This window comes from Bdellovibrio bacteriovorus, assembly GCF_001592735.1.
Lineage (GTDB): Bacteria > Bdellovibrionota > Bdellovibrionia > Bdellovibrionales > Bdellovibrionaceae > Bdellovibrio > Bdellovibrio bacteriovorus_D.
This window is the reverse complement of sequence record NZ_LUKE01000004.1, coordinates 91514-149184: the sequence shown is the minus strand read 5'-3', so window position 1 is coordinate 149184 and position 57671 is coordinate 91514. Positions and strand designations below refer to the sequence as shown.

The window sequence follows — 57671 nt, the reverse complement described above, 5'->3', positions numbered from 1 at the left end:
GACGCGAGTTATCAAACGGGAGCGGCGCGTAAGGAAAAGATTTCAAGGGAAATTCAAAATAAAAAGGCCCGGGTTTCCCCGAGCCTTTGATAAATGAATTCAAGCACTTAGGCCTTATTTGGCCGTATACACCAAGGCGTAAGCTTGAGCACCATTCTTACCTTGAGGGATCTTGTTACCTTTTACAGACAACTTATAAGTGCCCGCTGCAAGGTTTGAAAGCTCAATCATCTCAAGATTGTTGATGTGATCGTTCATACTGATTTGCTGACCCGACGGAGTCGTCAAAACCAAATCCAAATCATTTACTAACGCAAGGGCCGCATTTGAGGAACCCGGAGCATCTGTCCAAACAAGGTTTGCGTAAAGTGAGCCATTATTGCCTACTGTGACTTGGTAAGACACCTCAGCACCTTGAGCAACGCCGGTTGTGTTGTCGATGAAAACCGTTTGCGGACCCAAGTTTGCAATCGCCGATACGTCTACGCGGCCGTAACCTTCGTCTGAATTTGGACGACGAGTGAGGATCTCTTGACCACGAGCCGCACCGATTTCACCGAATTGACCTGGGAACATATCCACCGCCGTGTGAATCATTGTCGCTTTCATCAAAGCCGCAGAAGGATTCGCGATGCCGATTTTTTCTTGCAGAACTTGGCGAGCCACGGCGGCCGCACCAGCGGTCAATGGTGTTGCCATCGACGTCCCACCAGACCAAGCGTAATCCGCGTTGTAAGCACCCCACAACTCAGAAGCACCTTTAACTTGCGAACGAACGCTCAAGATATTTGTTCCTGGAGCTACGATATCTGGCTTCGTACGACCATCGGCTGTAGGTCCCCGAGACGAGAACATCGCAAGACCATTTTCGTTATTAGAGATGTAGTCGCTGTTGATTGGATCCACAGGCCATTCATCTTTGGCAGAACGAAGTTTATTGATCTGAACTTGGATACCACCCGATTTTGTGACGTTTTCAGAAGCGCCCACCGTCAAAACGTTTTTCGCCGTTCCTGGAGAAGCCATCGTGTTAGCGTCAATACGGCCATCTTTGTTTTTATCTGAACCGCTGTTACCAGCCGCGAACAAGATTAACATGTCTGGATTGGCGTAAGACCACTCATCGACTTGAGTTGCAAAAGCATCGTAAGCACCGAAAGTACGCGCACCACCCCAAGAGTTGGTGTGCAGACGAGCACCGTCCGCATAAGCCTTCGTGAAAAGGTCCCCCAACTTGCTTGGAACGCTTAAGTTATTTAACATGGGTGACCACATGCCTTCGGCCACCATTTTTGCATCGTAAGCGCCGCCTTTAAGCAGGCCATTTGACGCCGTCCCGCGACCCAAAACTGATCCGGCAACGTGAGTTCCGTGACCCATTGGATCTTCCCAAGTTTTTGCCCAAAGACCGAAAGCGTAACCAGAGATCACCGCTCCGCCGAAATCTTTATGCATTGTGCTGATGTTTCCTGAATCAAGACCCGTGTCGGCCATAGATACGATTTGGTTACGACCCGTGAACCCCATAGCCCAAGCCGCGTCAAATTTCATCACGGAAGTTCCGGTTTCATCACCTTTCAAATCCGTGTAGTCACCTGCCGCTTGAGTTCCTGCTTGCGAAGAACCTTCTTCAAGCACCACATGGAATGATTCCATTTGTGGTGTTGGTTGCACGTGCTCAACACCTGAAATGTCGGCGACTGCGGAAACCAAACCACGAGGAACCAAAGCAATGACTGATTTTCCATCCACTACTTGAAGTGTTACTTGAGGATTTAAAGCAGCGATTTTTGCTGCGACAGCTTCAGAATCTGTGGCTTTAAAAGTTTTAACTAAAATGCTGACGGCGGCGTTTTTGTTAAACACACTAGCCGCTTCAAAGTCTTTAGCCACTTTGTAAGCGCCTTCATATTTTACAACGGCTTGTACACCACTTTGCGATGCTTGGAATTGACTCAACTGAGCAAAAGACCCACGAACCACCAAAGCGTCATCTGGAAGATAACCAAAGATTTCAAACTTTGCGGCACGCAAAGCTTTTTTGTCGCCTTCGGTGATCGCTTTTTTGAATTGCACGATGTATTCCGTTTTCTGAACATCGTTCATCCATGTCGCACCTTGAATGTTAGAGATCTGTGCGGTGTTTACCGCACCCGCGTTCAGTTTTAAAACTGTTCCGGCTTGCGCTGAAAGAGAAAGAGCGGTGATCGACGCCAGGGACGTGATCAAGTGCTTGCTCAGTTGATTCATTAATACCCCCTCTGATATTGAAAAAATCAGATCACGACCGAAGTCGGGTATCAATGAAGAAATTCATGTCGCACCGAGCGAAGTAATTTATTTTTTAAAGTCTATGCGCCATTACAGCCAGCGAAAGATTTCCGGCCGCTTTACCACGAGAGTTCACGCCAAATTCCATCTCTTCATTTTCGGGAGCAAAGATTTGGGCTCGCTCTGAGATCTTTTCTTCGCCACGGACTCGGCGAGTCACTATCACATCCATCGCCAAACCGTCTTTGCTTTGGGATTGGGACTTACGCGCCACCAAAGACACTAAAGTTTCGGTTTGCCCGTCGTCAGAAAATTGACTGATAAAAGTTTTCTTACCGGACTTAGCCACCGTGTTGACCGAAAACGGCGATTGCCCTTTAAGATTGACGCGTAAATTCACTTTATATTGAGAAGCTGCCTCGCTTGCGAATCCTGAAAGGAAAACCGCTGTCGCGAAAGACAGAGAAACTAATTTATTCATCGACCACATCCTTGTGTTCTATGCTTTAAGCATGACAAATGCGGACAATGGACGCAAGCGCGATTTCGACGAAGTCAGAAGTTTTTTAACAACTATTTTTGCCCGGGATACTTCTTGGGACCCGCGATAAATTTTCTCACATAGTCCTTTTTATCCGCCATCAATGGAGAATAAAAATGCTGACTGAGATCAAAATACCATCCATCGATGGCCAGGCCATAATTTAAACCCAAAGTATCATGCGCGATCGTCAAAGCAAAAGCTTCCGCCCAATCCTCCATCGGATGTGAAGAGGCATATGTGGAATGGAAGCCGGTTTTCAAGAGACCCGAGAAAAGATCGTCGGCATTTTCGGGGGCGATATGATTGCCGCCACAAAAATAAAAACACAGCTTATCGCGAAAGGCGTAATGGTTTTCAGGCTTTGGTTGAAACGGCCCTATCCAGGCAAGATCGCCCCACCCACCAGGCAACATTTGACATTCATAGCGAGGATTTCCGTTTTCATCTTTAACAATTTCACACTTCAATTTGTTAAGGTTGTTGGAAAAATCAAACAGATGCCCGAACTCATGGTTCATGACATAATCAAAAAAGAACTCTTTCGTGTTACGGTTGGATTTATAATTAATTAAATTTAAACCGGGATCCGTTGTTTTTAAGGGACCTCCGAAGCTGGTTTCTTCTTTCCAACTTAACCACGCATCAAAGGTCATCGGTGAATCCAAAACTTCTTGGCGAATTCCCACGCCCCCACCCGTGACGTTCCCTTGAGCATCAATCACGGGGCTGGCATATGCCGTGGCGATAAAGTCTTTTTCAACCCAGATTTTATCTAAGTGACAGTACATATTTTGGATATATTCTGGAGAACGATCAAAATGACCTTCAAAGTGAGAAGCGAATTTTTCTCCACCAGCTAGACAAGCACGTTGATCTGGAGCTTGGCTTTGATCTTCATCCGGAGCTCCAGGATCCACCCAGCAGATGATGTTTTTTATATTCGCACGACAATCGGCAAGGCTTTTAGCCGCCACCGGAATCTGTGATTGCCAATTTGAAGAATGACGAACAATCACATCACCAGGGTGAGAGACTTGCGCCGTCGCAATAGATCCAAAGAGAGAACCAAACACCAAAATAAGTGATTTCATAGTGACTTCCACCTTCGGGCGAAATGCTAAGGCAGGGCTCCTCCGGAAAGCAACTTACACCGCTAATGACGCAAGGCAAATGCGGCAAAAGCCAAAATGAGACGTCAAACACGCCACACGCGACTGCCCTAAAAAGGCGGAACGGATTTATTTGATTTTTAAGTCTAAAAAAAGGGGGTCCCGCGCGGCACAGCGCTTGCTCAAGTTATAAAGTGTCTCGATCTAAATAAGGAGATTCTTATGAAAAGCCTCGTAACAACTTTCGCAATTCTCTTGGGACTTTCCGGCGTATCTTCAGTTTCCTTTGCTTCCATTGAAAGCAACGACCCTATTCGCTGCTCTCAAATGGAAAGATTGGCTCAAGATCATAAAACATGGTCGGTGGGCTTTGAAAAATTCCAAGCCGACTTTTCGCACATGAAGAATGAACAGCAGTTTTTTAAAGCCATTCGCGGCACACAACGCATTTTACAAAACCTCGAAAATTTTTCCGAAGTCGCTCATGTCGAAGTGAATCAAGATCTTTTACAAGAGTCGCAATTAGATTTGGACAGTGCCGCTTTGGGAGATGTTCCTAAAGATAAAGCCAGCTTTGCTTTAAAAGAAAAAATGATCCGTCTGCAAACCGAGCTTTCAAATGCGATCTTTAAGGCGCAAGCCAAAACCCCCGATTGCAACCTAGGGACAGTGAATTCACCGACGATCTAAGCAATACCGGCGAGGGCCGCCGGGCCATGCTCACGCAAAAGCTCGGCTTTAAGGTTTTGATTTTCTAAATAAGCAAGCTTTGGATCTCTTCTTAAAACTTCAAACGCCGCTTCGCGAGCCTCTTGCAAAGTCTGCATATCACGCACAAGGTTGGCCATCTTAAACCCAGAAAGACCGCTTTGGCGGGTCCCCATAAACTCTCCAGGTCCGCGCATTTCTAAGTCAAATTCGGCGATCTTAAATCCATCTGACGTCTTTTCCATCATCGCCGTGCGCTCTTTGCCTTCTTCGGAAACTGCGTAGCCCATGATCAGAATACAAAAGCTTTTATGCTCTCCACGCCCGACGCGTCCTCGCAGCTGATGAAGTTGAGAAAGTCCAAATCTTTCAGCGTGTTCGATGATCATGATATTGGCATTAGGAACATCCACTCCGACTTCAATCACCGTGGTTGAAACTAGCACTTGAATTTCATTGCGGCGAAACTGATCCATGATTTGATCTTTTTCTGACGGCTTCATTTTTCCGTGCAACAAACCAAAGCTTACTTTGGGATAAAGTTCTTTGAGCTTTTCATATTCAGAGACGGCATCTTTAAGATCAATTTTTTCGCTCTCTTCCACCAGGGGATAGACGATATATGCCTGGCGACCTTTTTGGATTTGCTCCATCATAAACTGCAGGGCTTGCGGACGCTTACTTTCAAAGGTGGCGCGCGTTTGAATAGGGCTACGACCCGGGGGCATCTCATCCACAATGGAAACATCTAAGTCCCCGTACACCGTCATCGCCAAAGTCCGCGGGATGGGGGTCGCGGTCATAACCAAAAAATGCGGCGAATTGCCTTTGTTTTTTAAAACTCCACGCTGTTCGACCCCGAAACGATGTTGCTCATCGATAATGACCAGTCCCAAATTAGAAAAAATCACTTCATCTTCAATCAACGCATGGGTGCCGATGATCAAGTCAATTTCTCCGGAATGCAACGCCTCAAGGACTTGTTTGCGTTCGGACGCTTTGGATTTACCCACCAGAAGTGCTAAGCGCAGACCCAAAGGTTCTAAAACTTTTTGAGCATTTTTAAAATGCTGTTCAGCTAAAATTTCTGTCGGCGCCATAAGGCACGACTGAAATCCGCTTTCTGATGCATAAGCCGCCGCCATAAAACTGACCAGCGTCTTACCGCTGCCCACATCCCCTTGCACCATGCGATGCATGGGGTGAGATTTTTCTAGGTCTTTACGGATTTCACCAAAAACTCTTTTTTGCGCGTTGGTTAATTGAAACGGCAAAGATTTTTCTAAAGCCGCTAGCTTGGTTGCTTTATTTAAGATCTTGGGCGCGCCTTCTTTTTGAAATCCGGTTTTCTTTGATGCCAAGAAAAGCTCTAGCCAAAAGAATTCGTCAAAAATGATTCTTTTTTGGGCGGAACTTTTAAACTCGGCATATTGAGCCGCTTTTTGTGGATCCGGATAATGCATTTCTTTTAAGGCGTCTTTGCGTGGTAAAAGTTTGTATTTTTCAATGATCCATTTGGGCAAAGCTTCTTCGGGCCACTCTTCGATTTGAGAAAAAGCTTGGCGCACCATTTTCATGATCTTGTTGGTCGCAAGACCTTCAATTTCGGTGTAAAGTGGAATAAGCGCGTCTTGCGTTTCTTCATCTGGCTCTATATCGCGAATATCAGGATGATGAAACTCCAGGCGACCGCGATAATCCGTGACTTTGCCAACAACACGCACTTCTTTGTATGGTTTAAATCTTTCAAAGTAACCCTTGTAAGGCACACGGAAGAATTTGCAGTGAATTTGTCCGGAAGCATCCTTCACCACGACATCATACATCTTGCGCGTGCTGCGACCCATATTGATACTGTGAACCGTCACAACTTGAGCTTTAATACTCACAATATCATCCATTTTGAGACTGGCGATATTGCGGGCCGCCCTCTGATCTTCATAGGCTCTAGGATAGAACTCAAAGAGATCCCCAATAGTCTTTAACCCCTTCCTGGTAAAGAGATCTCCCAGCTTGGGGCCGACTCCTTTAAGGTACTGAATTTGCGTGTCTAGACGAAGGGCCATGGCTCTCGATTATTCCGGAATTTGTTCCTAAGTCAATGAATCCATGTCAGAATTTTAGGTATGACGCCCAATTATTTTCGCATCCGTTTAAGTACGATTCGCCCTGACAAACAGACGACTTTTGATGTCTATCTGCATGTCGACCAAAAGTACATCGTTTATCTACGCGCGGGCGATCGTCTTTCTGATGGCAAAATTAAAACCATGCATATGCGCGATACGGGCGACTCTTTCTTTGTCCTGGTAGCTGATAAACAGAAATACCAAGATTGGGTTAAAGAAGAGATCAATTCCGACCTGATCAATCCTTTTGAAAAAGCCAAAATCCTGCGTGAGTCTTCGGTCGCATTAATGGAAGATCTTTTTGAAAATCCAGATGTAAATAAAGCCTTAGATGACTCTCGTCCGATCATCAAAGATTTTATCGATTTGATGGAAAGTGCGCCGGAAGCCATGGGATTTATGATCTCACTTTCAGGTCACGATTTTTACACTTACAATCACTCTTTAGATGTCAGCATTTACTCTTTAGGCTTAGGCAAAGCCTTAGGCTATGATCCCAAAACTTTAGAAGAACTGGGCGTGGGGGCTCTTTTCCACGACATCGGCAAACGCAATGTCAGCTTAGACATCCTTTGCAAAAAAGGAGGCTTGACCGATGCCGAGTGGGAGCAAATGAAGATGCATCCCCAATACGGCCTAGTGATCTTAAACGGTCACCCCAATATCAGTGACGCAATTAAAGCCGCTTGTTTTGAACATCATGAATCGTGGTCAGGCAATGGATACCCGCAACAGCTCGTCTCTGACGAGATTCATCCGTTTGCGCGCATCGTGGCCATCACAGACACTTACGATGCCATGACGACGCAACGTTCTTACAATGTGCCGATGGCGCCGCTAGATGCGGTCACCATGATGAAAGAAAAATTGGCCGGCCGTTATGATCCCGACATGTTAAAAGCGATGTATTCTGTTTTATTTAAAATCAAGGTGGCTTCGTGAGCGGAATCGCCGGCTCGCTTTTAGCGATCTTTGTGATTCCCGTCATCGCCTTGGCTTTAGAGCCTTCGGATCCCGCGTCTTTTTGTTCTCGCTTTCTTGATCAAACTGAAATTGAACTTTGCCAATCTCGCGCCGCGAGTGAAAATATCGATTGGTATGCGGGTTCTGTTTGCAATATGCAAAAAGAAGACAAAGCTTTTTGGAAATGTTGGGAATCAGTGAAAGATAAAACTATCAACCTGCAGGCACTTAAAAAATGCGTAGACAGCGAAGGTGATGACGATCGGCAGAGTTGCGTGAACTCTGCCTTAACTCCCCCGCGCCGTCCGGCGTCTGATTCCAGTGGCATTTTTCAGCCTCTGAAAAATAAAAAACCAGATCAGCCTCTGAAAAAATCAAAATAACAATCGCAGCGATTATTTACAGAAAAGCGCTTCTTCTTTATCTGCCCACTTAAGAACCGATAAAGAACCAGAAACTTCCACGCTGCTATCGATATCCGTCGAACGGAATTCTTTTAATCCGTTTTCGCTGAAAAGATAGCCCATGTATTGCGCTCTTTTACCCGTCACGGTGTCTTCAACAATCCATCCCACGGTCGGCACAGACCCCGGATAAGTATCCTTAACCACGGTCACGATCATTTCAAGAGTCGCCCCTTTGCACTGGATCGTTTTTAAAACGACTTCATTCTCAAAAGCCTGAGCTCCCCATGAAGTTAAAAGAGCCAGAGTGAAAATAATATTTTTCATAGACATTTCCTTCTTAATCGCCGGCAACATATCGCACATTTTTAGCCACGAACCCAAAGATTGTGAGCCTCGATAAAAATTCCAAAGGAGTGTCCAAAATTTGGCCACTTTGGCATGTCAGCTTTCGAACACTTCAGTAAAGACTTCAAAGCCCAGAGACATTTTTGGGAAAATCCACATTCTGCCAGGGAAATTCTGATAAAACAGCACCTTATGAAAAAGCTTGTTTTAATTTCGATGACCACTTTAACAATTCTAGGTTGCAGCTTCCCGATGGAGCAACTGGGCCTTTTTAAGACCGGCACAGGCTTACCCGAAATCAAACCTTTTTCTAACGATGAATTGATCACTTTTGATATCGTAAAAAAGAGCTCTTTATCAACCTGCACCCAGTGTCATGAATTCACGAAAACGGCGGATCAAGTCATCGCCAACCAAGTCGACATTTTAGCGCGTATTAACACCTCCGGCAGCGGCCTGATGCCGCCGCCCTCAAAGGGGTATCGGGCTTTGACGGACTGTGAAAAACAAATTTTAGTCACTTGGCTTGATGATCAAAAAGTGGGACGTGCTTCGCCGAAAATCAAAGAGCTCACTGCGTGCGCCAATCAAACAACCGAGCCAGCCCCACAACCCCAGCCAGAACCAAAGCCCACAGCGACTCCAAAACCTGAGCCCGTGGACTTTGCAAATCTAGAAGTGAATTTTGCAAACTTGCAAAAATATATTTTAGAACCGAAATGTCTTCGTTGCCATACCCCTCAGGCCAAAGACAAAGAAGAAGGTAAGGTTCGCACGAATCTCACCTCCGAGAGCGAAATTCAAGGACAAGGACTGCTTGATGCCACTATTGAAAAAGCGGTTCTATACCAAGTCGTGGTGCCCGGGCTTAATAAGCGCTTTATGCCACCGGTCCGATCTGGCCTTCCCGCTTTAACAGAGCCCGAAGTCGATTACTTAAAACGTTGGATCTTATCCGTCCCACCAAATGATTGGTTTTAAGATGCGTGCTGTTTTGATTTTTGGAATTTTACTAAGCGCTTCATTGAGCTTGGCGGCGGGATACCCCGCCTGCAAAGATAAAAAGAGAACTTTAGAATTCAATCAGGATATGCTGCTGAATTATCGGGATCAAATGGAGCCGAAGTTTAAAACTCGCGGTTTCATTAAAGGCACATTGATCAAAGTCATTGAAGATCGGCAACGGCACGTGCATTTTGAAGTCGACTTGGACGGCGACGCCGAAACTTCGGACGACCGCATCGAGGTGATTTACAACACAAGCTTTGGCTCCTTACCCGACTACGGTCCCGGCGCCGAAATCATTGCCTGCGGGGATTTTATCGTGGACCCTTATTCTCCACTAAAAGCGGTTTTACACTGGCTGCACCATAGCCCTAAGCAAAAGGCCCATGACGACGGATATTTGGTCATCAACGGTCAGGTCTTGGGCTTACGCCAATGACCTTTAGCAAAAATCAAGCAGCTGTTTAGTCAGAAAAGATAAACTCATCTAAACTGGAAGTATGAAAAATCAGCTTCCTGGGTGGACTTGGGCCGCCCCCTTTCTTGTTCTTTTTTCCGCTTCATTACTGAGCTACTCGATCAATACTCGAGAAAATATTTATTGGCTCAATCTGGCGACACCGCTAGCCGTGGTGATGTGTCTATGGTGGGGACCGCGAGTCTTGATCGCAACATTCATCAACGCTTTGGGGACTTTATTTTTATTGCGTTTTCCAGATCAGCATCTTTACCCGGTTTATGCCCTCGCACCTGTATTTCAAGTCTTTGTGGCCTGGATGCTTGTGCGCGAAAGATTTAAAAATGTCCATCAATGGCAGCCCACACCTAATCATATTACGCTGTTTTTCGTTTACGGATTCTTACTGCCCACACTGTTAGCCAATCTATTTTTACAGTCGACTTATATTTTTACCGGGCTTTCCAGCCAGCGCTTCTTTTTATGGAACACCCTGGTCGCCAGTGTCGCTGACTTGACCGCCGCTCTTTATTTCGCCGCACCGGCATTCATCATCTTAACACCGTGGTTATATAAAAAATCCGCCTCGCTATTCCGCTATGAACAATATCCCCCACTGCACTTAGACCGCCTTCTGGAAAAAGAGAAATTAATCATTGTGGGCGTCTTAGCGACGACTTTGGTTTTAGGAGTCTCTTTACCGTTTAGCCAAACTTGGTATATTTACGGTATCACAATTTTAACCCTGGCATCGTTGTACGGTCTGTATGCCGCCCTTCTGATTAATACCTGGGTGATGTCTATTTCAATCAGTCTGCCTCACTGGTTACACCTTCCTTGGGAAAACGAACCCTTCTCCCTACAAGTGCCGGGCACCCTTTTAACTTTAAGTATTTGTTCGTTGATGGCCGGGGCCGCCGTCACCACCTTAGGAGAGAAGTTAGATCGTTTGCGTGATACCGAAATCGCCCTTAAAGGTGCCAAAGAACAAGCCGAAGAAGCCTCTCAAGCTAAGTCTGATTTTTTAGCCCGAATGAGTCACGAAATCCGCACGCCCTTAAATTCGGTTTTAGGAATGCTGGAACTTTTAAAAGAAACCCACCTTTCTAAAGATCAAGAGCGCTACTTGACCCTTTTCAGCCATGCTGGCGAAAATCTAAAAGCCCTGATCAACGATCTATTGGATTTTTCAAAAATCGAAGCCAAAGCTCTGTCGGTGGAGGACGTCAGTTATAATTTACACAGCACCGTGCGCAGTGTTTTTGAAATTTTACAGATTAAAGCCGAAGAAAAAGGTCTGCACTTTGAACTTTACATCGAGGACAACGTGCCCCTGTTGCAAATGGGGGACCCCACCCGTCTGCGTCAGGTTTTATTTAATCTGATTGGCAATGCCTTAAAGTTCACCAATGAAGGCGACGTGCGCGTGCGCGTGGGGATTCGTAACGAAGAAAAACCACAATTGGTCTTAGAAGTTCAAGACACGGGTATTGGTATTCCCCGGGAAAAACAGTCCAGCCTTTTCTCTCCGTTTTTTCAAGCCGATCCGGGAATCACGCGCAAATACGGCGGTACGGGCTTGGGTTTAGTGATTTCAAAAAACTTAGTCGAGATTATGGGCGGAGTGATGGAAGTTAAAAGTCTTTCAGGTCGCGGTACCACCTTTAGAATATTATTGCCTCACCGTCCGGACTTAACCAGCCACTTAGAAAAAAAAGTCGCGCCCCACGTGCAGTGGCATTTGCAATTTCCAAACAAGCGCTTTCAAATTCTTTTGGTGGATGACTCTGAAGACAACCGAGTGCTGATGATTCACTATCTTAAAAATCTGCCGTTTGATTGCACCGAAGCGGTCAATGGCCAGGAGGCCGCGGATAAATTTAAAGAAAAGAAATTTGATCTCGTCTTTATGGATATGCAGATGCCGATCATGACCGGATATAAAGCCACGGAGGTGATCCGTCATTGGGAAGAAGAATCGGCGATGACTCACACTCCGATTATCGCCTTAACGGCCACCGCAGTGATTGAAGACTTGCAGCGATGCCTCACCGCGGGCTGTGATCAATATGCCGTTAAACCCGTTAAGAAAAGCGAGATTTTAGAAATTCTAAGTCAGCACTTAACGACGAAGACACCTTTAAGGGAAGCCTTCCGCGAACCGCCCTCGGCCAATATGTAAGAATGTAAAGCGCCGCGCACCTTGCCCGCGGCTCGAAGCTCTTCATAAAAGTCATGCTCCGAACGAGTGTCGGGGAACTCACAGACGACTTCAAAATCGGTCTCTACCGGTTCGATGTATTGAATATCGCCTTTGGCGATAACGATGTCTTCCGTGGGGATTCCACGTGCTTTTAATCCCGTCAACACCATGGCGTAAGATGCCAAGACGGCGACGGCATAAATACTTCCCCCAAACGCCGTGCCTTTGTGGTTCGTATTTTTCGCTAAAGAAACTTTAAAACTGACACGATGAGGCTCAATATTGACGGATTGAATTCCCAAATGTTCATAAAGAGCGATCTTCTTTTTAAGCGTGTTGATAATATCTTGAGAGTTTACTTCCATTGTTCATATCCTCCAGCAAAATTACGCACGTTTTTGTATCCCAAATATTGCAACGCATAGGTCGCAGCCCCTGATCTTACGCCATGATTGCTGATAACTAAAATGCGCGTGTCTTTGGAGAGACCCTTGGCAGTGAGTTTTGCTTCGATGCTTTTGGTAGGCAGACCTTTATCGCCAAAGAATTCTTTCCACTCTAAGTACTCAAGCTTGGCTTTCACGTTTTTAGTCATCGAGATATTGCGCAGCTTAAACTCTTCTGGCAAGCGCACATCTAAGATCACGGTATCCACGTCCTCTTTTTCCGCCAGGTTTTTAAACTCTTTATATGAGATCATTAAACTATCTTGAACTTGGGGTTTCCAATACGGCTTGTTTTGAACCAGGGGTTCTTCTTTGGGATTCATCGCACGGTAGGAGCTGTGAACCAAAGTGTAAACATCACGCACTCCTAAAACCTTTAATGTCCACGCGATACGCCCTTCTTCACCGGCGCCTTGAGGTCCCTGACCCAAAACCACAACCTTAGTGTCAGGATCAATCCCCACCAACGACAGACGGCGAGCTAAAGAAAAAAGATCGTTATCCAAAAGTCCGCGAGATCTGGGATCTTGTTGCGAGAAATCTTCCCAACGAACATTGATGGCCCCAGGAACATGGGAAAGATTGAATTCAAAAGCTGGTCTCACATCCAAAATGACAGGCTTATCTTTCATGAGAGAGTCGGCAAAGGAACCTTCCCCCACCACCGGCTCCTGGTTTGTGATTTTAGTGGGTTTCACCTGGCATCCTAAAAGGAAACCCAAAAAGAGCATCGTAGACATTAAGCATTTGGGATTCACTCGCGCCTCCAGGTCTTAAGTTATCTGCGATAACATTCTAATTTATGAACGATATTTCCTTCGACCACGGAAACCTGCAGACGACCTTCGGCTGAAAATTCCCCTGTCGTATTAGAACCAAAAGTATAATCAGGGGCTTTAGAAATCGTCAGCATGTAAGGCCCATTCTTTTTGGGACCATTAAAAACATAACCTCGCCCCTCAAGCTCGGTCTCCAGCAATAGATGAGCGGTTGAATCGTCAGTGACCTTTAAGACGGACTCTGCTTTGCGAGCATTCCCATCCGGCAGCACCTCGAAATATTTCGCCGTGCATTTTACGTTCTCCGCCGAAATCGGAGCGGCCATCAGAACACCAGGAAGGATGAAAACTAAGATAGACATAAAGATTTTAGTCATGAAACTCTCCAATTAAAAAGGCCCGATACAACCGGGCCTAAGTCATTTTTTTAATTTACTACTTCGTGATTCTCATCGTCGGGAAGAAAATGATGTCCCGGATACTGGGGCGATCCGTCATTAACATGACGATACGCTCAATCCCAATGCCGACTCCGCCTGTCGGCGGCATACCGGCATCGATCGCCAGGATGAAATCTTCATCCATCGGGTGGGCTTCTTCGTCTTCACCGCGTTGCGCTTCTTGTTCTTTCAGACGAGCCAATTGATCTTCAGGATCATTCAGCTCTGAATAGGCATTACCGATTTCCATGCCTGCCGCGAAAGGCTCAAAACGTTCAACCAGACGCTTATCGCGACGGTGAATTTTTGTCAGCGGAGAGATTTCTACCGGATGATCCATCACGAATGTGGGTTGGATTAAATGCTCTTCAGCTGTCAGCTCAAAAAGCTCCATCAACATTTCGCCTCGGCGATAAGGTTTTGTTTCTTTTGTTCCGTGTTTTTTAAGGGCCGCAAAGATTTCATCATCTGTTGCTTTATCGGGATCCATCTTTGCGTATTCACGGATACCGTCAAACACCGTCAAACGTCGCCAAGGAGGAGTAAAATCAATTTCTGTTCCTTGGTAAGTCACCTTCATACTGCCAGTGACTTTTAAAGCAATCGTCGAAATGATTTCTTCAAACTGCTTCATCTGATAATTATAGTCCGTGTACGCCTCGTAGTACTCTAATAAAGAGAACTCGGGGTTGTGCGTACGATCAATCCCTTCGTTACGGAAGTTTTTAGAAATTTCATAAACTTTTTCAAAACCACCTACGATCAGGCGTTTTAAATAAAGTTCTGGTGAAATACGCATGTAAAGCTTCATATCCAAAGCTTTATGATGAGTCGTGAATGGAGTGGCCGCAGCACCTCCGTAAAGTGGCTGCAAAGTGGGCGTTTCCACTTCCATGAATCCGCGGTCATCCAAAAATCTGCGCACTTCTTTAACGATTTTCGAACGGGTTTCAAAAACCTTGCGCGAATCTGGATCCGTCATCAAATCCAAATGACGATGACGGTATTTGATTTCGATATCTTGCACGCCATGGAATTTTTCTGGCAAAGGTTCTAACGACTTCGTCAAAATTTGGAAAGATTTGACGTAAATTGAAAACTCACCTTTTTGAGATTTAAAGACAAAACCATCAATACCGACGATATCCCCTAAGTCGATCAACTCAAAGGCGGCGCGATCTTGTTCGGACAGTTCTTCAGTCTTCACATAACACTGCACAGATCCCGTTTGATCTTGAAGGTTAAAGAACGAAGCTTTACCCATCATACGCAAAGTCATTAAACGACCCGCAATACGATACGCAAATTCCGGCTTCTTTTCACCCGCTTGCAAAGTTGCCGCGTGTTCCTTAACGACTTCGGCAATCTTGGCCTTATTTTCAAAAACATAAGGATAAGGGTTGATGCCTTTTTCACGTAAGGCGTGAAGCTTTTTTCTTTTTTCCGCTCTTAAGGGATTGTCTTGAATGCTCATCTTTACTCTTTTGACTCCAAAAAATTATTTTTTACCTGCGAAAGTATCCATCACGTCTTGAAGAAGCTTGATAGATTCTGCCTTAGGACGTTGGAAAGCATTACGTCCCATGATGGATCCAAAGCCTCCACCTTGCGCCAATTCAGAAACTTCTTTTAAAAGAACGTCGGTTGTTTTTGAATCACCACCCGAGAAGATCACGATACGTTTACCTGCAAAGCAAGCTTGCACCACGTGGCGGATACGATCTGCCATTGTTGCCACCTTGATACCTTGTTCTTGGTAAACTTTCGCTGCAGCTGGTTGCTCAATGTGTGAACTTGGTGGTTTCACTTTAATGATGTGAGCACCTAATTGCGCAGCGATGTGAGCTGCGTATGAAATCACGTCAATCGCTGTCTCACCTTCTTTAGAAATCTGTTCACCACGCGCGTAAGACCAGATCACGACCACAAGGCCGGCCTGTTTAGCTAAGCGGGAGGCTTCTGCGATTTCTTCATACATGTGCTTTCTTTCGCCGGATCCCGGATAGATCGTAAAACCAATACCCACGCAACCCAAACGAAGAGCGTCGTCGATGTAAGAAGTTAATGCCGAAATAGGACGTTTATCTCCGTAAAGAGTGTCCGAGTTATTGATCTTTAAGATCAATGGAATTTCGCCCGCGAAATCACGTGCTACCACCTCAAGCGCACCTAGTGGAGCGGCGTAAGCGTTGCAACCAGACTCAATCGCCAATTGCACATGGTAAGCGGGATCGTACCCATCTGGATTCATCCCGAAAGTACGCGCCGGTCCATGTTCAAAACCTTGGTCCACCGGTAAAATGACCATTTTTCCAGTTCCCGCCAAGCGTCCATGATTCATGATACGAGCTAAATTCGTTAAAGTTCCTGGGTTGTCGGCTCCGTACCAGCTTAAAATCTCTCTAACTCTTGGCGTCATCTTGGATATCTCCTGTTTTTTGATAATGTCGGAATAGAACTGCGTTAGCTCCGAATCACAGGTCCTGTGTTCGGGGGCCTCCGGCCCGAAAGATTAGTTATTTTTCTAATGATAAGCAAGCGCAGCTTGGCAGAAAGTACTCTGTGATATACTGTGCCAACTCATTCCAAAGAGGTTTTTATGAGCGCCACTGCTGCCGTCAGTTTTGAACCCACTCCCAATCCCGCAACAATGAAGTTCTTGCTTCATCGCCACGTGGCTGATGAGGGTTTTGATTGCCCTACAGCTCAGGACGCTGAGCGCTCTCCTTTAGCTTCAAAAATCTTTGGCTTCCCTTGGACTAGCGCCGTGTACATAGGAACAGACTTTATCACCGTCACGAAACAAGACTGGGTTGATTGGGAACTTTTGGCTCAACCTTTAAGCGGTCTTATTCAAGAACATTTAAATAACGAAGAACCCGTGGTTGTTGAATTTGTCTCAAGCCCGGAAGACGACGCCAATGACGAACCGATTGTTCGCAATATTAAGTCTGTTCTTAATCGCGAAATCCGTCCCGTCGTCGCCTTAGATGGTGGCGATATCGTGTTTCACAAATATGTCGACGGAACTTTATTCGTACGCATGAAGGGCGCTTGCTCGGGCTGCCCCAGTTCTCAAGTCACTTTAAAAGAAGGTATTGAGACACGGATGAAAGAACTTTTCGCCGAGATCAAAGAAGTTGTCTCAGTCTAAATTTTGGCATGAGGGAAGGCTTCTGGCGAAGCTTTCCGGCCCTATCATCGTTGGTCAGCTAGGCCAAAATCTGATTATTCTGGCAGACACCATTATGGTCGGCTCCTTAGGCCCTTTGGCTTTAGGCGCTTCTGCGTTTGCCGGCAGCGTCTTTGTTGTATTTCTTATTTTTGCCTTTGGCGTTTTAGCTCCGATCACCGCGCTTATTGCTAAGGCTGAGGGCCAAGAAGATCATCCCCGGGGCGGAGTTTTACTTCATCACAGTGTGGGAATTGCCTTGGGCTTAAGTGCTTTTTTAGTGGCCGTTCTTTACATCTTAATGAGCCAACTGCATCTTTTGGGACAAACCAAGGACGTGATTGATCTGGCCCTTCCATTTTTTGAAATCACCATCTGGTCGCTTTTGCCCAGCCTCCTTTATCAAACCTATAAGCAGTTCACCGACGGTATCGGAAAAACCAAAGTCGGTATGGGGGTGATGATTTTTGGCGTTGTGTTTAACATCGCAGGCAACTTTGTTTTAATTAATGGCTACTGGGGTTTTCCGAAATTAGGCCTCAACGGTGCCGCTTGGGCGACCTTGATGGCCCGAACCTTAATGGCCCTCGCCATGATTGCCTTTGTTCATTTCCATCCCATGTTTAAAAAATATCTGACCGAAAGATGGTCGCACCGCTTTGATCGCCATCTCACCAAAAGCCTGATTCGCTTAGGTCTTCCTACAGGGATGACTTATATTTTTGAAGTCGGCGCCTTTTCCGCCGCGGCGGTGATGATGGGATGGTTTGGTTCTAGCCCCTTGGCGGCTCATCAAATCACCATCTCGCTAGCCAGCATGACTTTTTTAGTGACCATTGGTGTGGGCATTGCCGCCAGCATTCGCGTGGGATATGAAATTGGGCGCGATGATCGCAGACAAGCGCGCTTTGCCGGCATGACGGCGATTAAAATTGGCGCCACCTATATGGCCGTGTGCGGGGTTTTGTTTATGTCCCTGCGTTGGCACTTGCCGAAAATTTATGTCACGGATCCCGATGTCATCGCCATTGCGGCTGGTTTATTCATTATCGTAGCGCTTTTTCAAATCTTTGACGGAATTCAAGCCGTTTCCATCGGGGCCTTAAGAGGCATGAGTGATACGCAGATTCCGGGCATTATCGCCTTTTTTGCGTATTGGATTATCGGCTTACCGACGGGTTACTTTTTGGCCTTTCATGCGGGCGTTGGTCCCATGGGGGTCTGGATCGGATTACTGATCGCACTGATCATCGCCAGCAGTCTGCTGACATTGAGATTTCATATTTTAAGTAATCGCTATTTAAAGCCTTAAGGATGATAAACGCAACGGAAGCCTTGCAACGCAGGAACTGAAGATGAATCCGTCATTCGGTAAGAGGCAAAGATCCCGGCATTATTGACTTGCTGATTGCCTTCCGGAGAATAACTGCGTGAAGATGTTTTAGATCCGCCTCGCAAAATGTAAGGATACGCCACGGTTGTCTGCGTGCCCGAACATGCCGCCACGTTGCTGAGCTCTGAACAATTGAAGTTAATCGAACCAAATCCACAGTAATACGGAAAAATATTCGGACTTAAAACGGAGCAGCTTTGTGTTCCACCATGGGTGTTTTGCAATAAGCCCGCGATAGGATTACCCACAGAGTAATTTAAAGTTTCATAGCGAGTGGTGTCCGCTCCCTTTTGCAGCTCGTACATATTGCCGGAAAAATCCCACAGCTCCTGAAGCGCCCCACTGCCAATCGCTGGCAAATAATGCACGCGTCGGTCCGGAGTCGATCCACATGTTCCCGGATAACAAGGACTGCCGACCACAATCGGCTCACCACTGCCCGAAGAGGCGCCAGTCACACCTAGGTACACATAGTTTGTCGTCAGTGAGCCGCCCACCGTGCCGCGCATCCAGTTATCGCCGCGACTGGCAATAATATTAGCGACCGCATTCCATTCCGCATGTGTTGGTAAATCATAATTTGCGGCCGGGCTTAAGCTTTTACACCCTGAACCTGTTTGCGTCGCTTGATTATAAGACGCTTCAATCGGGGCGGTCGTGTAAGAGCCGGAATCAAAGCGCACAGCCGTCACGGGACCGCGAGCTTCCACGGGTGCTATACAAAAGGGTGTTGGTGCATAAGTCGCATCATACACGTAAAGGAAATTATTAGGACAAGCAAACGACGTGAAGGTGCTTGTTGCAGCGGTACTGAGGTTGCCCGCGGGATCAATAGTGTAAACGTTCACGGTGTAGAGCGAGCCCCGATCTAGGTTAAGACCCGTCATCCGTGTTCCACTGGAAACGGCACCAAAGGTCGCATTGGTATTTGAGCCTGTGATGACAACACGAACCGTCAGCGCACTGCCGTTGATGTCTGCGGGAACAGTAAAATTAATAATTGGTGATTCATTATAAAATGGACGAACGCTGGATAAAGAAAGATTGGTGACCGACGGCGGCGCTACCGTATCGACATTGAAAGCATTCGTCCCCGCCACCACCAGGCCCGAAGGAATAGTCAGATTTGCTGAAATTCCCGTTCTATCATCAACGATATTACCGGTGATGGCCAAGGTTTTAAAATTTAGCGGTGTTGCAAACTCTCCCGCGGCGACCTTATAGGTAAAACGGATTGTTCTTTTATTAGTCCCATTCAGTGAAGTCATGGCAATCGTTCGGCCACCGGAAACAGTGTTTAGAACGATATAGGGCGTCCCGGAAGTGATACGAACCGGTCTATCAAAAACAAGATCGATGCCTATCTCCGTATCTAAAGGCGCATAGACCCCCGCCGCAATATTGGTAAAAGTTAAGTTGTTAGTGAGGCGCGGAAGTGGGTAATTGACCGTGAACTGATACCCATCATTTGACGCTGATGTTTTATTGCCGTGAGGATCGTTGGCGACGATATAAATCTGATACGTAGCTCCTTGGGTCAACATCGCCAAGGTGCAATTTGTCATATTCACCGAAGTACCGACATTTGAAGCCGTTTGCGAACACACTTCGGCCCCTAGAGCCCCCGAGGAACCCACTTGGCGAATCTTGATTTCATAACCATTGTCTGCCCCTGCCGCCGCCGTATAATGAATTTGCGGCAAAGTGTCCGTCAAAATGTTATCAACCGAGAGATCCGAAAAACTGTCCGTATTCGAAGACCGGATTCCTGAAATCGTAAAAGCATCAGGGCCGATCGTATCAACGCCAATAGTGCGCGACGAGCTGCCGACGTTACCAGCACTGTCAGTCTGCGAAGCAGTTAAATTGACAGAACCTTGCACCACATCCATGAGGGCTGTAAAAGCACCATTCACACACGAAGTGGTGGCCGAAGCCGTAGGGTTTGATGTCACCGTGACCGTCAGGCCCGTTTCACAAGTTCCCGAAACGCTGTACTTTCCGTTTGTAACATCCGCACTTGTCACATAGCCGCTTGAGGTGGGCGAAGTGATACTCAAGGCAGGCAAGGTGCGATCAATCACGATGTCCTTAGATGCCGAACCATAAGCGTAATACGGAGCCCCTGAAGCGTGCTTTACCGAAAGAGTCACTGTTCCGTCCGTCAAAGCCGCCGTCGTTACTAGGTCCGCAGTGTAAGTTCCACTGGCTGAACAACTCACCGTCTGCGCGGTGGCAAAAGGAATGGACACCGTCACATGGCCGCTACGAACATCACAAGTGCCGGTCACGTTATAAGATGTACCGGCCGCCCCCGTGCCGCTTGAAGCATTGATATTACTCGCCGTGAGAATTGTGACGGCAGGTGCCGCAAAAAAAGCCGAAAAGTTTTTCTGATAGGTATTAACCTCGCCCGTGAGGTTTTTGACCGTCAAGCGAACTTGAATATTGCGCCGCTGATCACCCGCCGCGACCGGATTGGCAACAGCCCCCACTTGGCTATACGTTAATGAAAAGCTGGCTGTTTGATTTTCAACGCAATCAAATGTTGCATTTGTATCAAGCTCTTTGAGTTTTTTAAAACTTTGCGTGGAGGTATCGAAGACTTCCGCATCGATCACCGACTTGCTACACTCAACTTGAAAAGGAACAACATCGTTTGCTGGCGGAATATCGGTATCGTTGATCGCATTGGTCGCTTTGAACTCATAGGAAGAAAGAATATTTTTCGCCAGAAACTCAATTTGCATGGCGCGCTCAGTACAACCCGTGAGCAAAAGCCCGAAGACTAAGAAAAACTTGTAAATAATAGAACTCACGGGTGAAACGCGCATGTTCTACTTATCGGCTATTCCTTAGTCTATTTAAGGCTCAAAATGAGATTTCCCTTATTGAAAGACGGCTTGGCACTTAATTAGCGCCGGTATTTTTGGCATTCCCAAGGTGCGCAATCGAGGTGGCTCTTTTTGGAACATGGCTTTCATCTCGCTCCACCCTAAACGCACAAGGTCCTCGGCAGAAAGACGCTCTTTCACCACCAAGTTATTATAAACGATGCGTGGGTTTTCTTTTGCGATGGACTTGGTGATCTTAGTTAGATCTAAAGCACTGCCGGAGTCTTCTAAAAGCTTATTCATGATGGCCATGCCACGGTTTAAGCTGACAAATTCATAGGGCAAAGCCAAGTTGCGGTTTAAGGCCCAAGCCATCCATAACTCCATGCTGATATTAGGCTCTTTACCTTTGGCAATCAGATTTACCTTTTGTACAACGGCCTTTTTAAAATCACTTTCGCTGATTTGATTTTTGGCCTTATTACTTAGATCCCAGAAAGCGCGCGCAATTAATTCCGCACTCAAGATGTCGGTCCCGACACCTAAAACCATCACTTGCCGTTGCATGTCGCTAGAGATCGTTCCGCCCATACCAAAATCAAGGATATTGACCATGATACGCGGCTCTTTGACGTCAATCATAAAATTACCTTGGTGCAGATCCGAGTGATAAAAACCCGATCCAAACAAGGCTTCTTGCGCCCATGTGCGAGCCATGGCTTCCACGATAGCTTTTTTAAGACCCGGAATCGCGTCTTGATAAGTTTCAGCTACGGCATCTAACTTATCGCCATAAACCATCTCCTGAACCATCAATTTTGAGTCTTTGGTTTTTGGTTCGTGGATCTTCGGAACATGGAATTCAAGTTCAGATTTATATTCTGGCGAAACAAACGGAACTACGCGTTCATAGACTTTGGCTTGTTTTTGACGTTCGATCGTCGCGTTTTGATCTAGTTCAGCTACGATCGTTTTAATGATGTCGTCCACAACCGGACTGACTTTGGGCACCTGCATTTGGATAAAGTCAGGATTTGAATCCAAGATGCGACCTATTTCGCTTAAGATCTTGCGATCTTCTTCCACACGCAGGGCGATATCTGGTTTAATAAAGCGCGGCACCACGGACTGCTCACCGCGAGTTTTGATTTTTGCGCGATGAGTTTGGGCCATTGTTCCTACGCCCAAAGGTTTCTTTTCGAAATAAGAAAAGTCATAGTTTTTCTTTTCTTGTTTCACGATTTCATCAACAAGAACCCATGGAACTGGGCTGACAGAGCTTTCCAGGCGACGAAACACCGCCAAGACTTCACGCGGAAGATTTGATTGACGAGCCACGACTTGCAGAAGTTTTTGCAACGCCGGACCACTGCTTTGAACCATCAGTTCAAATTTTTTCATATCGTCCATTAACAAATCGCCACCCAAGAAGGAACTCACGATTAATTTTTTAGAGGAAGGATTTAATCGCGCAAAGTATTCACTAAGAAGAGTTTGCATAAAAATGCGCGAGGTGGGATCTTGCTGTTTTGCAAAACTTGACTCCGCCACTTTTTCACCGACGCGATCTAATTCTTTCATTCGATCCGCCAGGACGGCTTCACTTTGATCCAAAAGCCAGCCTTCAGCTAATTTTTGCGCCATGGGATTTGTAGCCATGGTCTTTAAAAGACCGCCAAAACTTTTCGCTGCCTCACCAATAGCCGCTCCTTCAGAGCCCGCCATTTTTAACAGCTGCACTTGTTGCCACTTCATGTAGTCTTCAATTTGTTTTTGTACGCGAGGACTTTGGGAGGTGAACATTTTAATAGATCGAGGTCCCGCTTTTTCTAAGATCTCAACGTCTAAAGCCAAGCTGTGAGTATTCGGCCATTCACCACGCATGGCTTTTAAAAAATCTGCGAAGCTTTTAACCGCGACGGTTTCAATGGGCTGACTTAACATACCTTTAAGATAGTCTTTACCCCGTTGAACGATTTCAGCCTTTTTTTCACTGGATTCACCTTGCGCTAAAAGTGCATAGCTGATCGCCATTCGTTGTTCGAAGGTCAGGTACAATCCTTTTTCAGAATCGGCGGCAAAGGCTGCCTTAACAGCAACGATGACAAATAATAATATGAGAACGGCTTGTCTCAACATGATACATCCTTAAACCTTCGGGTTCAGGACAAGACTTGCACATTACAGACCGGGCCCGCTAACGAGTTAAGCAAATTTTATCTGTTAAAGAATTTTACAGCTACCAATTCGCGGCGCTATTCCAGAACTTCCACCGCATCGTTTTCTGAAATAATCCCGGTGTTTTCCGGGATCCATAAGACCCCAAAGCTGACTCCTCTTTCAATACGACGATAACTCGCCAAAGTCTTAAGGGGGTCCGGCCCCCGCGACTCACCCGTGGTTTGATCGATGTTTATAATTACACAGCGAATGCTGGCTTTGGGTTGAGATAAAATCACAGATCCGATTTTAATTTTCTTCCACTGATCTTCTTCATATGCTTTTGCCCCATCAACGACAATATTAGGACGAAAACGATTCATCGGGACCGGCACAGAAAGTCGAGAATTTAAGTCTTCCAGACTTTTTTGGCTGGTTAAAAGCAAAGGCCGACCATCCGCAAAACGAACCTCGGGGCTCCAGTTCCCTTCATCATTGGATCGCACACGGCGCTGAGAATAAGGCGCATATCTTACAAGGCGACAAGAAGTTCCTAAATATTGGGCAATACCTTGAGAGTAAAGATCCGGCTCTAAGGCCGCTTCAAAGGAATCATTCCACACCTGCACGGTGGCTTTACGTTGAAAGTTGTTTTTGGTGGAAATCTTAAAGAACATTTTGCCCAAACCTACCGTTAAGGCCTCGGGCTCATAGAAAGTTTCAATGGTCGCCATCTTCGGAAAGCCTCTTTGAGAAAGAAAACTTCCCTTATCATCAATGAGCATCCACTGGCGATCCCCGACCGGGCCCTGCTCGGTCATCTCAAAGTTTTTTACTTTTTGGCCGCGCGCCGACTTGATCGGATAAATGTGAAGCTCTTGAACTTTCATAACGAAATGCTTTCTCGTTCCCGAGCCTAAATCAAGATCTTTCTTGATTTTGCTGCAGGCAGATTGAATACTAAATGCGCCTTTAAGGCTCATAGGCTTTTTTGTTGCCGAAACAAAAGTGATTAAGTTCAAAAAAAATATCTTAGTAGTCGAGTTTGTTAGACGAATGCCACTCGATGATACCCGTATAAAACCTAATTCTTCTCGGTGATGAGGTATTTGTCTCAGCTCTGAGAATTTTATTAATAAACTTCAGGATTTTTTCAAAACTAAATCTTGGTTTGTTCAAAAGGGTCGTCTATGAGCTTTGCAAATAACTTACGTCGTCTACTGACCGACCGAAAAATGAGCGTTGCCGCACTTTCGCAGCAATCAGGTGTGCCCATTAAGACTCTCTATCATTGGCTGTCGGGACAGCAGCCTCGCAAGATGGATCATCTGTTTAAGATCTGCGATCTTTTGGATGTATCGGTGGAAGAACTCTTCGGCAGACCTAAAAGAGCTTCGGCTCCGTCGTCGCTGCCTCAGTCTTCGCTTCAAGAAGAGCTCAATGCCGGACTCTATGAGATTGTGTTACGCCCGGCTTCGCCACGCGGGAAATAAAAAAAAGGGTCTCGCATGAGACCCTTTTTAGAACGTGCTGCTTCAGCTTGCGCGCCTGTCCGCGCTCCAGCTCTGCGGCCGCAGGCCACTACCAACCAAGAACGTATCCGAAGATCAATGGCGCACAGATGGTGGCGTCTGATTCGACGATGTAGCTTGGCGTTGTTGGAGCTAGCTTACCCCAAGTGATCTTTTCATTTGGAATAGCTCCAGAGTATGAACCGTAGGAAGTTGTAGAGTCAGAAATTTGCGCAAAGTAGCTCCATAAAGGAACATCTTCATGACCCAAGTCTTGTTCAAGCATTGGAACGACACAGATTGGGAAATCGCCAGCGATACCACCACCGATTTGGAAAAAGCCAACCGGGTTCTTTTTAGAAGCGCCCATATACCACTCGGCCCACGTTTTCATGTACTCAATACCACCTTTAACCGTGGTTGATTTTTTGATTTCCCCTTTAATGCAGTAACCAGCAAAGATATTACCCAAAGTGGAGTCTTCCCACCCCGGAACAACCATCGGAAGATTTTTTTCAGCCGCCGCTAACAACCAAGAATTTTTGGGATCGATCTGGTAGTGTTCTTTTAATTTTCCAGAAAGAAGAATTTTGTACATGAATTCATGCGGGAAGTAAGACTCACCTTTTTTGTCAGCATCTTGCCAGTACTCAAGAACGGCCCCTTCAATACGACGGATGGCTTCGTGCTCTGGAATGCAGGTGTCCGTCACGCGGTTTAAGTGCTTTTCCAAAAGTTTTTGTTCATCCGCCGGAGTCAAATCACGGTAGTTCGGGATGCGCTCGTAGTGATCGTGCGCCACTAAGTTAAATACATCTTCTTCAAGGTTCGCCCCTGTGCAAGAAATCGCGTGGACTTTACCCGCGCGAATCATTTCCGCCAAAGAAAGTCCCAATTCCGCCGTCGACATCGCACCTGCCAAAGTCACTAACATTTGTCCGTTGTTCGCGATGTGTTTTTTGTAACCAACAGCGGCGTCTTTAAGTGCTGCGGCGTTGAAATGACGATAATGATGATCGATGAACTGAGAAATAGGTCCCATGACAAATGCTCCTTGCTTTAAAGGCCAGGAAAGTAGCACTTCTAGCCAGAAACTCAAGGGAGTTTTTAAGCGATTTTAATGGTCCAAAGGTTTTTGACCCAGAACAGCCTTGGCGAAAAATCCCTGATCTTTCTTGATATGCGAAAAACCCCGGTAATGCATCAGACCTTCCATGGGGTTTTGCGTATAGTTCTTGTAAAAAGGCTCATGAAAATCGACTGGGAATTGCTCTAAGGCCCAATCCAGATCTTTAGCATCTTCTTTTTGCACAGAGTCGACAAATCCCATGTGGCCTCCGGCTTTAAGAACTCGAAAACTTTCCTCCACCACTTGGCGGCGGATCTCAAGGGGAAGCTCATGAAATAGGAAACAAGAATAGATGAAGTCAAACTTGCCTTCTTGAAATGGCAGGCTTTCCGCCGCACCTTGAACGAAATCCACGCGCTCAAACTCTTTCAAATTGTCTTGCGCCTTTTTTAGATACGGATAACTCAAATCCAAAACAGTGATCTTGGCCTTGGGGTAGGCAAGCTTCATAAAGCGCGTGAGTCTTCCCGTGCCAGCTGCGACCTCTAAGAAGTGCAAGCCCTCACCATCACCCGGGTAAGCTTCTTTGGCTAACGGAATGATCAAGCGGCGCATGGCATCCGCTGAGCCCGAAAATAAGATTTCCACTTGATGCTCGTAAAGTTCTGCCGAATCTTTCGTCAGATACCCACCCGTTTGAAAATGGAAATTGCGCTGATAGTATTCGGGCAGTTCTTTTAAGAACTCCTGCGCTTCTGGATCAAAATCATTCTGATTGCGCTGTTCACGACGTTTTGAAATCTGATAACCATCAACCAAAAGGCGCGGATAACGCATAAAATGACGAACCGCTTTTTCCGGCTTTAAAACATCCAAGGGATAAAGCCCGCGTGCGATATTTTCACTGTCTTTTTTTAATAACTGAAAAAGTTCAGAATAAAGGCGCTTAATGTGTTGAGCTTCTAAGGATTTGCGCGGTCCGGTTTTTCCCGTCGCTAAGAACTCAAAAAAAGGCAAGGAGAACTGCTGAGCCGCGAAGTGAGCCGAGCGCATGAGCGAGTAACCTAATGTGATCTTATCTTTATAAGGAATTTTCAATTTCATAAAAACACCTCTTTCCTCGCAAGCCCTTGCCGGGCCTAATAAAGCTTAGCCTTAGTGGGCAAAGCTCTCAAGTCAGAGATGCTATTTTAGACAGCGGCGTCAGTGGATTCTTTGGCTTTGCGTTTACTTTCTTTGTACCAATGCACAAACGTCAATCCCAGAAGTGTGAAACCCGCTAAGATAATTAAACCAACAAGGGTAAACCAAGCAGCCACGATCATTATTGCACCTCTGGAGTGAGTTGGTTTTGAGTTTTCACAGAGGCATAAATTTGATTAACTACATAAGAGGCCATGAACAAACCAAACGAGCCCGTCACAAAGCTTGCGGTTCCGTGAATGACGTTGCGGTTATCACAACCATGCAACGCACTTTTCTGAGGGCATACGCACTTAAAACCATTGCCGTTATCGTACTTAAGCTCTTCTGGCAAGCGAGGTGTTTCATCGGAAAAAACGCAAGGGATGCCAAAATTTTTGTTATCAGTAAACCCATGCTTTTGGCGCAAAATCTTACGCACCGAAGCCGCCATCGGATCTCCAAAAGTTTTTCCTAAATCCGTAATTTTGATTCTTGTTGGATCCATCTTGGCCGCAGATCCACCCGAAGTAATCACTTTGATACCCTTAGCGCGGCAAGTAGCTAGCAAGTGGCATTTCGCCGTCATATTATCAATCGCATCCACGATAAAATCTGGATTATGCGATAACATCATTTCGGAATTTTCTTCGTTATAAAATTCAGGGATCACTTGAATGGTGGCTTGCGGGTTGATTTTGCGCAAACGTTCGCCCATCACTTCGGCTTTTTTCTTACCGACCAAACCTTGTAAAGCATGCAACTGACGATTGGCATTGGTGATACAAACTTCGTCAAAATCAATCACGGTGATTTTACCCACACCTGAACGCGCCAAAGATTCTGCGGCCCAAGACCCCACACCCCCAAGACCGATCACCATCACGTGCGAATTAAAAAGCTTGCTCATCACCGAGTCGCCGACCAAACGCCCCATGCGATCAAAACGGCGATGCAAAACGTATTGTGTTTCTGGCGGTTGAACCGGTTCCGTTGCGCTCAGAGAAGCAGAAGTTGCATTATTGGAGATGTTTTCGGTAGCAGGTGTTTCCATCAAGGTCCTCGGAATTACAGCTTAAAAAGTCTGCGAAAGTTCGCTGTAGTGATATCTAATATTTCTGTAGGATCAAGTGATTTCAGCTCGCCTATAGTTCTTGCCACCTCCCAAATGCTTTCAGGAGGATTCAGTTGCCCTTTATACATAGGCCCCCCTTGATCCGGGCTGTCACTTTCAATTAAAAGCCATTCTAACGGCAACTCTTTGACGGCTTGATGCAACTTTTGGTTCTCTGGACGGCATACGGGTCCCCCCACCGAAAGAAACAATCCCCGCTTGATAAAATCCTGAGCCTTCCCCCAACTGCCATTAAAAGAATGAACCAGGCCTCGTTGGGTCGGTAACCCCCAGATATCCATGATTTTAAGACTTTGTTGATGAGCCTGCACCAAATGCAAAACCATGGGTTTACCCGAAATCCCGGCAAGCTCTAACTGTTGCTCAAACACGGAAATCTGACGTTCTTGAGAGTCTTTCATAATATGGGGGCGAAAATCCAAACCCATTTCCCCAAGCCCCATGGCTTCCGGAAGGGCCCCCGCCAACATATCCAGCGCCTCTTCGCATTGGTCTTCGTCATGATCAATGACCCAGTAAGGATGAAGTCCAAAACACAGGCCGATGTTATCAGAATGCTCTCGCCACAAGGCGCGTTGACGATCCCAATCTTCGGGTCCCACGCCCCCTTGCATAAAAAAATGAATACCTTTGGCGCGAGCCTCGGCAATGATTCGTTCTTGCTGGCCGTCCCAACGAGTGTCTGCTAAATGTCCATGGGCATCCACCCACATTCCAAATCCCACCATAAGTGAGAAGAATATCTCAAAGACCTTAGAGAGCAATTTAAAAGTGCCCGCGCATCGGACGGCCATCGCCTCTGTACGCAATTTAATCATTTTGAACCCTCGCGCCATTTATGCAGACAGAGGTCTGCATGAGCATAAATAACATACAAGCTACACAGTTTTTCGATGAATTACGTGCGCATATGGCTAAACAGACAAAATCTAATATTCCGATCGAATTGATTTTTGCCATTGGCGACCCCAAGACTAATAACAACATCCCGTACATCGGAGTTTTTGATACGAACAATCCCAAAGCGAAACCTTTGATTCTGCTGACTAACCGACTCGGAACAGGCAGACGATGGACCAACGAAATCTCACCACTGAGTAAAGCTCATCCCGTTATTAATTTTGCACTTATCGCCTTTGAAAATAAAAAGGAGGAGTGGCGCATTCAAAACTTCGATTTCGATCTTAAAGATTCGGCAGACTTTCTCTTGCAATTTATGAGACAAGTCTCTTCTTATCTTTACTCTGATCAATAAAAAGGTGGATCATCTCTGCGTTAAAAGACTTTGCGGTGTCTAAGCTTGCATCAGTGGTTTTAGCTTCTTTTTCGTGCATACTAAACTCAACTACCGAAAAAGCCGTGAGGGTGTAATCGAGAACAAGACCAAAGCCATTCGTTTCCACAGACAGCGTCTTTGATTTTATATCAGCTTCTCGGATGACTACAACGTCCAGGTCATTAAGTCTTGAGTTAATATACCTATCAAGCGATCTAGAGTCTTCACACCGAACAACAGGGCCAAGTTTATCACCAACTATTTCTATGTAGCCATAAGGAGTACTATCAATAAATTCCTTATTACCCTTAAGCATGTCGATCAATTGCGCTACAGTCATATTCTCCACCCTCACCCCTATTTATCGGCGACTCTCTCAGTTCCAAACACCGATCTTGGTCTTGATTTGATTGATACTCCTCGTTGTAGCTAGCTCGATTCTGTTTCAGGACTTTACGGATAGAAAACAAAAACCGATCAGAACTCGTCAAGGAGTGTGTATGAAGCACAAAAGCTTACGTTTGGGTTACGATGTGACTATGGAAAAGGGCACAACTTGGAAGCCTTTGAAAGTTCAGTTTTGGACTCAAGAAGAGAGTTACAAAAAATTTCAAGCTTCTGAGCCATTTAAGTACATGGCCGATGCATTGACGGCTCTGTCAATGATCAAGCTGAATCATTTCATCAAAAGCCCAGTGGCCACTCCTCATATGGATTATAACTTTGCGACGGAAGCGTGGAAGGCCTTAGAACCCCATTGCGAGCTTTACGAGCGCTCTCACCAACGCACGCGTGCTTTGCAAACGCAGTTGGCCGTTGTGAATCCGGAAATCTGCAAAGAGTTTGAAAATCATTTCAACGAACAATTTGAAACCGTATTGAAACCTTGGGGTTTAGACCTGACGGCTATTGGCCCCTTACTAGACACTTTTGCGTGGTTTGAAGGTAAAATCGGTGGTCCATTGCTTTACAATTTCGGCTTAAATTTTTCTAAACCATTCATGGATAAGCTGCACACGCTTTATTCTTTTCTTTATCACTTGCGCAGTCTGGTGGCGGTTGATCACAACGCCCACGTCGAAGATCATTCGCACGAAGGTCTGCGTATTGATGCGATCACGGACTATTTGCCCCGCGCGGAGTACGTGGTGAATGATGCTTTACTTTACTGGAATTTCAAAAAGTTCTCGCAACCTTTTTCGGGTCCTAAAACGCCCGAAGGGCGTGTGGAAAAACTTTTCGTGGGTCCTATGGAAAAAGCTTTCCATAAGTATTCTCACCACGCTTGTCACTTGGTAGACAACTTACCACCCAGCTTTATTGCTTCATTAAATCCGATTGAGCTTGAAGAGGCCTTTTACCTAGTTCAAATGGACTGGTTGTTGGGTTCCCCTGCCGGCTTGCTATTTAAGATCCGCGAAGAAATTTTTGGCTTGCAAAACGGTTACGAAAAAATCTTCTGGAAAGACGTCGAACCCCAATACCACGGTAAACAAGTGGCTTTGCATTTATGCTGTGAACTGACGGAAGAAAATATATTCGGTAAAAAAAGCGCTTAAAGCGCTTTTTTTACTTACACACCTTGAGATCTCTGCGCCCGACGTTGCAACCAGCGTTGGCGCAACTTCTTAATCACGAAGTAAATAATCAATAGACCGATGACCGAAAACAAAACGATCTTAAACTGACGCAGTTTCGTCAAGATAGGTTCGCCATAATGGGCCAGCAAATAGATCTGCGTCGGCACACTGATTAATGCCGCAATACCATCAATCAATAAGAACTTCCACGCGGGGTACTGAAGCATGCCGCAAGCCAAGTGGCCTGGGAAGCGCAAGCCTGGAGTAAAACGGAAGATACCGCACGCGTAAGCGCCGTATTTATGAGTCCACTCTTCCACCCGTCTCATCATATCTTCGGGGAAGAAACGACGAACACGCGGATGATAAAGAAGCTTCCTGCCAAAGACGCGACCGATGACATAGATCAGGAAGTCGGCCCCCACCACGGCGGTAAAGGCAATGATTGAAGCCGTATGAACACTGACAACAGGGGCCCCCGGATACGGGGGTGGGAAGTGTTGGGGATGAGCCCCCATGAAAGCCAAGATACCGACCGAAATAAGTGTGAGCTCTTCAGGAATCGGAAAACCCACCGCCGAGAGCATCATCATGCCCACCAACGCCGCGTACACCGTCATCGGCTGATAAGCAAATTGTGACATCCACTGAAAAATGGGCTCGTTAGCAAATTCCAATACTGAATTCTCCCAGAAGGTTTACTATGCGGGAAAGGACCCCACTTGAACACCCTTACCACACCGTGCTATGTGTAGTTTTATAACCATCAAGGATAGTATGCAGAGTGCCAGAGGATTTGAATACGGAGTTCGTCATATAATCAGCCCTCGGTCGGGACCGATTATTGATGTTTTAGTAGGCATTTTGGAAATGTCAGCGAGCGAAGTTTTATTTTTGCTAGACCTGGGCTCTATTTATTTGAACCACGAACGACTTAATAAGAATTCCTCGGTTTCTGAAGGCGACTATGTGCGCGTGCACACGAAGCCGCGACGTTTTGTCGCCAACGACGGAAGATGGCGCGAACGCATGTTGTTCATCAATGAGCACTTTGTGGTGGTCAATAAGATTTCAAGCCTGCCCGTTCATGCCAGCGTCGACAACATTCAAGAAAACTTGCAAAGTTATTTAGCTAACGAATTAGGCGGCGAAGTTTTCGTGACTCATCGCCTGGATGTGCCCACACGTGGACTCATCGTGTATGCACGCACTCAAGAATTTCAATCAGCCTTTAATAAGCTTTTGATTTCACGCGAGATGAAAAAGGTGTATCGCGCGCGCGTGGAAGGCGTGGGCCTTCAACCCGGCCTGCTTCGTCATTATATGGAGCCCTCACCCCGCGCGCCTAAAAAAGTACAGCGCCATTTTCAAGAAGGCTTCCAAGAATGTCTTTTAGAAATTCTTGATGTCAAAGAAGTCTCTGTGGGCGTAAGCGAACTGCGCATTCAACTGCTGACCGGAAGAACGCATCAGATTCGCGCGCAGTTATCTTGCGAAGGCTTCCCGATCTTAAATGATCACGCTTACGGCGCAAAAAAGCTCAATGACTTAGAGGCCATTGAGCTGGAAGCATGTGAATTAGAATTTACAGATCCTTTGAGCGGCGAAAACTTCGCCTTTAAGATCTAAAGAATCGCGATATTCGTTAGAAGAAGATAGTCCGTGTTTTCGGGAAGGCCGTATTTCGCGCTATCACCACGGATCGTTCCGATTTCAGTTTGGTTTTCAACCACCAACGTAAACATCAGACCCCGTTGCACACGAATCCAAGCGGCAGCACCGTACACGAATTGAGTGTAGTGACGGCCATCCAGATTTTGCGCCGCGGAGGAGTTTTCCCAACGCTCGTTAAATCCCGTTTTAAGCTGAAGGCTGACCATGCTGTGCACGTCCCACTGAAGCTGACCATAATGTTCAAGCTCGGCAATCGCCGTGCGGCTTGCTCGCCCGGTGTTGGAATTGATGTACGAAGTTTGCGTCTGCAAATAGATTTCTGGTTTGGCGATGTACGCAATCGACCAATTACGGCTGATTGTGTAATCAGCATAACCTTCAAACTTCAGATAGCCGATTGATTTCTTATCCAACGTCGATTTTGAAGTCGGCAAATAGAATTTCACTTTACCAGAAAGATCGACGTCGCCGATATATCCCCAGTCATAGTTTGAATAAACAAAATGCACATCTTGCATTTGGAATTCTTCAGACTTGTTTTCACCACGTTCGTTGTAACCGGGGCTGGTATAACCAAATGGCACGCGCAGTGAATAACGTTGCGTTGAATCCACTTTGTAGTTGGTTGAAAGATAGTTGTAAGCAAAAATAGAACGGTCTTTTTGGTCTGGCTTGCCTTCTTCCATGTTCGGACGAGAAGCCAAAGAGAAGAAACTTAAAGACCAGTCTTTGAATTTTCCCGAAGTGCTGGAAACAACGGCATCGTCTCCATCTAAAACCGCAGCGTGTGTCGCAGGGGCTACAAACATCGCAGTCAGAGCGAGTGCCAAAATTCGTTTGCTCATGAAATCTCCTCGAGAAAAGGTTCTGAAGGTTATGCCATAATGCGGCGTGCTACGCAATAGCCAATCTTTTGGCAGCGCCCCTTGAACCAAATCTTAAAACTCTTTGAGCTTGAGAAGAACCGTCAAACACTCTATGGTGACGCCATGAAAAATTTACGACTTATTTCACAGTTATCTTTAGCAGTTTTACTCGCGTTTTCCCTCGGTTGTGCCGTCAGTTTCAACAGGCCCACGTGGCAGCTACCACCGAAGGCAGATGACGAAATCAGTGTGATGAGTTTTAACGTAGAAAACCTTTTTGACACCGTAAAAACCCCGGGCCACAACGACGAAACTTATCTGCCCTTGTCGTTAAAAAAGCGTGATGCCTCTTTACGCAAGGCCTGTGAAGACAATAACGACAGCACCTACCGTCGCAACGAGTGCCTAGGCACCGATTGGACTCAAGACGCTTTAGATGCCAAATTAGAAAATATCGGCAAAGTCGTTTTAGGGGTTGATGGCAATGGCCCTGACAATCTGATGCTGATTGAGATCGAAAGCGATGTGGTTTTAGCTCAGCTCAATAAGGTGCTAGAAAAAGCCAACTATAAGACTCAAGTCATTATCGATGGCCCGGATAAACGTGGCATTAACTTGGCCTTTCTGTCTCGACTGCCCTTGCTGGGAAAGCCCGTCCTGCACCCCATCCCTTGGAAGCCGGAAAATGACAAGGACAAAGAGTGGATGGAGAAATCTCGTCGTATTCTGGAAGTCACCGTAAAAGCCCCTAATGGCGATCCTATCACATTTTTAGTCGGTCACTTTCCTTCCCAATCAAACCCAAGCTATTGGCGAGAACAGATTGCGGCTTATGCGGCAGAGCTTATTAAAGCCAAAGGCCCTGATGCCATGGTGGTTTTAGGCGGAGACCTGAACGTCACACATGAAGAAGAAGAGAGCAAAAAGATCCTGACGAATACCTTGGGTCATGTGGGGGCGATCTCTCACTTCGTCGGTTGCAAGTCCTGCGATGGCACTCATAATTACCGCAAATCTTGGTCTTTCTTAGACGTGCAAGTCTTCAGCAAAGGCCTTCTGGCTGACGGCAAAGGCAGTTATAAGCTGCTTCCCGAAACTATCGATGTGATTCGTTATAACGATGTTCACCTTTCAAAAGGTAAATATCCGAAGCGCTGGGACAGCGAAACGCAAACCGGGGTTTCGGATCACTTCCCGTTATATTCTCGATTGAAGCAACGAAGCCCGGCAAAGACCCCGGTGAAAGAAGAAGCCGCCCCTGCTGCAAAAAAAGCGACACCGCCGAAAGCCAAAACTCCTAAGAAGAAGTCATCTGGTTCTTAAAATAAAAAAAGCCGTGGGTTCCACGGCTTTTTTTATTTCTCATTTATTTTTTCTAAACTTAGTAAACTTGCAAACGGCTTAGATCCACCACCGGACGTTGACCGCATTCAGCCAAAGTTTTATTCCAGTCTTTACCTTGGATCGACACGCTGTCATCGCTAAATAGCATGACAGTCGCTGGTTTTTTCGGGTCAGAAACAAAGCTTGCAGATCCATTCAATCGGTTGCAGTTCGTATCTAAGATGACCGTTTGATTGGCACCATCCATTTTAACAAACCAAGGGGCCTTGGTGTTGTCGTTTTGATTCGGATAATCAAGAGTGATTGCCGAGCTTAAGATTTTAACCGTGTTCGTGCTTAAAGAAGCGCGATCAACCACCAAGTTCATTTGCATTTTAATATTTTGTTCAGAGCGTTTTTCAGCCGCAGACTTACTGCCGATGATCTTACCTTCCGTCACGAAACGGACAGTGAGTTGGTCCGGTGAGCTGCCCACCGCGACGATGACATTGTAAACAGTCTCTTGCAAGTTGACGTAGTACTTATCCTTACCAACGGCATCCGCATTTGATCGCATTACGCAGGGAAAGATTTTTCCTTTGTTCTCACAAATTTTGTCCGCCTCTGCCGATAAACCCTCTAACTGTCCACCCTGAAATGAGAGGCCCACAGCGATTTTTTTTGAAACTCCCGATTTAACAGAACCTTCAGCACCCTCATAGACAAAGTCTTTAACTTCGGTGCTCACCCCATAGGTATGAACAGCGCCGTCGGCATTCAGTTTTTCAACGCGGAAGTTATTGTTACCAGCATCCAGAGTTTCGCTCGCAACTTTGATAAATTGAATCACTTCGATTTGTCTTTCACCTAAGAAAGCCGCCAGCGAAAACGAGCTTTTTAAGTTGAAAGACGTGGCCGCGCCATTATTACCACCATTGCGGCTGTTGGTACGAAGACCACCGCCGGAAGTATCCAGCTTCACGTCGCGAGTACAAGCCGTGGTTAAAAGTGCCGAGGAAAGAAAAAGAGCGGTCAGAAGACTTTGTGTTTTCATGGGTCCGCAATCTAGCCGGAAAGGACGGAAACTTCCACTAGGATTCCCGCTGACTGACATTTCCTGACGTAATCCTGAAAATTTACACGGATGTTAAAACAGTAAACAGGCAGCGTAAGCCCCCGTTATTGATTTTAATCTCTTTAGATTTCTTATAACCCGCTGGAATCACTGAAAGAGGCTCGCGTTCCGGATACAAGAAGCCGATTTGCTGAGGTTTGTAAAGAGAACACAGTTCTTTTGCTAAGCCCTTAAAACCCTCTGTCAAAGCTTGAGGCAGACGCTCCCCGTAAGGCGGATTCAAGATCATCCACAAGGGACCTGAGAATGCCTCGGTGTTCTTTAAAGCGTCTTGGGTTTTCACCGCAAAGTCGGCCTTCACCAACGACTCTCGCGTGTGTTTGGCAATTTGACTTTCTGCTTCGGCAAAGTTTGTTCGCGCGACGGCGAGCATTTCGGGGTTCAAATCAAAGCCGCGCAGCTTTCCAAACAAAGGTGTGGTGGGCATGCGATAATTTAAAGAAAAACTTTCGGATTGAAAAAGCTTCGGCGTCTTTTTCCATTTTTGAAAAGCAAAAGGACGCGAAAACTGCCCCGTCCAGAGGGTGCGCGCTTCGGACAATAAAGTCCCAGAGCCACACATGGGATCTAGCAACGTCACCCGCGCCAGCTCTGAAGGTGTTGTGGTTTCGCCAATAAATTCTTTTAGCATAAAGCTCGCGATGGTTTCACGTAAAGGGGCTTCGCCTTTTAATGTGGACCATCCGCGCTTGTGTAAGTGCTCGCCCGTAGAATCCAAACTGATGGTGCAATAATCTTCTTCCATGCGAATGTAAATCGTCGCACAGGGTTCGGTCCCCGCGGGGACCGAGGCGAAGAGTTCTTTAAGGGCGGACCCGGCACTGTCTTCTAAACGTTTTTCATTGTTCACGCGGCTTTTTTGCGCGGCCACTTCGAATTCCACATTGCCGTGATGAAGATAATCTCTCCACGGCAGGGATTTAAATTTTTGATAGAATTTTGGCAGATCGCGGGTTTTAAAATTTGCCATCCGTAAAAGCACACGATGGGCGGTTTTTAGAAAGAAATTAAGCTGCAGCCCTGCAAAGATATCGGTTTCAAATTCTAGGCCCCCTGGCACAATCACAACTTCCGGAAATGGCAAGGTGTGGGTTTGCGAATCCTTGCCTAATAAATAAGGCCAGATCTCTTTCATTTCTTGAAGAGCGGTTTTTTCAAATCCCATCGCGGTGGAAACAAAGAAGGCGTTCAACTAAAATCTCCAGTACGCATCAAAAGAAACGAAGTAACCATTCGCATTGTCACCGCTAGGAAAAAGAGTGAATTCCGTAATATCTGTCGAGGTCAAAGATGCACCTAAGTGGAAACGGTCCCAAATTTTCAAGTACGTCAAGTAGCCACCGACCGTCTTGCTTTCAAAGTTATAACTGGGCCCCAATAAAACGCGATCCCAGTTGCTTAAGATGAGCTCATACCCACTTTGCAAACTGCTCGTACCCAAAGACTTGATCACCGTGGCATTTTCGGCATTATCAAAACTGTAAAGCGCGATACTGACAAAAGTATGTGAGATCGTACTTTCAGAAGAAATCGAGTCCCAATAGATATTCAAATTCAAAGAAGACGAAGTTTGATTTGGGATTTTCGCGTAAGACAGACCGGAAGAAACAACATTCGAAACCGAATCGTAAAGTTTGGCCTTAAAAGAAGCATTCGGAGCCCCCGCAAAAAAAGCGGGGACGATTGTTGAAGCCGTAAACCAGGATTTCACGCCGTAATTAACCTGACCAAACCACGTCAGCATGTATTCGTCTTTCCACAAAGTCTGAGCCGTGTCACCGGCCGTGATCCCTTGAGTGAAAAGGGGGCGGTATTTTGCGGAAATCTTTTTGCCTTCTTCTTTAATGATTAAATCCGTGGTGCCTTTGTAGCGTTCATTATCGCTGCTTAAATCCAAATGGGTCATTTGATCGCCCACCTGAATAAAGCTGGTGCGAGACTGGCGCAAAAGCTCGCACATGATTTCGAACGTGCCATCTTGCTTGTTTTCAATCCCCGTCACTTCAACAAAGCCCACAATCCCCACACCCGGGGTTTGAGATTCTAAAACAATGACCTCGCCGATATGCCAATCGCTGAAATTCGAAACCGCTTTTAAAGTTTTATTATCAATAAGCTGGATGACTCGGGCGGAAGCACGAGGATTCTGCTGAGAAACGCCATCATTAGCCGGCCCCCGCAAAATGATAGGCGCTTCATCATCAATATTAGCTTGAGCCGATAAAGAAAATAAAATGAAACCTATAAGAACCCATAAACGCGTCATGGGTCGACCTTATATTACTTTTGAGGCTTGTTCAATTGATCCTTGAGGGCTCCGAAAATACGCAAAATATTCATCCGCGAAGCTTCGGGCAGAGATTTCTTCGTAAATTGGAATCCCACCAGGTCCGCCGGTCCCGGAATGGCACCTTTGAACACCAGATACGCAAAACCTTCCGTCAAAAAGGTGTCGGGAGTGCCCGGTTTGACCGTTTTAAGGAATGACATAAATCTGGGTGCCGCGGCGTAAACCTCGTCTAACGAGAAAGTTTGGTTTTGGTCCGCATCATAAATGGTCATCAGGTTTTCTACGTAATGCAAAATGGTCGTCATGGTACGAACATTCGCCGTATCGATGAAGCCTGCTTTTTGGTCCGGAGTCGCCGACGTTGCCAACAAATAATTAAAAAACTCGGCCCATTGTTTGTCATTTAAAGACTTAATATAGGCCGCCATCCCGGGAACATTCGAAAAATAAACGTCAAAACGGTTTTTCAGTTCTTTTTGGAAGCAGTCCTGCTTCAAGAATGCTTTTCCGAAAAGATCTTTGGTTTCCATCGCGCACACTTTCGTCAGGCCCGATTGCAAAGCTTCTGATGTCGCTAGTCCGGCGGCAAACAGCGTGCTGACAAACTCATAAGTTTCAGCTTGGTCCATGGTCTCATTTCCATTACCACTGAAAGTAAAAAAGTTGGCCTCTTGGAAGCTGCGCCCGCCCGAGTTGCCCGTGCGTGGATCGAAAGCGCCGATATCCAAGAAAAACTCTTTAAAGTCATCATACCAAGAGCTTAATCCTTCTTTGGAAATGCCTGCCTGGCTCATGGTTTTATCAACGTTGTCACCATAACCAATCATCAAAATACGCGACAGACCACGCATTAAATTGGCCTTGGATAAGGACTTCCAAGTCTGACCGGTCTTAGCGGTGTTTAAAGAAATAAACATCTGACCCTGGCTATTATAAATAACTGGAATCTTACTTTGTAATAACAAGCCATAGTCTTCCCAGGCCCATTTCAAAGCCTGCTGCTCAAAAGGGTCTTCCGTCAGACCTTTTTCAATCACAAAGTTTTTATCAAAAGATTTATAAGCCGATACCAGTTGTTCTTGTGACAAGGCTTGGGTGCTTTCTGGATATGGAACGTTATCTACGAAGCTTTGAATCAAACGCCATACATTGTATTCCCGCTGCAAAGTCGCCAGGTGTTTGCGCTCTAAACCGATAAATCCACGCGTATCAGCCTTGCGCTGGGGATCGAGCATTTTTAACAAGACCGCACGATACATTTTTTTAGCAGAAGCCGGTTGAATATTTAAATGGGTCTTAGGCAAAACCTGATCAATCAAAGCATCTAGGTCCTGTACCGGAATATAACCGATGATTCTCATCTGATGAGATTCGGCGATGACCTTCATGGCTTTATTTAAGAACTGACTGATTTGACGCAATTTCTGAGCGTCATTAAATTCAAAATCACTTAAGTTGTAGTGATACTTCAACAGCAACTCATACACGTCGACAAAGGAATCCAAAGCGTCCATCCATTGACTGAGGCCCGTAAAGTTGGCGCGACGGCCTAAAAGAATGTTTTTAACGGCTTCAACTACCGGCACCCATTCTCCATATTGCTCGTAAGGGGCAAAGGTTTCTTCCCCCTTAATGAATTTCGCAAATCCGGCCAAAACATTCTTCGCGTCTTCGAATGAATAATCTGATTTTGCAATCTGCGTGATTTCCAATATTTTCTTGGCACTTCGGCGCAGCTGCTCTGTCGCCATGGAAATCTGTTCCCATTCAGCTTTTTTCTGATGAGTTTGATTTAAAAGAATTTTTATGTGGGGAGTTAATAAAATCGCTTCTTTTTTTACGACCGACAAAAACTCAATAAGCCCGGCGATTTCATCTTTTTTTAGCTGCTCAACAGTTCCGCCGACAAGCGCGCGTTTGATTTTCATCAACTCCTTCGCAAACTCGGCCGTCACATTGTTTTGTTTTAAAAAATATTTCCCAAAGAACCGACGGATTTCTTCAACCGTGTAGCCACCTTCAACCGAACCAAAGGTTTTTTTGTTAAAGTATTTTAAGGCCTCACTCATGCAATCAAAACCGCCTTCGATATCGGCTTGGCTGATTTCACCGATAGAAAATGCCTTCATTTGCGTGGGCAAATCCTGCAGACACTTAAAGCGAGCATCTGAAAATTCGATCACTTCGGGTTTGTGTTTTTCACCCTTCAAATAGTCACTGCAACCCACCGTAGATAGAGTTAAGATTGCCGACAGGCCTAATGAAGTCACCGCTTTAAAAGACATAAGCGACTCCCACCATCAGACGATCATTATTTACGAATTGAGCAATTTCGTTTTGATTTTCAACCGTCAAAGGGCCCGCTTTCACCATTTGCATTTCGCCCATCAGGGACCATAGGCCCGACAGACGGAAACGCGCGCTGAAACGGATCAAGTCAAAATCATTTTTTTCAGAGTGAGTCAAACTGAGCTTAGAAATAAGGCGGCGATCCTTTTTAAATGCATAATTCGTCATCAACGCAATCTGTTGGGCTTGACGATAAGGATAACGCGTCATAAGTGCCGCGCGATTGGGATTAGCCAGCTCCCCTTGTTCGGTCACTTCTCCACCGAAGATTTCTAAATGCTGAACGCTTACGCCCCAACGGGCATTGCTCCACTCCATGTAGGGACTTAACAAAGTCGCATCGGTGAAAACAGGATGAGTCCATTTTTCTTCGAAAATTTCATCTTTGCTGGGACGATCTAAGGTTCCGCTCATCCCCATACGGAAATTGCGAATACGATAGCTAACATCAGCTCCCATTAATGAGTGATAAAAGACTTGAGGTTGTAAATCCACGACCCCTTTAAGTTGGCCGACATCAAGATTGCCCTCATAACCAATCGCCAATTGGTTGGCAGGTTTGTAGGCATAGCTTAATTGCGCACGCAAACTTTGTGGGTCCCCAACAGAGATCTTCATACCGAAAGAGTTTTGCAAAACGATTTGGGTCTCATCAGGTTTTTTAAATTGATAATCAATCCCCGTTGCTTCTTGCCAAATGCGGATGCTATCAGGCGGACGGCGGAACCACGGATTCCCCTTAACAAAACTGCCATTTTCAATTTCAAAACTGGGTCCTTGATCCGGAATGTATAAAGGAGATCCAAAAAGAGTCATTGTATAATAAGGACGATCGACTTGCCAAAAAAGACCGGAAAGTCCTTGGCGTTCTGGAGACAGTGGATTCCACTTAAATAACGGCTCCCACACGCCCAAATCCCAACGCGCATCCATCTCATTCCAGTTAATACGCTTGCGACCTATATAAAGTGTTGAGTCATCTCCAAAGCGGGATTGCGTGTAAAGTTCTGCGATATTCAAATAATTTAAAAGCGGAGCGCCCAAGGCCACCGCACCCGAAACATCCATTTTTAAAACTTCATCGGCAAAGGGATCTGTTCTTAATTGCGCTCCAACAAATTGATAGCTGGTTTTTTGGGTGGCTTCAAAATCGGGACTGATAAATGAATCCGAAAGAAGGCGCATCTCTGTATGGACTTTAGAAATAGCGGCCGTAGATTCCGCCACCGGAGCGGCCTGTTTAAACTGTGGCGGTGTAGAAAGCTTCATTGTCGAAGCCGTCGTGCCTTGCGAAAAGGCCCCCAGAGGCGCTAAAAGGAGGGACCCTGCAGCCAAAACGAATTTAATTGATCCCCAGAAGGGTTTTAAGACCTCATAATTCATGGGCCTCCTCACCCCCTTGAACGTTCAAGGGTCGTACCCACCCAGCTGCCTTTTATGACCCAGCCTCTTAAAAACTTTTAAACAAGTGACCTTTTTCGGCGCCTTTGTTAGGCTCGAAGGCATGTTAGTTCGGACGCCTAAAAGTGCTAAATTTTTAATCATTCGCTTTTCCGCCTATGGAGACGTGATTCAGACTTTGAGCGTTCCTGCGGGCATTAAACAAACCTATCCTGAGGCGGAAATCCAGTTTATCACTCGCAAGGATATGGCTCCGCTATTAGAAAACCACCCGGCCATTGACCGTGTCTGGGCCTTTGATCGCAAAGACAAACCTTGGAAGCTTGTAAAACTGGCGATGTCCATGCGCGGAGAAAAATTCACGCATATTTACGATGCTCACAACAACATGCGCTCACGCCTGGTTGTCTGGACGTTGCGACCGTGGGGTTTTTTAGGCCTGGGGGCAAAATTCATTCGTCGATCGATCCGTCGCTGGAAAAGATTTTTACTTTTCCGTTTTCGTATTAATAAATTTGAAATGCCTTTTTCAGGTCAGCGCGATCTTTTAGAGCCTCTGCAACCTTGGGGAGTCTCAAAACTGGCGCCCCCAGCCCCGCAGCTTTTTCCAAGTGACATCCATCGTGCCAAAGCCCGCGAGCTTTTAGGCGAGTTTAAAAATGCCATCGCATTAGCCCCTTCGGCGGCGTATTTTTTAAAGCGCTGGCCTAAAGATTATTTTATGAAGCTGATCGAACTGCACCCTGATGACAAGTTTGTGTTATTAGGGGGGCCCGAAGATTCGTTTATCGAAGATATCCGTGCGGTCGCGCCCGAGCGTGTTTTAAACTTAGCGGGAAAATGTTCGATGCAAGTCAGTGCCGCCGTGGTGGCGGAATCAAAACTGATAGTAGCCAACGACACCGGCCTTTTGCATGTGGCAGAGCAGCTGGGAAAGCCTGCCGTGGCCCTCATGGGACCCGCTCCGTTTGGCTTTCCGTCTCGTCCCGCAACGAAGATTATGGAAATCAATTTACCTTGCCGTCCTTGCAGCAAACACGGTCAAGGACCTTGCATCAATAAATTTAAATTTCATCAATGCCTTGTCGATATCTCTCCAGAAATGGTTTCTAACTCTGTACGACAACTGAAAGATTCGGGCCTATGAGTTCTTTTGTGTTTTTTATTTATAAATACATTCTTGCTCCTATTGTGTATGTACTACTGCAACTCTTGCGTCCTTTTTTAAGTGGCAAGCTGCGCGAGATGATCGAGGATAAAAATCATTCTTTAACAAATATCAAATCCTCTTTGAGCGAAGATCAAATCCGCGCCAGCCAGCCCATTTGGATCCATGCCGCCAGTGGTGAAATAGAATATGCTCGTCCGGTGATTCGTGAACTTAAAAAACGTTTTCCGGAAATCCCCTTGCTGGTCACCTACACTTCGCCATCAGCTAAAAAAATCTTAGCGCAAATCCCTGAAGTCGATGTTTGGGCTTCTTTACCTTGGGACCTTTCAAGCTCAGTTCAGCATTTTATTTCGCGCTGGAATCCGCGCATGCTGCTTTTTTCCCGCACGGATGTGTGGCCGGTCTTAGCCGAAGTGGCGCATAAAAACTCAGTCCCAATGATGCTGTTTTCTGCGACATTTGCGGAAAACTCTTCGCGCCTGAAGGGGATTTCTCGTTTTTTAACCCGCCACACTTTGGGATTCTTAGATGAAGTGCACTGCGTTTCTGCTGAAGACATTCAGAATTTAGATGCCTTGGCTTTAAAAACCTCAGTGGTTGTTAGTGGCGATACCCGTTTTGATCAGGTCTTTCACCGCCTTGAAAATCCGCGCGCTTTAAAAAATGAGCTGATGCCAAGCCCTGAGGATTTTATCTTTATCGCCGGTTCATCATGGCCGGAAGATGAAACCGTCTTAGTGACGGCTTTGGCTAAGCTAAAAGGACTTTATTTACGTTCGATCATTGCACCTCATGAAACTCACGAAGAGCATTTAACAAGCCTTGAAGCCCAGTTAGACAGCGCCGGCTTAAAGCATGTTCGTTACTCTAAAGCTCTGCAATGGCATGGTGATGAGATTTTGATCATCGATCAGGTTGGAATCTTAGCCGAGCTTTACACGTGGGCGGATGTGGCCTTTATCGGCGGTTCCTTTAAAAAACAAGTCCACAGCGTGATGGAGGCTTTGGCGGCGGGGCTGCCGGTGATGGTCGGACCTCACCACCAGAACAACCGCGAGGCTTTGTTTTACCAGAAGAAAAGCTTTTCATCGGGAATGATTGTGCAGGTCGTACACTCCCCCGAGGACGTCGTCGTTTTACTGCAAAGAATGAAAAAACTGCAGCAACAATGGCCTCATATCAAAGAAGAGATTCGTTCAGAAGTGGGTAAGAATAAGAAGTCAACCTTGCGCGTGATGGCTTCAATTGAAAAGATCTTAGAGTCTTAATCCAAGATCTATTTCATTCGCTGTTTGACGTATTGTTCGACGGATTCTTGAAAGCTTTGTCGCATCAATGCCGTATTTAAAACTTCCACCTTAGGCAGGCTGGCTTCATTAAAAGCAAAATACAGGTCTTTTGTTTCAAGAACTTTAGGATTAAGGCGGATTTTGTCTCGATGTAAAGAAAAGACCTTTTTCAAATAGTACGTTCCCACAAACATATCGATGAGGACCGCATCCACACTGCCCGCGATAAGACGTCGAATAGTGGATTCTTCGCTTAAAAGCGTCACGGTTTTAAAAGATCCATCTTTCACCAAAGCATTGAATTCAGCCGTGTTGCCATAACCTTCCGTCACCGCAAAGGTTTTACCTTTAAGGTCTTTAAGCTGTTCCCACTTCATGGGATTTTCTTTTCGCTCCATAAAGCTGACGGGCGAAGAAAACAAAGGGGCCGACGCTTGGAAATCAGGTAAAATTTCTTCTTTCCAAGCGGGGAAATACCCCACAAAAGATCTTCGCGCCGCCATTTTGCGCGTTTGCACCCACGGGTAAAAAACGAATTCAACAGTGATGCCTTTTTTCTGCAAAGCCTCCCTCAGGGCGTCTGCCGCCGCACCGTTTTTATAACATTTTGAACAGACATAAGGGGGCCATTCTAAGGTGGCAATCTTCCAACTTTCTGCCTGGGACGAAAGTGAAAACACTAAGATAAAAAATAACACCAGCACGTTCTTCATGCTTTCATTATGCTCCGGGCAAGAGCCCTAAAAACAGTTACATCCATGGCATCTTCAAATGCATTTTTTCTTCAAAATTCATGAACTATCCTCTCACAAACGTTCGGTTTTAATACAGATTAAGTTCATGGATATGGGGCGTGGCTGCCCTAAAATGTCATCTGTATAGAGTCTTATCTTTAAAACCAATTGCTTTCAATACAACCCTGCAGTTTCGAGCACAGATATTGATATAAGGAAAGGCAACGGGGTACGAATGAAGAGCATCGCATACGTCACATTTTGTCTCATTTTGATACTGAGCTCAGTTTCTCTGGCTCAGGGTCAATCGAGCGCCTCTATCAAAGAGGTGGCCAAAGAGGTGGTCAAAGAGGCTCAAAATGCCAAAGCGGCGACAGCGGAAAAGAAATTTTCTGCTGAGTGGCGTTTGCGTATGAGTGGCGAAGATTATCATGATGAGCAAAGCCAATCTAAAATCTTTGCTTTAAAAACCGACCTTAAAGCAAAATACCAATTGCACTCAACCCTTCTTATCGACCTTCAACCCTCTTTACGCCTTCAATCTGGCACCACTCAATCCGTCGACGGAGCTGATAAGCCCGAAAACAAAATCTCTTTAACTCAAGCCGCTTTGGTTTATCGCCCCTTATCCATCACACGCATTTCTGCGGGCGCTTTAAATCAAACTTATCTGCACTCAGACCTGCTTGTCGATGAAATTGCTTTCCCTGCGGCACGCGCCGAACTTCTTTTGACTCGCGGAACTGTGCTTTCGGCCTTTGTATTTGAAACCGCCATCCCGACATCAACCTCATTGAGCACAAACACACGCGAACTTGAGCCTACACCTTCATTAAATACCGTTGCTTTAAAGGTGAATTTGCAAGGCTCTAAAAACCTTTATCTTCGTATGACCGGTGGATACTTCATCTTTAATAACCTCCCATCTGCGGTGGCGCAGTCTTCGCGTCTTTTGGGGAATGAAGTTGAATCCATCTCTGACGCACAATATGCCTTTACCAACAAATTTGAAGGCTATGAGGCGAAAGTTGACTTTAAAGCCCCGGTCACGGCATGGCTAAATATCGTCGGCGGAGCCCAATACATCACAAACACCAAAGCGGCCGCAGAATTTGCTTCGGGATCTACTTACGGCGCGGGTGCCGAGATCTACTTTAATAAAGGTTTAAGCCTGGATATCACTGGCGGTATTTTCTCTATCGCTCCGGAGGCGGCGGTGTCTTACTTTAATGCCAATCGCTTTGAAACCAATCGCAACGGATACTTTGCTAAGACCTTCTTGGACTTTGAAAAGCAAGGCTTCCGCGTGGGCGTTGAGTATCAAGAATCTGACGTCATGTTCATCAATTCAATTCAATCGAAAGATCAAAAAGTATTTTTGAAATTGGAGACTTCTTATGCTGACATCTAAAAGCCTCAATTTCATCTTAATGAATATGCTGCTGACGGTTTCTTTGGTGGGTTGTAACCTTCCTTCACCCCAGGAAAAGCCTGAAAACAGCAAAAGCGGCACTTCTGTTGCGACTTTCAAAGCAACGGCGGACGTTAAGAAATCTCAAGGCATTGAGACTCAAGTTCAAGGAACCTTTGCTCTGCCCGTTTCCAAAGTCTTTAACTTAGTGGCCTGCCTTAAGGATGTGGCTTACGATAAAGCCATCCAAGGTCATGAATTCCAAATCGTTGAAAATGAAACCAAAGCTACCAGCGACAAAGAAGGTTGCATCACGTGGGCCGAACAAATCAATTTCAACTATTTATCTGACTCTCAGTATATCTTATTAGAGCGCACGATCCGCGGAACAAAGCTTCACAAAGGGGAACAAAAAGTTTCTTTTGCGATCAACCCCTGGTCGCACGGAGAAAACTTACCACCGGTCCTAAACCCCAATGACGGCAATGAAATTCCACGTCTATTAAATAAATCAACCGACATCGCCTTAGCATTAAAGGGTTTTTCGAAAGAAAACACCCCGATCGTGCGTCCGCTCTTAGTTGACGAGGGGCGCTTTTTTATCACGGAACAAAAAATCACCGCGGATAAAATTGTCGTTTCGGTTGAAGTTCACCCGAAAGTTAACCTACAGCTAAGCAAAATGAACGGCGATCTTTTCAGCCGCCCACTAACGTCCGGAACTTTCCGTGCGCGCTTAAAACTGATTCATGCTTACACGACCACCAAAGAGATCCGTCGTTTGATGGCCCAAACTGAGTATATCCAAGCGACCATGACCAACGGAAACTTAAGCGTCAAAGCTCCGATGTCTTTACCCGCGCTGCCTACGCGTGGTCAGTTTTTCTTAGGTTTAGAGCTTGAGCCGATCGGCGCGCCTCAAGGCATGAGTGGCTTTGCGGGCGTTTATTATATCAGTGAGTATGATGGCCTTAAAGGAACCGGATTCTTAAAGTTAAGTCCGCTGGTTTCGCAAAATCCTCATTTTAAATTAGACAGCTTCATAAATGCTAATATTGCAGAAATCATGTCACAGCCAACTGTGGCCTCACCCGTCATCACGGACGGCAAAAAAGGCGAAGAAACCGTGCGCGTTTTAAGAAACGCCAACCGCCCCAATGACCTAGAAGCCGATATCTATCAGAAGCCAAAAATTCAAATCGCCAAACTTGATTTCGATTTTCTGCGCGTAGGCCAAGAGCACACGTCGAGCCGACAAATTTATTACTCTATTAAAGCCTGCTTCCGTCACGGCTTAGATCAAAAAACCGTGCGCGCTCAGACCTTTAAGATCACGAAATTCAATCCATCTTCTTCAGCAGTTCCCACGACCGTGGAAAAAACGACGGATGTGAATTCTTGTGTTATCTGGGAAGAAAACATCAGCTTTGATTACTTTGCTTGCCACCGTTATTTAAAAGGTTCGGTCAAGTTTCAAAATGCCGATCTAGGAGTTAATGAAGAGATCGGCATCTTGGTAAATCCTTGGGAAACAAACGGAAATGCATTAGGACGTGATTTACGTTACGTCGATCCTAAAGAAAAATTACCATTGGACTGTAAGTCCGAAGAGCGTCCTCGCACCCAGATTGCCTTAGACGGGTTCAACTATAATACTGTTTCCTACCGTTATAAAATTGATGCGAACTTGAATATGACCATGGTCAAAAAAATCCAGTTCAAAATGGACGGTCGTATGCTTGTGTACTCCAGCCTTTCAAATGGTTGGAGCAATCCAGAGCGCTTGCGTGATGGCGTCTACCTTTTGCGCACGGCAATCGTAAAAAACCAAGACTATGATAACAACCAAAACACCTACGTAGCTTCGGCAGAAAAATTTGTGAACGTTTTAAGTGGTCAGGTGAATACGGATTTAACTTACGAAACCCAAGACCTCAAAGCTTTGGGCAATCGCAACACCATCTTGGTAGAAATCCACCCTATTGACGACAGCAAGGTGACCGTCACAAAAGAAGAAATCAAACTTAAAGATGCTTCATTGCCATTAAGTTCGGCCATCGATAAAAAATCATCTTTAGAAAGCCCTACGTATGTGGGCACCATCATTCTGAATGTGGATGATGCCAATCGCTCTTTGCGTATCATGGATGGTGCGGTCATGAGCGAGCTGTTATTAAAAGGCAAAGGTATTAATAACTCATCAACCAGCAACATCATCGAAAAAGTGGTGGAACAAGGTCTTGTTGATCAGAAAGCTTTGCAAGACAGAATTTCAACTCGCGCCCAACAAAATGTTTTCATGAAAGAAAACAATGTCGACGCCGTCGAGATGAGTCTGTTTAAAACCAACACTCCCCTGGTGGAACTTTTAGGGGGAACTAAATTAGCTGAAAAACAGCTTTTAACTAAAGCGGAACTATTAAACATCATCAGCACCGGTCAGATCTCCACTGAAACAGCTTTAAAGCTTTGCGCGTTCTGGAGCAAAGACTATTGGCGCGTGATGTATGGCAAAAAAGGCGGCGTGAATTACGGCCTGATCGACTCTTTCGGTTTAAGCTGCATGCACACGGCGAAAAAAGATCCAAAATCTCTTTTCCAAATTGATCGCCAAATGTTTGTGAAGGCTGTGGCCGGCTCTCAGTATGTGGGCGGCGTGAACCAAGGTTATTCCGTGGGTACAAGCTTTTCAATGGCGGCCACTCACTCGGCTTACACGACTCGTTCTTGGGCATGGAATACGAAAGTGGGTATGTCTAAAAAGGCTTTGGATTTATTCTCTGTCGGTACCGACTTCGGTTACACGATGTCTTGGGCGACTTCGGATTCTAAATCCGAGGGTGATTCCATGTCCTTAAATGGCGTTAAATCTTTAACGGTGCAAACCAATACTTACAAGATCCGTGTGAATAAATATCAACAGTGTGCGGTGGTTCGTTTAAACCCGGCTCTGTTCGCCAAGGATAAAACAGCCTGGTTGCCAAAAACGGATTACTCTAAATTCGTGAATCCGAATTTGTCGGAACAAGAACGCACCACCGCGGTGACTCGTGGTTTGTGGCTGTGTGATGGTGAAGATCGCACTACCCCGATCGACATCACGGAAAACTATTACTTGATCAATCAAGAAACGAGTAGCACCGGTCAGCAAGACAGTGGCGACGATCGCAATCGTAAGTTCTTTATCGCTCTTCGTTCGACCAACGACTTTAACAGCTTTATCGCGGCTTTGCGCGGTCAGGTTAAGGGAACGGAAATCAACGATCAAGTGACCGTGGAATCCAAGTCCATTGAGAATTTGTTTAAGTCACGCGGTCCAAACTATCCAGGTCTTTACCGTAACTAGTACACAATCGGTGGCAATCCCAAATGGTGGCGCAGGAATTCAATACTGCGCACACCAAACCACGAATAAGATTCTCCGTCGACAACAGCCCCTTCTAAATCCATGGCTTTAAGTTCGCCCATTTTTTTCTGAAAAGGAAAAGGCTCTGAAGAAAATAGGAAAAAGCAGTCTTTCAATTCCTCAATTTCAACAACCGGATATTTATCCCCTTCGGGAAACGCAAAAACCTTTGCGCCCAGCTTTTCTAAAACCGAACCGATATAAGTTTCACGACTGACACTCATCCACGGTTTTTTCCAAATCATGTAAGCGACGTTTTCATAATTTTTAGAGGCCGGACGCACCCACTCTTGAAAGGCCGGAATTTTAGCGAAATCCCATGACGGAGTCGGTGCCTCTAAAACATCCAGACAGGCCACTGAAAACTCCATCAGCTTGGCATTTTCAAAATGTTCCCCTAATCGAGCCAACTCTTTTTGCAATGAATCTAGGGACGACACGTGGGTGGCTAAATACGGAACCGGGCACTCTTCAGCCATCTCTAACGGATTTTCTTCTTGATCCAAAAGAACCAGATCAGGTTTAAGATCCATCACAAGGTCCCAGGAAACTTCTTTGGTCCCCCCGACAATCGGGATATTGGTGATTTTTTGTGGCGGATGAATACAGAAACGAGTGCGGCCAACAACATTGACATTTGCTTTTAAAAGGGTCTCCGTCCAAGACGGCACCATTGAAACCACACGCATCAAAAAATCCTCTCTAAAACGGGCTCGAAATACATTACCCGCCGCCGTATTTTGAAGTCAAACTTGACGCCTCATTCTTGCCGGACCACTATAGGTGCTTTCATTTTGATGAGGTGTATTATGACGCAGTTCTTTCCACTCCGCGAAAAGCCCGCTTTAAGTGCCTATAAAAAAGGCGATGTTTTGGTTTTATTTGGTGAGCTTTTTTCTCGCGGTTATGCCAACGGTTTGGTTGAAGAAGCTGAGCGCCGTGGCATGACTGTGGTGCGCGCCACTGTGGGTCGTCGTGAAAAAGATGGCAGCCTTCGTCCTTTGAACGCCGAAGAAACGGCGAACATCCCACAACCATTTATCAATGTTCCTTTGGAAGCCGGCTTTGATATGGAGCCGGATTCTCACGGTCAAACCCCCAACGACCAGCTTAAAGACATCAAAATGTCTGATTGGGATAAGGTGGAGTTGAACTGGAAGTCTATTGACGAATCACAAAGCCGTGGCACGGCTCGTTTCAAAAAACACACTGAACAGTTCGTCAAAGAATTAGAAAAGCACATTCCGGCCGGTGCGAATGTTTTGTTTGCTCATTTGATGGCGGGAGGTGTTCCGCGCACGAAAATCCTGATGCCTTTATTAAACCGTGCTTTTAAAGGCATGGGCGATCGCCACATCCCCACTCAAAGCTTATTAGATTCCCAAATTGGTCAACTGTGCCTACGTAACTTTGAAGAAGTCACCGCCAATACATTCCGCCATTTGATTGAAATTTCGGCCCCTTTGCGAAAAAAGTTAGAGTCCGCAGGCAGTCACGTTTCTTATACGGCCTATGGATATCATGGCACCGAAGTGAATATTAAGGGCCAATACAAATGGCAGACTTACACTTGTTACTTCCAAGGCTGGGCGAAAATGGCTTTGGAAAAAATCTCTGAAGAGTTCTTTAAAACCGGCGTGCATTGCTGCGTTTACAACTGCCCAGAGATCTTAACGAACTCAAGCTCCGTGTTTCAAGGGGTTGAAGTGTCACTTTATCCTTTGCTTGCAGCTATTCAAAAAGACGCCGGTGATAAAAAACATGCTGAACAAGTTTTGAATGAATGCCAAGCTTTACTCAAAGACGGAGTGACGTTCAGTGAGATCATCAAGTTCACCGATGACTACCTGACAAATCCTCTGACATTAGAGTTTACGAATTATGAAAAATGGCCTCAACACTCTCGCCAGGATCAAATGGAGTATATGCTAAAAAGCTCAGACCACCTATTTGAACTGCACAAAGATCAGAAACATCTGATCACGGCGGTTTTAAGTGAAGTCGTCTTCAAATCCTGCGGTTACGTGATGTTGCATGATTCTTGGAAGCCGAAAGCTCCGGTTGCTTGGATCAGTCACGACCTTGTCGCAAGAAGCATGTAAGATGTCGGTTCAGGCGGGCGACAGCCAACACTCCGTCGTTGCCGGAGTAACTTGGAGTCATGGTAACTATAAATTCCACGGGCTTTCCCTGTCGGGCATTCGCACGGCGATTGCCATCCCGGAACTGTCTTTAAGCTTTGATGTCGCTCAAGGATATCCGTATCTTTTAAACTTAAAGCATTTCTTTATCTCTCACGGCCATCTTGATCATGCCGCTGGTATTCCTTATATCATTTCGCAAAAAGCCATGACCGGACAACCCGCGGCTAAGTTTTATATGCCGAAATCTTTGGTGGAACCCATGGATCGCATCATGAAGATCTGGGAAGAAATCGAAGGCCATCAATACAAGTATGAATTTATCGGCGTCAGTGCCGATGACGAGTTTCCACTCAATGCGCAAACCTATGTGAAAGCCTTCCCGACCACACACCGGATTGAATCTTTTGGTTACACGGTTTTTGAAATGCATAAAAAACTAAAAACCGAATATGCGGGTTTAAGCCAAGGACAGATCGTGGATCTGCGCCGTCAAGGCAAAGAGGTTCAAGAGTTTCACCATATCCCGGCCGTCAGTTTTACCGGTGACACGCAAATTGAGTTTTTAGACAGCCGAGACTGGATTAAAAAGTCGAAGATTCTTTTTGTTGAGGCGACTTATTTAGATGAGCGCAAGACCATTCAAGAAGCCCGCAATTGGGGCCATATTCATTTTCACGAACTTTTACCGCGTTTAAAAGAAATCGAAAGTGAGAAGATTGCCATCATCCACGTATCCAGTCGTTACCCGACAGAGATGGCTAAAGACATCTTGAAGCGCCATATTCCTTTGGAGCTTCAAGATCGTGTTGTTTTATTTCCAGGCCGTTAGAACAAATCGCCTAAATCCAACCAGATTTTGCGAGTCTTCATTTTTTTGGTACGGAAATGTTCCGACCACTCTTGCGGAGAACGCTTACTCCATTTGTCGGCAAGGTTTGCCGCAAAAATCAAAGGACTGTGCCCTTGGCCGATCATATCTTTTGGTGGACGAAGGGCTGTGAGCATCTCAGGGCCATAAAAACCGGTTGGGATCAGGCGGTCTCTTTCCCCTAATTCTCCGATAATTAAAGCGCCACGCACTTGCCCCAACATAGTTTTGCTCAATGGACCGGAAGCTTCATTTTCTTTGGGAACGCCCGCACTGCCGACGACAACCAAACCGAGATCGGCTCTTTTATTGATGGCTTCAATCAATGGCTTTGTTTGTTCGTTGGATTTTAAGTTGAAATCAAAAAAGACGAAGCTTGTGCTTGATGGCAAAGAATCAATGCGTTCTTGCAACGCCGCAGTATCCAACTCACCCTCTTTGGTGTAGGGCGTGTAGTTCACCAACTCACAGTTTTTGCAGCCAGCTTTATCGTCAAAAAGTGGTTTGATTTTGGAGTCAAATTCTTCAGCTTTGGCTTGGCCAAAATAGATCACCGTCGTTTTGTTAGAAGGAACGGCGGCCGCAGCGTGGAATGATACTAAAAAAATTACGGATAATAGTATTCTAATCATAGTGCCCTTAAGTTTGCCCTTCCCAAGTCTTTGCTGTCGACTTTTTTAATATTTTCATCAACAATCGACATATGGAGTCATGGAGCGATGTTCGCATATTTTATTCTGGCGATGAATACTTTGAAAGTATGCTTGCCGATATTCGCCAAGCGACCAAAAGCATTACCATAGAATCCTATATTTTTAATATCGATCCGTTAACGACACTTATTTTAAATACCCTCGGTGAAGCCCGCGCGCGCGGCGTTTCTGTCAAAATCGTGGTCGATGGTTTTGGCGCTTATTATAATATTCCTGATTTGGATCGCATGTGTTCCCGCTTAGGGATCGAGTTTCGCGTTTTCCATCCACTGCCTTACCCCCTTTTGTGGGCGCGAGAGCTTTTTTCTAAATACTCTTTAAACAACTCACTTTTTTATAAAAGTCTGAATCGCCGCACCCATCGCAAAGTCACCATCATCGACGAAAAAAGAGCTTACCTAGGCAGCTTGAACTTCACTCAAGATCACAGCGTAAAATACCGCGGCGAACGCGCCTGGCGCGACACGGGCGTGTGGGTTGAAGGTCCGCCACTTAAGGCCCTGGTCTTAGCATTTCAGATCAGTTACTTACGCACTTACGTCAAAGGACTGACTCAATGGATGGGCCGTTGGCGCTTGCGCGAAGAACCTTTCGAAAATGTTTTGCGTTTAAACACCACGCAACGCTCGCGCCGCCGCTTGTATCGCAACTTACTGGTTCGATTGAGAACAGCACAATCCCGCATTTATATTACCACGGCTTACTTTTTACCCAAGCGCTCCTTGCTGCGTGCGCTTTTAAAAGCCACGCAGCGCGGGGTTGATGTGCAAATTCTTATTCCTGGAAAATCCGATGTCCCCATGGTCAAGTGGGCGGCCTTTTACCTCGTGCGGTTTCTGCTGCAAAAAAAGATTACAATTTACGAGTATCAAAAGACCATCTTGCATGCCAAAACCATGATCATTGATGACGAGGTCTTTATCGGATCTTTTAATTTAAATCACCGCAGTATCCTGCATGATTTAGAGGTTGAAGCCGTGTTAAAAGATCCGGCAAGTTTACAAAATATGCTGGGTCAATGGACAAAGGACCTTCAAGATTCTAAACGCGTCGGCGAAAAAGATTTCAGTCGTCCCTTTTGGCTTTTTCGCCCGATTTATCGCTTGGCTTTTCGCTTGCGTTATCTCCTGTAAAAAGAACGTTATAGTTTGACCGAACCCGGCAAAATAGCGATTCTTTATACATGAATTCATTCGTCAAATTAGCAATTACCGGCGGTCCCTCAGGTGGCAAAACAACTTTAATTGAAGCCCTTAAAAAAGAGCTTGGGTCAAAATGCGCGGTGGTTCCGGAAGCGGCCAGCATTCTTTATCGTGGAGGCTTTCCTCGTTACAAAGAAGCTCAAGCCATTGTTCACGCCCAAACCGCCATTTACCACACGCAGCGCGAGCTTGAAGATTTGGTCGCGGTCGTCAGCCAAAAAAAATTGATCGTCTGTGATCGAGGTTCTTTAGATAGCGTCGCTTATTGGCCCGAAAGTGAAGAGCATTTTTTTAAGACTTTAAATTCTTCCCGCGCCGAGGAACTGGCTCGTTACGATTGGGTTATTCACTTAGACACGGCCTCTTCTGATTTTTACGACACCACCAATCCCATCCGTACCGAAAGCTTTCAAGAAGCTTGGGATTTGAATGACAAGATCAAACGCGCTTGGGACGGCCATCCTCGTCGCGTGGTGATCACGCACAATGAAGACTTTCTTTCCAAAATGACGACTTCATTATCCGTTATTAACGCCATCCTGGCACACAAAAGTGCCGAAGAAATTAAAAAGGAATTACTGCCATGATGAAGCCCCTTGTATTTGCCTCTTTGATTTTCGCCTCGGTTTTTGCGTCCGCACAAAATCGCGGCAAGCCTTTGTTCTTCCCGGCTGAAAAAAACAATATGCAAATCCTGCCTCAGCGCTTTGAATACAACCTTATGAGCGATTCCCAATTGCGCTTAGGGGATATTCTTATCGACAGCACCAAGATCACGCTGAATATCGATCACGAAGTTAAACATGGTTACCAAAAAGCCCATTTTTCTTGGCCCGCAGGTTTGATCGCCGATGGCGAAGTGGCCATAAAAAATAATTCCGGCATCGCCGTTTTCAGCATTAAAGTCGATCAGCGTAAGTTGCGCGCCCAAGCCGCAGCTTCTGGTGATGACGAAAATGCCACCCGCACGGACATGGCCACGTACACGGCAGAAATTCCGACGACACTTTTTGAAGACATGAAGTTCTTCCCGTTTTTAAAATTCTGTATCTTCCGCGAAACCAAAGGCACAAGATTGTATCTTTGCTCTGAAGAGCTGGTATTACAAAAACAAGGCCAAGAATGGAACATTCGCCCACGCGTTTCCCAAAAGAATGTCGCGCAAATCAATATCAACGGTAAAACTGTTGGTAACCAGGGCTTGATCTATCTTAATAATGCCAATGAAGACATCGCTTTCACGGCCGAGATGGCCAGCGGCGCTACGCTGGAAGTTGAAACGCGCATCAAAGCCGTCGACTTCAAAGACATCACCGAAAGCGAAGACGGAACTCGTTTAAATCTTTCCGCAGCGGGTGCCGAGCCCGTGAATAACAAACGAGTGCGCCGCCTCAGCGATAACGAATGGCAAATTTCATTGTCTAAAGCTCGCCCTCAAGTTTACTTAAAAGGGGATGGTGGCATTCCGTTACGCCAAGACTTTGACATTAAAGGCTCATTACCTAAAGCCAAGTTCCGTCCCCAGATTTCCTCTGCGACTTCTCCGCGCACTTATTCTTCAACGGTTGAGACCACGGTCGTGGCCCCAGCTGGCGTCCAGGTGTCTTCATCAGGGGACACCAAAGACACGGTGGAAAGCTTGGGCGGCAATCAAACAAAATGGATCATGAATGATCTAGAGTCCGGCGCATCGACACGTCACTATGTGAAAGTCGATGCCGCCGGAAATAGTTATTTAGCCGCTTACGACATGTACCGCGGCTTACCGTTCTTCTTAGAGCTGTCTGGTCAATACAACACTCCCTCGGGATTGATGTTTGGCTCATTAGAATTGCAGTGGTGGTTTGAAAATTTCTTAGGTATCAATTCTGACGCCACCCGCTTTCACTGGGGCTTAAGCTTAGAAAGAAGTCAGCACTTAAACGAAAACGACGACTTTGCCAAAGTGGATTTCAATAATATCGAAATCCTATGGAGAGCTCAAGAAGGTCTGCATTTCGTGGATGGCTCCTGGGGCTTAAGCCTGCCAATCCAAATGATCCAAGGTGACGGCGTATCTGCCACGGCTTACGGACTGGGATTTTTCTGGTTAACGCCGCCTCCGACGGAGGTCCTAAAAAAACTAATGACCTGGAGCGAATTCAAATTCAACTATTTATTTGGCTCTAGCGGCGATGATTTCAAATTAAGCTCTGCCTACCTCGTGACCGCGAAGGGCTATTTGAAAATGTCTGAAGCTTTCTATGCCTCTTACGGATTCACGCTGAATGGCTACAAGTACGATCCAGCTGCTAAGAAAGAAGATCCACAACTCGGCCTTAATTTAGGCGTTGCTTGGAAGTTCTAGCGACGGATTTTCCCTTAGGGGTGGGCTTAGGCTCTTGCTCCGGGGACGCCTTCCGGGCTCAGTTGTCGCCACTGCCGCTGGCAGTGGTTCGCGCCATCGTGGCTCTTGCTAAAATCAACGCCGCCCCTATTTCCTCAAAATGTTTTCTCTGATTATTAAAAAAAGATATTTTCTCTCTACGTAGCATCGCTGAGTGCGGTTGAATACACGATGGGTTTGGAAGGTGTCTT

The 57671-nt window shown here is 45.9% G+C and carries 51 protein-coding genes; 22 read left to right on the top strand and 29 right to left on the bottom strand.

Features of this window, described 5'->3' with window-relative positions:
* Window positions 1–114: 114 nt before the first annotated feature.
* From AZI86_RS15765 to AZI86_RS15755, 3 genes are all read right to left on the bottom strand, one after another.
* Window positions 115–2250 carry a S8 family serine peptidase gene (locus AZI86_RS15765; RefSeq protein ID WP_061836238.1) on the bottom strand — a complete coding sequence of 712 codons (2136 nt, stop codon included), beginning with the start codon at window positions 2248–2250 and terminating at the stop codon, window positions 115–117.
* 94 nt (window positions 2251–2344) lie between these two features.
* Complete coding sequence (locus AZI86_RS15760) at window positions 2345–2752, bottom strand: hypothetical protein (RefSeq protein ID WP_061836237.1); 408 nt, start codon at window positions 2750–2752, stop codon at window positions 2345–2347.
* 92 nt (window positions 2753–2844) lie between these two features.
* Window positions 2845–3906 (bottom strand): hypothetical protein, encoded by a 1062-nt coding sequence (locus AZI86_RS15755; RefSeq protein ID WP_157684731.1) that lies wholly within the window; start codon window positions 3904–3906, stop codon window positions 2845–2847.
* A gap of 240 nt (window positions 3907–4146) precedes the next feature.
* Here AZI86_RS15755 and AZI86_RS15750 point away from each other — a divergent pair, with 240 nt between their 5' ends.
* Window positions 4147–4614, top strand: coding sequence for a hypothetical protein (locus tag AZI86_RS15750; protein ID WP_061836235.1), 468 nt, complete (start codon window positions 4147–4149; stop codon window positions 4612–4614).
* On the opposite strand, the gene recG is transcribed toward AZI86_RS15750, so the two are convergent.
* On the bottom strand, window positions 4611–6698 hold the full coding sequence (recG, locus tag AZI86_RS15745) for an ATP-dependent DNA helicase RecG (RefSeq protein WP_061836234.1): 2088 nt from the start codon (window positions 6696–6698) through the stop codon (window positions 4611–4613). The genes AZI86_RS15750 and recG overlap by 4 nt on opposite strands.
* Before the next feature lie 60 nt (window positions 6699–6758).
* Here recG and AZI86_RS15740 point away from each other — a divergent pair, with 60 nt between their 5' ends.
* Both AZI86_RS15740 and AZI86_RS15735 read left to right on the top strand, forming a co-directional pair.
* Window positions 6759–7703 (top strand): HD-GYP domain-containing protein, encoded by a 945-nt coding sequence (locus AZI86_RS15740; RefSeq protein WP_061836233.1) that lies wholly within the window; start codon window positions 6759–6761, stop codon window positions 7701–7703.
* On the top strand, window positions 7700–8107 hold the full coding sequence (locus tag AZI86_RS15735; protein WP_061836232.1) for a hypothetical protein: 408 nt from the start codon (window positions 7700–7702) through the stop codon (window positions 8105–8107). Before AZI86_RS15740 ends, AZI86_RS15735 begins: the two co-directional genes overlap by 4 nt.
* Window positions 8108–8119: 12 nt before the next feature.
* Here the strand turns inward: AZI86_RS15735 and AZI86_RS15730 are convergent, their stop codons facing one another.
* Window positions 8120–8455 (bottom strand): hypothetical protein, encoded by a 336-nt coding sequence (locus tag AZI86_RS15730; RefSeq protein WP_061836231.1) that lies wholly within the window; start codon window positions 8453–8455, stop codon window positions 8120–8122.
* A 213-nt stretch (window positions 8456–8668) separates the two neighbouring features.
* On the opposite strand from AZI86_RS15730, the gene AZI86_RS15725 reads away from it, so the two are divergent.
* From AZI86_RS15725 to AZI86_RS15715, 3 genes are all read left to right on the top strand, one after another.
* On the top strand, window positions 8669–9457 hold the full coding sequence (locus AZI86_RS15725; protein ID WP_253715988.1) for a hypothetical protein: 789 nt from the start codon (window positions 8669–8671) through the stop codon (window positions 9455–9457).
* Window positions 9444–9920, top strand: coding sequence for a DUF3465 domain-containing protein (locus AZI86_RS15720; RefSeq protein WP_253715987.1), 477 nt, complete (start codon window positions 9444–9446; stop codon window positions 9918–9920). The genes AZI86_RS15725 and AZI86_RS15720 overlap by 14 nt, the downstream gene beginning before the upstream one ends.
* A gap of 61 nt (window positions 9921–9981) precedes the next feature.
* Window positions 9982–12120, top strand: a complete 2139-nt coding sequence (locus AZI86_RS15715; RefSeq protein ID WP_061836229.1) for an ATP-binding protein — start codon at window positions 9982–9984, stop codon at window positions 12118–12120.
* Here the strand turns inward: AZI86_RS15715 and AZI86_RS15710 are convergent.
* From AZI86_RS15710 to AZI86_RS15690, 5 genes are all read right to left on the bottom strand, one after another.
* Window positions 12054–12506 carry a YiiD C-terminal domain-containing protein gene (locus AZI86_RS15710; protein ID WP_061836228.1) on the bottom strand — a complete coding sequence of 151 codons (453 nt, stop codon included), beginning with the start codon at window positions 12504–12506 and terminating at the stop codon, window positions 12054–12056. The genes AZI86_RS15715 and AZI86_RS15710 overlap by 67 nt on opposite strands.
* Window positions 12497–13285 (bottom strand): sulfurtransferase, encoded by a 789-nt coding sequence (locus tag AZI86_RS15705; protein ID WP_253715986.1) that lies wholly within the window; start codon window positions 13283–13285, stop codon window positions 12497–12499. Before AZI86_RS15705 ends, AZI86_RS15710 begins: the two co-directional genes overlap by 10 nt.
* A gap of 80 nt (window positions 13286–13365) precedes the next feature.
* Window positions 13366–13743: a hypothetical protein gene (locus AZI86_RS15700; protein ID WP_061836226.1), complete on the bottom strand. Its 378-nt coding sequence runs from the start codon at window positions 13741–13743 to the stop codon at window positions 13366–13368.
* 58 nt (window positions 13744–13801) lie between these two features.
* The gene (lysS, locus tag AZI86_RS15695) at window positions 13802–15280 is read right to left on the bottom strand and encodes a lysine--tRNA ligase (RefSeq protein ID WP_061836225.1); all 1479 of its coding nucleotides are present in this window, start codon (window positions 15278–15280) and stop codon (window positions 13802–13804) included.
* A gap of 24 nt (window positions 15281–15304) precedes the next feature.
* A complete protein-coding gene (locus AZI86_RS15690; protein ID WP_061836224.1) occupies window positions 15305–16225 on the bottom strand; it encodes a class I fructose-bisphosphate aldolase in 921 nt (306 codons plus the stop codon).
* A 180-nt stretch (window positions 16226–16405) separates the two neighbouring features.
* Here AZI86_RS15690 and AZI86_RS15685 point away from each other — a divergent pair, with 180 nt between their 5' ends.
* Both AZI86_RS15685 and AZI86_RS15680 read left to right on the top strand, forming a co-directional pair.
* Window positions 16406–16960, top strand: a complete 555-nt coding sequence (locus AZI86_RS15685; RefSeq protein ID WP_061836223.1) for a NifU family protein — start codon at window positions 16406–16408, stop codon at window positions 16958–16960.
* Complete coding sequence (locus AZI86_RS15680; RefSeq protein WP_081111965.1) at window positions 16947–18290, top strand: MATE family efflux transporter; 1344 nt, start codon at window positions 16947–16949, stop codon at window positions 18288–18290. The genes AZI86_RS15685 and AZI86_RS15680 overlap by 14 nt, the downstream gene beginning before the upstream one ends.
* On the opposite strand, the gene AZI86_RS15675 is transcribed toward AZI86_RS15680, so the two are convergent.
* The 3 genes from AZI86_RS15675 to AZI86_RS15665 all read right to left on the bottom strand — a co-directional run bounded on the left by AZI86_RS15675 (window position 18287) and on the right by AZI86_RS15665 (window position 24348).
* Complete coding sequence (locus AZI86_RS15675; protein ID WP_061836222.1) at window positions 18287–21205, bottom strand: hypothetical protein; 2919 nt, start codon at window positions 21203–21205, stop codon at window positions 18287–18289. The two genes, AZI86_RS15680 and AZI86_RS15675, sit on opposite strands and share 4 nt — an antisense overlap.
* Before the next feature lie 54 nt (window positions 21206–21259).
* Window positions 21260–23344 (bottom strand): AarF/UbiB family protein, encoded by a 2085-nt coding sequence (locus tag AZI86_RS15670; protein ID WP_061836221.1) that lies wholly within the window; start codon window positions 23342–23344, stop codon window positions 21260–21262.
* Between the two features lie 116 nt (window positions 23345–23460).
* The gene (locus AZI86_RS15665; RefSeq protein WP_253715985.1) at window positions 23461–24348 is read right to left on the bottom strand and encodes an MOSC domain-containing protein; all 888 of its coding nucleotides are present in this window, start codon (window positions 24346–24348) and stop codon (window positions 23461–23463) included.
* A gap of 207 nt (window positions 24349–24555) precedes the next feature.
* On the opposite strand from AZI86_RS15665, the gene AZI86_RS15660 reads away from it, so the two are divergent.
* Window positions 24556–24858 (top strand): helix-turn-helix domain-containing protein, encoded by a 303-nt coding sequence (locus tag AZI86_RS15660; RefSeq protein ID WP_061836220.1) that lies wholly within the window; start codon window positions 24556–24558, stop codon window positions 24856–24858.
* A gap of 88 nt (window positions 24859–24946) precedes the next feature.
* Here AZI86_RS15660 and AZI86_RS15655 read toward each other — a convergent pair whose 3' ends face one another.
* From AZI86_RS15655 to AZI86_RS15640, 5 genes are all read right to left on the bottom strand, one after another.
* The gene (locus tag AZI86_RS15655; protein WP_061836219.1) at window positions 24947–25918 is read right to left on the bottom strand and encodes a deoxyhypusine synthase family protein; all 972 of its coding nucleotides are present in this window, start codon (window positions 25916–25918) and stop codon (window positions 24947–24949) included.
* Window positions 25919–25993: 75 nt separating this feature from the next.
* On the bottom strand, window positions 25994–27049 hold the full coding sequence (locus AZI86_RS15650; RefSeq protein WP_061836218.1) for a class I SAM-dependent methyltransferase: 1056 nt from the start codon (window positions 27047–27049) through the stop codon (window positions 25994–25996).
* Between the two features lie 86 nt (window positions 27050–27135).
* Window positions 27136–27270 carry a hypothetical protein gene (locus tag AZI86_RS19465; RefSeq protein WP_301335750.1) on the bottom strand — a complete coding sequence of 45 codons (135 nt, stop codon included), beginning with the start codon at window positions 27268–27270 and terminating at the stop codon, window positions 27136–27138.
* On the bottom strand, window positions 27270–28181 hold the full coding sequence (locus AZI86_RS15645) for a tRNA threonylcarbamoyladenosine dehydratase (RefSeq protein ID WP_061836217.1): 912 nt from the start codon (window positions 28179–28181) through the stop codon (window positions 27270–27272). Before AZI86_RS15645 ends, AZI86_RS19465 begins: the two co-directional genes overlap by 1 nt.
* A 14-nt stretch (window positions 28182–28195) precedes the next feature.
* Window positions 28196–29080, bottom strand: a complete 885-nt coding sequence (locus AZI86_RS15640) for a TatD family hydrolase (RefSeq protein ID WP_253715984.1) — start codon at window positions 29078–29080, stop codon at window positions 28196–28198.
* A gap of 38 nt (window positions 29081–29118) precedes the next feature.
* Between AZI86_RS15640 and AZI86_RS15635 the strand changes: the two genes are divergently transcribed.
* Window positions 29119–29517, top strand: coding sequence for a hypothetical protein (locus tag AZI86_RS15635; RefSeq protein WP_061836216.1), 399 nt, complete (start codon window positions 29119–29121; stop codon window positions 29515–29517).
* Here AZI86_RS15635 and AZI86_RS15630 read toward each other — a convergent pair.
* Window positions 29477–29878 carry a hypothetical protein gene (locus AZI86_RS15630; protein WP_157684730.1) on the bottom strand — a complete coding sequence of 134 codons (402 nt, stop codon included), beginning with the start codon at window positions 29876–29878 and terminating at the stop codon, window positions 29477–29479. The two genes, AZI86_RS15635 and AZI86_RS15630, sit on opposite strands and share 41 nt — an antisense overlap.
* A 160-nt stretch (window positions 29879–30038) precedes the next feature.
* On the opposite strand from AZI86_RS15630, the gene AZI86_RS15625 reads away from it, so the two are divergent.
* Window positions 30039–31097, top strand: coding sequence for a hypothetical protein (locus tag AZI86_RS15625; RefSeq protein WP_061836214.1), 1059 nt, complete (start codon window positions 30039–30041; stop codon window positions 31095–31097).
* Window positions 31098–31111: 14 nt separating this feature from the next.
* Here AZI86_RS15625 and AZI86_RS15620 read toward each other — a convergent pair whose 3' ends face one another.
* Window positions 31112–31795, bottom strand: coding sequence for a DedA family protein (locus AZI86_RS15620; RefSeq protein ID WP_253715983.1), 684 nt, complete (start codon window positions 31793–31795; stop codon window positions 31112–31114).
* Window positions 31796–31895: 100 nt separating this feature from the next.
* Here AZI86_RS15620 and AZI86_RS15615 point away from each other — a divergent pair, with 100 nt between their 5' ends.
* Window positions 31896–32747, top strand: a complete 852-nt coding sequence (locus tag AZI86_RS15615; RefSeq protein WP_061836213.1) for an RluA family pseudouridine synthase — start codon at window positions 31896–31898, stop codon at window positions 32745–32747.
* Here the strand turns inward: AZI86_RS15615 and AZI86_RS15610 are convergent.
* The gene (locus AZI86_RS15610) at window positions 32744–33637 is read right to left on the bottom strand and encodes a hypothetical protein (RefSeq protein WP_061836212.1); all 894 of its coding nucleotides are present in this window, start codon (window positions 33635–33637) and stop codon (window positions 32744–32746) included. The two genes, AZI86_RS15615 and AZI86_RS15610, sit on opposite strands and share 4 nt — an antisense overlap.
* Window positions 33638–33781: 144 nt before the next feature.
* Here AZI86_RS15610 and AZI86_RS15605 point away from each other — a divergent pair, with 144 nt between their 5' ends.
* Window positions 33782–34981 (top strand): endonuclease/exonuclease/phosphatase family protein, encoded by a 1200-nt coding sequence (locus AZI86_RS15605; RefSeq protein ID WP_216635922.1) that lies wholly within the window; start codon window positions 33782–33784, stop codon window positions 34979–34981.
* A gap of 58 nt (window positions 34982–35039) precedes the next feature.
* On the opposite strand, the gene AZI86_RS15600 is transcribed toward AZI86_RS15605, so the two are convergent.
* The 5 genes from AZI86_RS15600 to AZI86_RS15580 form a co-directional block, all read right to left on the bottom strand.
* Window positions 35040–36035, bottom strand: a complete 996-nt coding sequence (locus tag AZI86_RS15600; RefSeq protein WP_061836211.1) for a hypothetical protein — start codon at window positions 36033–36035, stop codon at window positions 35040–35042.
* A gap of 82 nt (window positions 36036–36117) precedes the next feature.
* Window positions 36118–37308, bottom strand: coding sequence for a THUMP domain-containing class I SAM-dependent RNA methyltransferase (locus AZI86_RS15595; RefSeq protein WP_253715982.1), 1191 nt, complete (start codon window positions 37306–37308; stop codon window positions 36118–36120).
* Entirely contained in the window at window positions 37309–38382 is a 1074-nt protein-coding gene (locus AZI86_RS15590) for a hypothetical protein (protein WP_061836210.1), read from the bottom strand.
* 14 nt (window positions 38383–38396) lie between these two features.
* Window positions 38397–40691: a hypothetical protein gene (locus AZI86_RS15585; protein WP_061836209.1), complete on the bottom strand. Its 2295-nt coding sequence runs from the start codon at window positions 40689–40691 to the stop codon at window positions 38397–38399.
* Window positions 40681–42138 (bottom strand): hypothetical protein, encoded by a 1458-nt coding sequence (locus AZI86_RS15580; RefSeq protein ID WP_253715981.1) that lies wholly within the window; start codon window positions 42136–42138, stop codon window positions 40681–40683. The genes AZI86_RS15585 and AZI86_RS15580 overlap by 11 nt, the downstream gene beginning before the upstream one ends.
* A gap of 121 nt (window positions 42139–42259) precedes the next feature.
* Between AZI86_RS15580 and AZI86_RS15575 the strand changes: the two genes are divergently transcribed.
* Entirely contained in the window at window positions 42260–43303 is a 1044-nt protein-coding gene (locus AZI86_RS15575; RefSeq protein ID WP_061836208.1) for a glycosyltransferase family 9 protein, read from the top strand.
* Window positions 43300–44595 carry a 3-deoxy-D-manno-octulosonic acid transferase gene (locus AZI86_RS15570; protein ID WP_061836207.1) on the top strand — a complete coding sequence of 432 codons (1296 nt, stop codon included), beginning with the start codon at window positions 43300–43302 and terminating at the stop codon, window positions 44593–44595. Before AZI86_RS15575 ends, AZI86_RS15570 begins: the two co-directional genes overlap by 4 nt.
* A gap of 8 nt (window positions 44596–44603) precedes the next feature.
* Here the strand turns inward: AZI86_RS15570 and AZI86_RS15565 are convergent, their stop codons facing one another.
* The gene (locus tag AZI86_RS15565) at window positions 44604–45329 is read right to left on the bottom strand and encodes a substrate-binding periplasmic protein (RefSeq protein WP_061836206.1); all 726 of its coding nucleotides are present in this window, start codon (window positions 45327–45329) and stop codon (window positions 44604–44606) included.
* A gap of 256 nt (window positions 45330–45585) precedes the next feature.
* Between AZI86_RS15565 and AZI86_RS15560 the strand changes: the two genes are divergently transcribed.
* Entirely contained in the window at window positions 45586–46761 is a 1176-nt protein-coding gene (locus AZI86_RS15560) for a hypothetical protein (protein ID WP_061836205.1), read from the top strand.
* Window positions 46748–50107, top strand: coding sequence for a hypothetical protein (locus AZI86_RS15555; RefSeq protein WP_061836204.1), 3360 nt, complete (start codon window positions 46748–46750; stop codon window positions 50105–50107). The genes AZI86_RS15560 and AZI86_RS15555 overlap by 14 nt, the downstream gene beginning before the upstream one ends.
* On the opposite strand, the gene AZI86_RS15550 is transcribed toward AZI86_RS15555, so the two are convergent.
* Window positions 50104–50856: a helical backbone metal receptor gene (locus AZI86_RS15550; protein WP_253715980.1), complete on the bottom strand. Its 753-nt coding sequence runs from the start codon at window positions 50854–50856 to the stop codon at window positions 50104–50106. The genes AZI86_RS15555 and AZI86_RS15550 overlap by 4 nt on opposite strands.
* Window positions 50857–50976: 120 nt before the next feature.
* Between AZI86_RS15550 and AZI86_RS15545 the strand changes: the two genes are divergently transcribed.
* Window positions 50977–52269, top strand: coding sequence for an enoyl ACP reductase FabMG family protein (locus tag AZI86_RS15545; RefSeq protein ID WP_061836203.1), 1293 nt, complete (start codon window positions 50977–50979; stop codon window positions 52267–52269).
* Between the two features lies 1 nt (window position 52270).
* Window positions 52271–53140, top strand: coding sequence for an MBL fold metallo-hydrolase (locus tag AZI86_RS15540; RefSeq protein ID WP_061836202.1), 870 nt, complete (start codon window positions 52271–52273; stop codon window positions 53138–53140).
* Here AZI86_RS15540 and AZI86_RS15535 read toward each other — a convergent pair.
* Entirely contained in the window at window positions 53137–53811 is a 675-nt protein-coding gene (locus AZI86_RS15535) for a hypothetical protein (protein WP_061836201.1), read from the bottom strand. The two genes, AZI86_RS15540 and AZI86_RS15535, sit on opposite strands and share 4 nt — an antisense overlap.
* 71 nt (window positions 53812–53882) lie before the next feature.
* On the opposite strand from AZI86_RS15535, the gene AZI86_RS15530 reads away from it, so the two are divergent.
* Genes AZI86_RS15530 through AZI86_RS15520 form a run of 3 tightly spaced genes read left to right on the top strand, consistent with a single transcriptional unit; the run spans window position 53883 to window position 57441 of the window.
* On the top strand, window positions 53883–55025 hold the full coding sequence (locus AZI86_RS15530; RefSeq protein WP_061836200.1) for a phospholipase D-like domain-containing protein: 1143 nt from the start codon (window positions 53883–53885) through the stop codon (window positions 55023–55025).
* A gap of 50 nt (window positions 55026–55075) precedes the next feature.
* Window positions 55076–55681 carry an ATP/GTP-binding protein gene (locus AZI86_RS15525; RefSeq protein WP_061836199.1) on the top strand — a complete coding sequence of 202 codons (606 nt, stop codon included), beginning with the start codon at window positions 55076–55078 and terminating at the stop codon, window positions 55679–55681.
* A complete protein-coding gene (locus AZI86_RS15520; RefSeq protein ID WP_061836198.1) occupies window positions 55678–57441 on the top strand; it encodes a hypothetical protein in 1764 nt (587 codons plus the stop codon). The genes AZI86_RS15525 and AZI86_RS15520 overlap by 4 nt, the downstream gene beginning before the upstream one ends.
* Window positions 57442–57671 lie beyond the last annotated feature (230 nt).

Bases quoted from the DNA above. Each gene is read 5' to 3' on its own strand.
- AZI86_RS15710 (WP_061836228.1), bottom strand. From the start codon at position 12,506: ATGGAAGTAAACTCTCAAGATATTATCAACACGCTTAAAAAGAAGATC.
- AZI86_RS15700 (WP_061836226.1), bottom strand. From the start codon at position 13,743: ATGACTAAAATCTTTATGTCTATCTTAGTTTTCATCCTTCCTGGTGTT.
- AZI86_RS15650 (WP_061836218.1), bottom strand. From the start codon at position 27,049: ATGAAATTGAAAATTCCTTATAAAGATAAGATCACATTAGGTTACTCG.
- AZI86_RS15550 (WP_253715980.1), bottom strand. From the start codon at position 50,856: ATGCGTGTGGTTTCAATGGTGCCGTCTTGGACGGAGACCCTTTTAAAA.
- AZI86_RS15715 (WP_061836229.1), top strand. From the start codon at position 9,982: ATGAAAAATCAGCTTCCTGGGTGGACTTGGGCCGCCCCCTTTCTTGTT.
- AZI86_RS15530 (WP_061836200.1), top strand. From the start codon at position 53,883: ATGGAGTCATGGAGCGATGTTCGCATATTTTATTCTGGCGATGAATAC.
- AZI86_RS15525 (WP_061836199.1), top strand. From the start codon at position 55,076: ATGAATTCATTCGTCAAATTAGCAATTACCGGCGGTCCCTCAGGTGGC.
- AZI86_RS19465 (WP_301335750.1), bottom strand. From the start codon at position 27,270: ATGATCGTGGCTGCTTGGTTTACCCTTGTTGGTTTAATTATCTTAGCG.
- AZI86_RS15570 (WP_061836207.1), top strand. From the start codon at position 43,300: ATGAGTTCTTTTGTGTTTTTTATTTATAAATACATTCTTGCTCCTATT.
- AZI86_RS15640 (WP_253715984.1), bottom strand. From the start codon at position 29,080: ATGATTAAATTGCGTACAGAGGCGATGGCCGTCCGATGCGCGGGCACT.
- AZI86_RS15720 (WP_253715987.1), top strand. From the start codon at position 9,444: ATGATTGGTTTTAAGATGCGTGCTGTTTTGATTTTTGGAATTTTACTA.
- AZI86_RS15750 (WP_061836235.1), top strand. From the start codon at position 4,147: ATGAAAAGCCTCGTAACAACTTTCGCAATTCTCTTGGGACTTTCCGGC.
- lysS (WP_061836225.1), bottom strand. From the start codon at position 15,280: ATGAGCATTCAAGACAATCCCTTAAGAGCGGAAAAAAGAAAAAAGCTT.
- AZI86_RS15580 (WP_253715981.1), bottom strand. From the start codon at position 42,138: ATGAATTATGAGGTCTTAAAACCCTTCTGGGGATCAATTAAATTCGTT.
- AZI86_RS15690 (WP_061836224.1), bottom strand. From the start codon at position 16,225: ATGACGCCAAGAGTTAGAGAGATTTTAAGCTGGTACGGAGCCGACAAC.
- AZI86_RS15685 (WP_061836223.1), top strand. From the start codon at position 16,406: ATGAGCGCCACTGCTGCCGTCAGTTTTGAACCCACTCCCAATCCCGCA.
- AZI86_RS15665 (WP_253715985.1), bottom strand. From the start codon at position 24,348: ATGAGCCTTAAAGGCGCATTTAGTATTCAATCTGCCTGCAGCAAAATC.
- AZI86_RS15590 (WP_061836210.1), bottom strand. From the start codon at position 38,382: ATGACGCGTTTATGGGTTCTTATAGGTTTCATTTTATTTTCTTTATCG.
- AZI86_RS15725 (WP_253715988.1), top strand. From the start codon at position 8,669: ATGAAAAAGCTTGTTTTAATTTCGATGACCACTTTAACAATTCTAGGT.
- AZI86_RS15645 (WP_061836217.1), bottom strand. From the start codon at position 28,181: ATGGAAACACCTGCTACCGAAAACATCTCCAATAATGCAACTTCTGCT.
- AZI86_RS15605 (WP_216635922.1), top strand. From the start codon at position 33,782: ATGAAAAATTTACGACTTATTTCACAGTTATCTTTAGCAGTTTTACTC.
- AZI86_RS15585 (WP_061836209.1), bottom strand. From the start codon at position 40,691: ATGTCTTTTAAAGCGGTGACTTCATTAGGCCTGTCGGCAATCTTAACT.
- AZI86_RS15655 (WP_061836219.1), bottom strand. From the start codon at position 25,918: ATGGGACCTATTTCTCAGTTCATCGATCATCATTATCGTCATTTCAAC.
- AZI86_RS15660 (WP_061836220.1), top strand. From the start codon at position 24,556: ATGAGCTTTGCAAATAACTTACGTCGTCTACTGACCGACCGAAAAATG.
- AZI86_RS15610 (WP_061836212.1), bottom strand. From the start codon at position 33,637: ATGAGCAAACGAATTTTGGCACTCGCTCTGACTGCGATGTTTGTAGCC.
- AZI86_RS15760 (WP_061836237.1), bottom strand. From the start codon at position 2,752: ATGAATAAATTAGTTTCTCTGTCTTTCGCGACAGCGGTTTTCCTTTCA.
- AZI86_RS15615 (WP_061836213.1), top strand. From the start codon at position 31,896: ATGCAGAGTGCCAGAGGATTTGAATACGGAGTTCGTCATATAATCAGC.
- AZI86_RS15575 (WP_061836208.1), top strand. From the start codon at position 42,260: ATGTTAGTTCGGACGCCTAAAAGTGCTAAATTTTTAATCATTCGCTTT.
- recG (WP_061836234.1), bottom strand. From the start codon at position 6,698: ATGGCCCTTCGTCTAGACACGCAAATTCAGTACCTTAAAGGAGTCGGC.
- AZI86_RS15765 (WP_061836238.1), bottom strand. From the start codon at position 2,250: ATGAATCAACTGAGCAAGCACTTGATCACGTCCCTGGCGTCGATCACC.
- AZI86_RS15730 (WP_061836231.1), bottom strand. From the start codon at position 8,455: ATGAAAAATATTATTTTCACTCTGGCTCTTTTAACTTCATGGGGAGCT.
- AZI86_RS15625 (WP_061836214.1), top strand. From the start codon at position 30,039: ATGAAGCACAAAAGCTTACGTTTGGGTTACGATGTGACTATGGAAAAG.
- AZI86_RS15565 (WP_061836206.1), bottom strand. From the start codon at position 45,329: ATGAAGAACGTGCTGGTGTTATTTTTTATCTTAGTGTTTTCACTTTCG.
- AZI86_RS15635 (WP_061836216.1), top strand. From the start codon at position 29,119: ATGAGCATAAATAACATACAAGCTACACAGTTTTTCGATGAATTACGT.
- AZI86_RS15670 (WP_061836221.1), bottom strand. From the start codon at position 23,344: ATGTTGAGACAAGCCGTTCTCATATTATTATTTGTCATCGTTGCTGTT.
- AZI86_RS15675 (WP_061836222.1), bottom strand. From the start codon at position 21,205: ATGCGCGTTTCACCCGTGAGTTCTATTATTTACAAGTTTTTCTTAGTC.
- AZI86_RS15630 (WP_157684730.1), bottom strand. From the start codon at position 29,878: ATGACTGTAGCGCAATTGATCGACATGCTTAAGGGTAATAAGGAATTT.
- AZI86_RS15535 (WP_061836201.1), bottom strand. From the start codon at position 53,811: ATGATTAGAATACTATTATCCGTAATTTTTTTAGTATCATTCCACGCT.
- AZI86_RS15600 (WP_061836211.1), bottom strand. From the start codon at position 36,035: ATGAAAACACAAAGTCTTCTGACCGCTCTTTTTCTTTCCTCGGCACTT.
- AZI86_RS15520 (WP_061836198.1), top strand. From the start codon at position 55,678: ATGATGAAGCCCCTTGTATTTGCCTCTTTGATTTTCGCCTCGGTTTTT.
- AZI86_RS15540 (WP_061836202.1), top strand. From the start codon at position 52,271: ATGTCGGTTCAGGCGGGCGACAGCCAACACTCCGTCGTTGCCGGAGTA.
- AZI86_RS15755 (WP_157684731.1), bottom strand. From the start codon at position 3,906: ATGAAATCACTTATTTTGGTGTTTGGTTCTCTCTTTGGATCTATTGCG.
- AZI86_RS15545 (WP_061836203.1), top strand. From the start codon at position 50,977: ATGACGCAGTTCTTTCCACTCCGCGAAAAGCCCGCTTTAAGTGCCTAT.
- AZI86_RS15740 (WP_061836233.1), top strand. From the start codon at position 6,759: ATGACGCCCAATTATTTTCGCATCCGTTTAAGTACGATTCGCCCTGAC.
- AZI86_RS15555 (WP_061836204.1), top strand. From the start codon at position 46,748: ATGCTGACATCTAAAAGCCTCAATTTCATCTTAATGAATATGCTGCTG.
- AZI86_RS15560 (WP_061836205.1), top strand. From the start codon at position 45,586: ATGAAGAGCATCGCATACGTCACATTTTGTCTCATTTTGATACTGAGC.